Raw genomic sequence first — 54,787 nt, 5'->3', positions numbered from 1 at the left:
CGTCCGAGTCGTCGCCGTCGTCGTCCGAGTCGTCCTCGTCCGAGTCGTCGTCGGCCTCGTCGTCGTCGAGGATCTCGTCCTCGTCCGCCTCCGCCGCGTCGCCGTCGACGACGGTGTCGTCGTCGTACTCGTCGTCCTCGGTCTCGTCGCGCTCACCGCTGGCGTCCTGCGCCGCGCGGTAGTCCGCGAGCCGGACCGACCACGGCACCCAGTCGGGCGCGAGCACGGAGCCCTCGCCCGGCAGGAGCTCGACCTCGAGGACGTTGACGTCCTCGGACTCGTCGATCCTCGACAGCGTCGCCGTCCAGAGCCAGCCCGGGTAGCCGCGCATCAGATTCGTGAACTGCAGCGAGACCACGTGCTCGCCCTGGGCGAGCGTCGCGACCAGGTCGCCGACCGTGTCGGCGGTCGTGATGTCGAGGAGCGCCTCGCGCGCACGGTCCTCCGAGCCGGCGAGGACGGCGTCGAGCTCGTACACGGGCGCGGGCTCCGGCTCTCCGGCGGACGCTGCGGACCCGGCGTCCGGCTCTCCTCCGTCGTCGGAGTCGGAGTCGGAGTCCTCGTCGGAGTCGTCCTCGTCCTCCTCGTCGATCTCGTCGCTCCAGACGGCCACCACGGGAGCGGGCGACGCCGTGACGCCGCCCGACGAGTCCGCTGAGCCCGCGGATCCCTCGGTCGGGGCCTCGGACCCGGTGTCCGGAGTCTTGTCGGTCTCGGGCGACGGATCGCCGGTCGTCTCGCCGGCGTCAGGCATCGAGCTCGTCCGCGACCCGGCGCAGCAGCGTCGCGATCGTGCGCCCGTGGGCCTTGTCGGGGTAGCGGCCGCGCTTGAGGCCGGTGCCGATGCCGTCGAGCAGCTTGACCGTGTCCTCGACGATCACGGACATGTCGTCGGCCGACTTGCGGCTGAGCTTGACCATGCTGGGCGGGGTGTCGATGATCCGGGCCGAGAGGGCCTGCGCACCGCGCTTGCCGTCGGCGATGCCGAACTCGAGACGGGTGCCGGCCTTGACCGCGGTCCCGGAGGGCAGCGCGGAAGCGTGCAGGAAGACCTCCTGGCCGTCATCAGTGCTGATGAAGCCGAAGCCCTTCTCCTCGTCGTAGAACTTGACCTTGCCGGTAGGCATGCAGAACCCCTCCTGGAAATGAAGCAGCCATCAGTTTAGAGGACGGCACCCGCCCTATCCTTGACCCGTGAAGCCACAGCAGCCCGCGGGCATCGGACGCGCGGAGCGCGTCCTCGCCTACATGTTCGTCGCGATCATCGTCGTGACCGTCATCGCGTTCATCGCCGTCCTCGTCGCGCCGATGATGGGCGTCCGCGACTACAGCGGGAGCCTCTGGCAGTTCGTCCTCGCCCTGCCCCTGGTCGGCCTGCCGATCGCCTTCCTGATGATGATCGCGATGCTCGTGGTCGGCGTCCGCCGCCGCCGCTCCTCCTAGAGGAGACCTCTCCGCCTGCGCCGAGCCCTCGACGAGCAACCGGTCACGCGACTCCCAGACTTCATCCAGGCCACGCGCAGATACTGTCCGCATGGACGGACCCCGCATTCTCATCGTCGACGACGAGCCCAACATCCGCGACCTGCTCACCACGAGCCTCCGCTTCGCCGGCTTCGCCGTGCGCGCGGTGGGCAACGGCGCCCAGGCGATCTCCGCAGTCCTCGAGGAGGAGCCGGACCTCATCATCCTCGACGTGATGCTGCCGGACATGAACGGCTTCGGCGTCACCAAGCGCCTGCGCTCGGCCGGCTACACCTCGCCGATCCTCTTCCTCACGGCGAAGGACGACACCGAGGACAAGATCACCGGTCTCACCGTCGGCGGCGACGACTACGTCACCAAGCCGTTCAGCCTCGACGAGATCGTGGCGCGCATCAAGGCGATCCTCCGCCGCACGATGCACGCCGAGGAGGACGCGGTCATCCGCGCCGGCGAGCTCACGATGGACCAGGACACCCACGAGGTCCTCGTCGGCGACGAGCCGGTCGAGCTCAGCCCGACCGAGTTCAAGCTGCTGCGCTACCTGATGCTCAACCCCAACCGGGTGCTCAGCAAGGCGCAGATCCTCGATCACGTCTGGGAGTACGACTTCAACGGCGATGCGGGCATCGTCGAGTCCTACATCTCGTACCTGCGACGTAAGCTCGACACGCATTCGGAGGAATCGCTCATCCAGACCAAGCGAGGATTCGGATACATGCTGAAGGTCGCGAAGGTCTGACCTCCGCCGCCCCGGCGCCGGCCCCGTGAGGGGGCGGGCGCCCGCACGATCTCGAGGGAGTTCCACCGCCATGCACCAGGGTCTGGCCGAGCGGTGGAACTCCATCTCGCTGCGCACGAAGATCACGGCCGTCACCGTCCTCCTGCTGACGCTCGGCCTGCTGGTCTCCGGCATCGGCACGATGACGATGCTGAAACCGCAGCTCGTCGCTCAGCTCGACGCGCAGCTGGCCGACAAGGTGCAGAAGGTGGCGACCGACCTCTCCGCGCAGGGCGTCTCGCAGTTCTCCGAGTCGGACGACTACTACGGCGCCGTGTACGACTCCTCGGGGAATCTCGTCTACTCGAACGCCGGGCAGGGCACCGACCCCGCCTTCCCCTCGCGCTACTCGATCGAGGACGCCCTGAGCGCCTCCAGCGAGCCGAAGGCGCTGATGAGCGTCAACGACCGGATCGAGTACCACGCCGTCTCGACGGTGTACTCCCGCGGGAACGACTACCAGACGCTGCTGCTCGCCACGTCGACGCGCGACATCGACAACATCATGACGATCTACCTGACGATCTTCCTCGGGTTCGGCGTCGCGATCGTGGTCATCGGCGCGATGCTGACGCGGCTGCTGGTCACCACGACGTTCGCTCCCCTGCGCCAGGTGGAGCAGACCGCCGCCGCGATCGCCGACGGCGACTTCAGCCAGCGCCTGGACGGCACCACGCCCAACACCGAGGTCGGCCGCCTCAACCGCTCGCTGAACGCGATGCTGGTGCGCATCGACAGCGCCTTCCGCGACCGCGCCCGCACCATCGACCAGATGCGCCGCTTCGTCGGCGACGCGAGCCACGAGCTGCGCACCCCCCTCGTCTCCGTCCGCGGCTACGCCGAGCTCTACCGGATGGGCGCGCTGCAGACGCCCGAGGCGGTCGGCCAGGCGATGGAGCGCATCGAGAAGGAGGCGATCCGGATGGGCGGCCTCGTCGAGGACCTCCTCGAGCTCGCCCGCCTCGACGAGACCAAGCCGCTGGCCCTCTCCCCCGTCGACCTGATGCCGCTCGCCCGCGACGCCGCGATGGACGCCATGGCCTCCTGGCCGGACCGCGACTTCGGAGTCGAGACCCGCGACGACACCCCTGTCGAGACGCCCGCGCTCGAGATGGACGAGCCGTCCGGCACCGCGACCCAGACCATGGAGGTTCCGGCCGCCGCCGGGCTCACCGGACCGATCGCGGCGGCCGGCGCACGCCTGGCGCGCTTCCGCCGCCGCCCGCGCCGTGTCCCGGCGGAGGACCTCGCGGCGGGCACCGCCCCCGAGCCCGAGCAGGTCGGCGTCCCGGCGCTGGTGATGGCGGAGGAGAACAAGATCCGCCAGGTGCTGACCAACCTGATCGGCAACGCCGTCCGCTACACGCCGGAGGACACCCCGATCGAGGTCGGCGTCGCCGTCGACCGCGCGCGACGACTGGCGTTCCTCGAGGTCATCGACCACGGCGAGGGCATCCCGCCGCAGATCCGGGAGAAGATCTTCCAGCGCTTCTGGCGCGCCGACACCTCGCGCACCCGCGAGACCGGTGGCAGCGGACTGGGGCTCGCGATCGTCTCCTCCATCGTCGCGGCGCACAAGGGCCGCGTCGACGTCGTCGAGACTCCGGGCGGCGGCGCCACCTTCCGGGTCGCCCTGCCTCTCCTCACCGTCGACCCGGACGGCGATCCGTCCCCAGCTGCGGCCTGACGGCCCGCGCGGCCGACGCTGTCCGCCCTAGGTTCTCTCCCACGCGCCGAACGGCGCGGACGAGTGAGAGGACCTGACATGACCCACTTCCAGACCGACATCGACGCGATCAGCACCGCGACCGGCTCGATCCACGGCTCCGCGGACCGCATCCGCGCCGAGGTGGCCGGCATGCTCGGCCTGCTCACCGGCCTCGAGAGCTCGTGGACGGGGCAGGCCTCGGCCGCGTTCCAGGGAGTGGTCGGCCTCTGGCGGACCACGCAGGGGCAGGTCGACGAGGGCCTGGAGTCGATCGCGCTCGCGCTCGGCACCGCGGGCCAGCAGTACGCCGAGACCGAGGAGGCCAACGCGCGGCTGTTCGCGTTCTGACCCGCCGGCGGCGTCCTCGACCGCCTGCGGACCGAGGACGCCGCCCCGGAAACGCCGAAGGCGGCTCCCCCGGAGGGGAACCGCCTTCTACGTGGTGCGGGTCGGACTAGAAGTCCATGCCACCCGTGGGGTCTCCGCCTGCGGCGACGGGGTTCCGCTCGGGCTTGTCGGCGACGACGGCCTCCGTGGTGAGGAACAGACCGGCGATCGAGGCGGCGTTCTGCAGAGCGGAGCGCGTGACCTTGACCGGGTCGATGATGCCGGCGGCGATCAGGTCGACGTACTCGCCGGTCGCGGCGTTGAGGCCCCAACCGGTCTGCAGCTCGCGGACCTTGGCGGCGACGACGCCGGGCTCGAGGCCCGCGTTCAGGGCGATCTGCTTGAGCGGGGCGTCGATGGCGACGCGGACGATGTTCGCTCCGGTCGCCTCGTCTCCGACCAGCTCGAGCTTCTCGAAGGCGAGCTTGCCGGCCTGGATGAGGGCGACGCCACCACCGGCGACGATGCCCTCCTCGACGGCGGCCTTCGCGTTGCGGACGGCGTCCTCGATGCGGTGCTTGCGCTCCTTGAGCTCGACCTCGGTCGCAGCTCCGGCCTTGATGACCGCGACACCACCGGCGAGCTTCGCGAGGCGCTCCTGGAGCTTCTCGCGGTCGTAGTCGCTGTCGGTGTTCTCGATCTCGCCGCGGATCTGCGCGACGCGACCGGCGATGGCCTCGGCGTCGCCGGCACCCTCGACGATCGTGGTCTCGTCCTTGGTGATGACGACCTTGCGGGCCGAGCCGAGCAGGTCGAGGGTGACGTTCTCGAGCTTGAGGCCGACCTCCTCGGAGATGACCTGGCCGCCGGTGAGGATCGCGATGTCCTGGAGCTGCGCCTTGCGACGGTCGCCGAAGCCGGGGGCCTTGACGGCGACCGACTTGAAGATGCCGCGGATCTTGTTGACGACCAGGGTCGCCAGCGCCTCGCCGTCGACGTCCTCGGCGATGATCAGCAGCTGCTTGCCCGCCTGGATCACCTTGTCGACGACGGGGAGGAGGTCCTTGATGTTCGAGACCTTGGAGTTGACGATCAGGATGTACGGGTCCTCGAACACGGCCTCCTGGCGGTCGGGGTCCGTGACGAAGTACTGCGACAGGTAGCCCTTGTCGAAGCGCATGCCCTCGGTCAGCTCGAGCTCGGTGCCGAAGGTGTTCGACTCCTCGACGGTGACGACGCCCTCCTTGCCGACCTTGTCGATCGCCTCGGCGATGATCGCGCCGATCTCGGGGTCCGCGGCGGAGATGGAGGCCGTGGCCGCGATCTCCTCCTTGGTCTCGATCGCCTTGGCACCGGCGACGAGCTCGGCGGTGACGGCCTTGACGGCCTTCTCGATGCCCTTCTTCAGGCTGATCGGGTCGGCGCCGGCCGCGACGTTGCGCAGGCCCTCGCGGACGAGCGCCTGAGCGAGGACGGTCGCGGTGGTGGTGCCGTCGCCGGCGACGTCGTCGGTCTTCTTGGCGACCTCCTTGACGAGCTCGGCGCCGATCTTCTCGTACGGCTCGTCGAGCTCGATCTCCTTGGCGATCGAGACGCCGTCGTTCGTGATGGTGGGGGCGCCCCACTTCTTCTCGAGCACGACGTTGCGGCCGCGCGGGCCGAGGGTCACCTTGACCGCATCGGCCAGGGTGTTGAGTCCACGCTCGAGGCCGCGGCGGGCTTCTTCGTCAAAAGCAATGATCTTGGCCATGTGTGTTCTTCGTCCCTCCCGGACGTCAGGGGAATTCCGTCGTTGGCACTCGACTGGAGCGAGTGCCAACAGCGATTCTGGCACTCACCCGGGAGGAGTGCAAGTGACGTCGGCGCCTGGCGCAACGCGAGGAGCCGCCGTCCGCACGAGGCGGACGACGGCTCCAGGCAGGGCGGGGGCCTCAGACCACGCGCACCGATTCGGCCTGCGGACCCTTGGACCCGGTGCCGACCTCGAACGCGACGTGCTGGCCCTCTTCGAGGACCTTGTATCCCGACATGTCGATGGCGGAGTAGTGGACGAACACGTCCTGTCCGCCGCCGTCGACCGTGATGAAGCCGTAGCCCTTCTCAGAGTTGAACCACTTGACGGTTCCGTTCGCCATCTCTCACTCCCAAAGTGCTGTGCTGCCTGCGACACGAGCGATGCGCAGGTGCCTGACTAGGGAGCATAAGCCAGCGTTTCGGCCCGGAATGGGGCGGAAAGCGCCCGGGGGAAAGAGTTGTCCGGGATTCAACATGAATTAAACGTGCCGGAAACAGAGCACCCCCGGAGAGCGGCTCGACGACCGTGATCCGGGGGTGCTCGCGGCCTCTCGCTACGGCGTCGGGTAGTCCGAGCCGAGCACGACGACGACGGCGCCGGTCTCGACGAAGTCCGCGGTCAGGACGATCGTCCCGACGCCGAGCGACTGGACGACGCCGAGCGCCGCTCCCTCGAGTCGCGGGTCGGTGTAGTAGACGGTGGTGGCCGCCTCGTCCTCGGTGTTCGCGTTCGCGACCGTGGGCACGCTCCAGCCCGCAGCGGCCAGCGCGTCCCCGGCGTTCGCGGCGAGGCCCGCCGTCGCCGTCCCGTTCAGGACCGCGATCGCGAGGGCCGGGTCGACCGTCGGGGTGACCGCGGGGGTCGCCTCCGTCTCGGCGATGCCGGTCGGCGGCGTGAAGACGTCGTTGAACTGCACTCGGTTGTCGATTACCAGCAGTCCGATGAACCCGAGCAGCACGATCACTCCGGTCGCCAGCGCCGCCCAGGCCAGGGCGACGGCCCGGGCGTGCGGGGCGGGCGGGCGACGGTGGGCGCCGACGCGGCCCTCGGTGGCCGGGATCTCGTCGAAGCGGTCCTTCGGAGCGGTGGTGGTCATCGTCGGTACGGCCGGCCTTCCGTTCGTGGGCCCGAGCAGCTCGTCTACTCGGGGCGCCCGAGGCGGCGCGCGGCGCGGGCGCCGGCGCGCCCGTCGCGGATGCGCTGCAGCCGCTTGACGAGCATCGGGTCGTGCGCGAGGGCGGCCGGTGAGGCCAGAACCGCGCTGAGCACCTGATAGTAGCGGGCGACCGAGAGGCCGAACCTCTCGCGGATCGCGTCGTCCTTGTCCCCGGCGCGGGCCGTCCACTCACCCTCGAACTCGAGGACGCGGCGGTCCCGCTCGGACAGGACGGCGCCCGTGCTGCGCTCGACGTCCGTGGCCCTGCTCATCCCTCCACAGTAGGGAGGGACGGCTCGGCGGCGGCTGAGGCGCTCCGGTACATGCCGATGTGCGGGATGCCCGCCTCGTCGAACTCGTCGCCGAACGGCTCGAAGCCCGACCGCGCGTAGAGACCCGCGATGTACGACTGCGCGTGGAGCAGGAGCGGCTCGTCCCCGTGTCGCTCCAGGACCGCGCTCACCAGCCGGTGGGCGAGGCCCTCGCCCCGCCGGTCGGCCCGGGTCACCACCCGCCCGATCACTCGGTGGGCGTCGCGGTGCTCGGGCCGCTCGTCCCGGAGGGTGCGGAGGTAGGCGGCCGTGCCGCGCTCGTCGGCGATCCACCAGTGCCGCGTCGTCGGCTCCAGATCGCGGCCGTCGAGCTCCTCGTCGTCGACCCGCTGCTCGCGCAGGAACACGTCGGTCCGCAGCCGCGCGAACGCGTAGACCTCCTCGGTCGTGAGTTCGCTCCACGCCTTCGAGATCACGGAATTCAGCTGCACGGCGGAGAGTTTACGAGAGGAGAGGGGAGCGCCCTCCCCCGTACACTGACCAGGATTCCTAGGGAGACCCATGTCGTCGTATTCCGTCAACAAGACCGACGCCGAGTGGCGCGAGGAGCTCGACCGCGAGCAGTACTCGGTGCTGCGCCAGGCCGCCACCGAGCGCCCGTGGACCGGCGAGCTGCTCGATGAGCACCGCGAGGGGCTCTACACCTGCGCGGCGTGCCACGCCGAGCTGTTCAAGAGCGGCACCAAGTTCGACTCCGGCTGCGGCTGGCCGAGCTTCTACGAGTCCATCCGCCCCGACGCGGTGCAACTCATCGAGGACAGCACCCTCGGCATGGTCCGCACCGAGGTCCGCTGCGCCAACTGCGGCTCGCACCTGGGCCACGTCTTCCCGGACGGCTTCGGCACGCCCACGGGAGACCGCTACTGCATGAACTCGATCGCGATGAACTTCACGACCGAGGGCGAGTGACCGTGTCCGCGACTCCCGTGCTCGAGGCCGTCCTGGCCCGGCGCTCCCGCTCGAAGGTGACCGCGGAGGCGCCGGGGCACGAGGAGATCGCGGCGTACGTCTCGGCCGCCTCGCGGCTCGCCGACCACAGCTCGCTCCGGCCCTGGCGGGTCATCGAGATCCGCGGGGCGGCGCGCGACCGCATCGGGCGCAGCTTCGCCGCCGCGTCCGGCGACAAGAAGGACGCGCGCAAGCACATCGAGAAGACGCACCGCGCCTCCCTCCTCCTCGCGGTCGTCGTGAGCGTGAAGAAGTCGAAGGTGCCCGCCTGGGAGCAGGAGGCCGTCGCCTCGGGCGTCGCGCACCTGCTCAGCCTGCTGCTCGACGAGGCGGGGTGGGGCGTCTTCTGGCGCACCGGCTCGTACACCCGCGCCAAGGCCGTGCGGAAGGCGCACCGCCTGGAGAAGGGCGAGGAGCTCCTCGGCTGGCTGTACGTCGGCCGGCCCGACGGCAAGATCGGCGGGCCGAAGCGGCCGACGCCGGCCGAGCGGCACCTGAGCATCCTCGAGCCGTGATCCGCCCGCGCGGGCCGGAGCCGAGGCGGCTTCCGGCCCCGCGATAGGGTGGCCCGGTGCGGTGACGCACCTGCCGACGTGGCGCAATTGGTAGCGCACCCGACTTGTAATCGGGCGGTTACGGGTTCAAGTCCCGTCGTCGGCTCCGAGGCGGCCTCGTGAGCAGCCGATCGACCGCCCGCTCCCCCGCGACCCCCTGCTGCTTCAGGCCGTCCGGCGGCAGTCCGGCGTACGGCAGCCCTCGCAGCCTCCGCGTGAGCGGCCTTTCGACCCAGCGGTGGATCACGATCCCGGCGATCAGCGAGACGGCGATCGTGCCCGCGACGGAGAGCGCTCCTGATCGCAGGCCGATCAGCGCCAGGACGGCGGGCACGACCGGCCCGATCAGGGGATGGAAGAGGTACAGGCTGTAGGACGCCTCGCCCAGGGCGAGCAGCGGTCGCCGGACGACGCGGTTCGCGCCACGACGCGATGCGAGCCGCCGGAAGAGCGGTTCGGCCAGGACCACCGCGACGAACGCGGCGGTGACGATCCCCTTCCGGAAGAGCGCGTCGCGCTCCCAGGAGATCCCCTCCGGCGCGAGAGCCGCGACGACGGTGAACACGGCGGCGGCGCCCAGCGCGAGGAGCAGGCCGCGGCGCGCGCGCGGGAGCCCGGCGATCCTCCCGATCGCCATGCCGACCGCGAAGTACAGGACGAGCGGGTCGAAGTAGACCGCCCAGGCCGGCCAGTCCTCGGCGGGGCGGAGGAGATGGCCGGACGCGACGACGAGCACGACCGTCGACGCGAACACGAGGACGTTCCGCCGCAGGAGCAGCCCGAGAGCGAAGACCGCGTAGAAGGCCGTCTCGTAGGTGAGGGTCCACCCGACGCCGAGGAGCGGCTCCACATTGCCATCGGGGTTGCGCGCGGGCAGGAAGAGGTAGGACGCGACTCCCGACCACGGGGTGAGGGCGGCGTGCAGCACTGCCCCGGGCAGGACGAGGAGCGACGCGATCTTCAGGGTCGTGGCGATCCAGTACAGCGGGACGATCCGGATCACGCGGCGGACGGCGAAGAACCGCCAGCCGCCCCGCACCTCGAAGGGACCCGCGGTGACCGCCATCACGAAGCCGGAGACGACGAAGAAGACGTCGACACCCGCGGCGGCACCGTTCCAGACGGCGATCGAGTCGTCGAGGCGCTCGTGCGCGTAGAACGTCGCGTGCGCGATGACGACCAGGAGAGCCGCGACGAAGCGCAGGGCCTGGACGCCCTCGACGATCGGTGTGCCGGCGGTCGTCGGCGTCACGATGTGCGGCGTGGTCATGGCGGCCCCCCGGAGAGATCGGGTGAGCCTATCCACGAGCGCGAATAGCCGACGCGGAGGCGCGGAATCGGCTGTCGCGCGATCGTGGACCGTCCTCCGTCCCGCAGCGCGTCCCCGTGGCGACCGGGCTCAGGCCTCCCGAGGAGCACGACGAAGGGCCCCGGTCTCCAGGGGCCCTTCGCGTGTTCCGACCCGTCTCAGCGGGTTCGCGGTCTAGCCCGCGGCGGGCGTCGGGGTCGGGGTGGCCGAGGAGTAGGTGTCGGCGGCGGCCGAGAGCACGAAGGAGCTGAAGGCGTCCGCGTCGGTGAGCGAGCCGGTGTACGCCTCGCCGTTGACGAGGACCGTCGGCGTGCCCGAGACGGAGGCGACCTCGGTGCCCGGCAGCGGGCCGGAGGTGGCGCGCTCGGTGGCCGCGCGCACCCAGCTGACGAAGGACTGGTCGTCGATGCAGGAGTTCACCGCGGCGGTGTCCTCGACACCCGCGTCGGCGGCGGCCTGCTTGAGCTGGTCGTCCGAGAGGCCGTCGGTGCCCTCCGCCGGCTGCTCGGCGAACAGCGCCGCGTTGAAGTCGAAGAAGGAGTCCGGCGAGCGGTCGGCGACGCAGGCGGCGGCGTTGGCCGCGCGCTCCGAGTACTTGGTGCCGTTCGAGCGGGTGGTCAGGATGGCGATCGGGTGGATCTCGACGGTCGCCGCGCCGCTGGTGACCCACTCCTTGATCTGGTCGCCGTTGGTCTGCTCGAACTGGCCGCAGTAGGGGCAGAGGTAGTCGAGGTAGACCCGGATGTCAACGGTGCCCGTGGAGGTGTCGAGCGCGCTCGGGGTGGGGGTGCCGTCGGCGGGGATCGCCGGCGTCGTCGAGGCCACCAGGCCCTCCGTGACGAGGACGCCGTCGCTCGCCATGTTGGCGGGGCCGGGGCCGGCCGGGCGGATGCTCGAGGTGACGGCGAAGACGACGACCGCGACGATGGCGATCACCACGATCGCGAGACCGCCCTGCAGGGCGAAGCGGCTGACGCGGTCGCGTCGCTTCTGCTGCTCGCGGAGTCGGCGGGCCTTCTCGCGGGCGGCCTCTCGACGCTGGTTCTTCGAGAGACGGTCGTTGGCTCCGCCGATGGTCATGACAAGAACGCTCCGAATGAGAGAGGAAGAAGTGCCGCCGGGCTGCGACTCGCCGGAATCCTACGCGCGAGCCCTGGGAAACCTCCAAACGACGGATACCGCAGGCCCCCGGCGCCCGGCATCGGGCCCAGGCTCCCCGCTCCGGCGCTCCGTGGCATACTGTGACGGTTGGTCGGAGTCGCCCACGCGACGACGACCGTCACTTCCATTCACTCGGATCGTCCGGCACGTACCTGCCGGTGAAGGAGCAAGAACAATGGCGTCCGTAACCTATGACAACGCGTCCCGCGTCTACCCCGGGGCCACGCGTGCCTCGGTCGACAAGCTGAACCTCGAGGTCGGAGACGGCGAGTTCCTCGTCCTCGTCGGCCCCTCGGGCTGCGGCAAGTCCACCTCCCTGCGCATGCTCGCCGGCCTCGAAGAGGTCAACGAGGGCCGCATCCTGATCGGCGATCGCAACGTCACGGACGTTCCGCCGAAGGACCGCGACATCGCGATGGTGTTCCAGAACTACGCGCTCTACCCGCACATGTCGGTCGCCGAGAACATGGGCTTCGCGCTCAAGATCGCCGGCATCAACAAGGACGAGCGCGCCGCGCGGGTCCTCGAGGCCGCGAAGATGCTCGACCTCGAGCCCTACCTCAACCGCAAGCCGAAGGCCCTCTCGGGCGGCCAGCGTCAGCGCGTCGCGATGGGTCGCGCCATCGTCCGCAAGCCGCAGGTGTTCCTCATGGACGAGCCGCTGTCGAACCTCGACGCCAAGCTCCGCGTCCAGACCCGCACGCAGATCGGCACGCTCCAGCGCCGCCTGGGCATCACCACCGTCTACGTCACTCACGACCAGACCGAGGCGCTCACCATGGGCGACCGCATCGCGGTCCTCAAGGACGGACTGCTCCAGCAGGTCGGCACGCCCCGCGACCTCTACGAGAACCCGAACAACGTCTTCGTGGCCGGCTTCATCGGCTCGCCCGCGATGAACCTGTTCCACGCGGACGTCACCGACGGCGGCGTGAAGTTCGGCGACACGGTCCTGCCGATCGCCCGCGAGGCGCTCGCGAAGACCGCCCAGAAGGTCGTCACGCTCGGCGTGCGCCCCGAGGACGTCACCGTCTCGACCCAGCCCGGCGGCCTGCCGATCGAGGTCGACCTGATCGAGGAGCTCGGCTCGGACGGCTACCTCTACGGCCACACCGAGGTCGAGGGTCGCCGCACCGACATCGTCGCGCGCGTCGACGGCCGCGTGCACCCGACCGCGGGCGACCGCGTCTACGTGACCGCGAACCACCGCGTGCACATCTTCGACGGCGAGTCGGGACTGCGCCTCTCCTAGGCTCCGCCCCCGCGCACACGCTGCCGCCGTCTCCTCCGAGGCGGCGGCAGCGTTCGTCCGGGCCCCTCCACCGTCCGACTCCCGACACGAACGGCGCGCCATGTCCGGCTCCCTCAACATCACCTCGGCCACGGTCGACCCCGCCCTCCTCGACCTGCCGTGGAACCTGCGGCTGAACGACTGGCCCGACGAGTACATCGCCGCGCTGCCCAAGGGCATCTCGCGGCACACGGTCCGCTTCGCGCACCTCTCCGGCCACGTCGTCGCCGTGAAGGAGACGACGGCGGAGATGTCGCGGCGCGAGTACGAGATGCTCAAGACCCTGCAGCGGCTCGACGTCCCGTGCGTCGTGCCGGGCGCCGTGATCACGAACCGCACCGACGACGAGGGCGACGAGCTGCCCGCCGTGCTGGTCACCCGGCACCTCAAGTTCTCCCTGCCCTACCGCGCGCTGTTCTCGCAGACGCTGCGCCCGGACACGGCCACGCGCCTCGTCGACGCACTGGCGCTGCTGCTGGTGCGCCTGCACGTCATCGGCTTCTTCTGGGGTGACGTCTCGCTCTCGAACACGCTGTTCCGGCGCGACGCCGGCGCCTTCGCGGCGTACCTCGTGGACGCGGAGACCGGGCAGCTCTACTCGGGCGGCCTGTCCAACGGCCAGCGCGAGAACGACCTCGAGATCGCCCGGGTCAACATCGCCGGCGAGCTGCTGGACCTCGAGGCGGGCGGCCGCGTCGACGACGACCTCGACCCGATCACGGTGTCCGACGGCATCGTCGCGGCCTATCGCAGCCTCTGGAAGGAGCTGACCGGCGCCGAGTCGTTCTCGACCTCCGAGCGCTGGCGCATCAACGACCGGGTGAACCGGCTCAACGAGCTGGGCTTCGACATCGAGGAGCTCGCGATCAAGACCGACGAGGCGGGCTCCACGGTGCGGATCCAGCCGAAGGTCGTCGACGCGGGTCACCACCAGCGCCGCCTGCTGCGGCTGACAGGCCTGGACGCACAGGAGAACCAGGCGCGCCGCCTGCTGAACGACCTCGACTCGTACACGGCCACCTACGACAAGCAGGGGCTGGACGAGGAGATGGTCGCCCACGAGTGGCTCGCGCAGGTGTTCGAGCCGGTCATCCGCTCGATCCCGCGCGACCTGAAGGGGCGGCTGGAGCCGGCGGAGATGTTCCACCAGCTGCTCGAGCACCGCTGGTTCATGTCTCAGCAGCAGGCGCGCGACGTGCCGCTGGCGGAGGCGGTCACCGCCTACGTGAACGACATCCTGCGGCACCGCCGCGACGAGGCGACGATCATCGCCCCGCCGACCGAGGCGATCACCCTGCCGAACCTCGTCATCGACGGCGCCGGCGACGCCGAGCTGACCGACGAGGACGCCGACGTCGACTGGATGAAGAACGTCTGACCCGGCCCACCGGAGGGCTCGTGCGGATCCCGGATCCGGCACGAGCCCTCCGTCGTCTGCGGCGCGTGCTGACGCGGATCTCGATACGCCCGCTCCGCGGCCTACCCGATCAGCATGAAGCGCCCCCTGGCCGGCGATGACCGATCAGCCTGCGCCTCCATGCTGGTCGAGTAGCCGCGCAGCGGCGTATCGAGACCCACCGTCACCAGCAGGGCGGGTCTGCAGACTCGCGTTCTGACGGTGGTGGATCTACTTGGAAGAGACGCCCGCAGACATGCTGGTCGAGTAGCCCCGCAGGGGCGTATCGAGACCCGCGCACCCCAAGGACGTCGGCCTCTTCCCCGCCCTGCGATGGCGCCGGAGGCGCCCCCTCCGCTCGATACGCCCGCTGCGCGGGCTACTCGATCAGCATGAAGCGCCCCTTGCTCGGCGGTGGCCGATCAGCATGCTCATCCGCTCGCCAAAGGCGGCGCCCCGCTGCTACCGCTCGCCGAAGGCGGCGCCCCTTGCTCCTCCCCCGGCGTCAGCGCGGGCGCCGGCGCGGTGAGCTGCAAGGCGGAGGAGGAAGCGATACCGGCGGTATCGCGCCTGACGACAACGCCGCAGATCGCCGTGCCGGCGCCCGCGCGATACCGGCGGTATCGCGCCCGACGACAACGCCGCAGATCGCCGTGCCGGCGCCCGCGCTGCCCGCGCTATTCGGAGGCGGCGCGGAGTTTGGAGATCTCGTAGAGCGCGACCGACGCCGCGATGCCGGCGTTGAGCGATTCGGTGGCGGCGCTGATCGGGATGGAGACGACGGCGTCGCACTGCTCGGTGACGAGGCGGGAGAGGCCCTTGCCCTCGCTGCCGACGACGACGAGGAGCGGCCGGTCGGCGAGCTCGAGGCCCGGCAGCATGGTGTCGCCGTCTCCGTCGAGGCCGATGACGAAGACGCCGTCGCGCTTGTAGTCCTTGATCATCGCGGTGAGGTTGGACGCCATCGCGACGGGCACGCGCGCGGCGGCTCCGGCCGAGGTCTTCCAGGCGGCGGAGTTCAGTCCGACCGAGCGGCGCTGCGGCACGATGACGCCCTGTCCGCCGAAGGCGGCGACGGAGCGGATGATCGCGCCGAGGTTGCGCGGGTCGGTGATGCCGTCGAGCGCGACGAACAGCGGGACGACGCCGCGGGAGACGCTGCGCTCGAGCAGGTCGCTCGGGTGCGCGTACTCGTACGGCGGGACCTTGAGCACGAGGCCCTGGTGCACGGAGTCCGGGCCGGCGAGGCGGTCGAGCTCAGGGCGCATGACCTCGAGGACGGGGATGCCGCGGGCGGTGGCGAGCTTGAGCGCCTCCTTGACCCGGTCGTCCATCTCGATGCGCGTCGCGAGGTAGAGCGTCGTCGCGGGGATCTTGGCGCGCAGCACCTCGAGGACCGAGTTGCGGCCGGTGACCATCTCGGACTCGTCGCCGCTCTTGGGCTTCCGCGACGGGGCCGGACGGCCCTGGCCGCGGGCCGCGCCGTTCAGCGCCGCTCCGGGACGGCCCTTGCCGCCGGCGGCGACGAAGCGCTCGCGCGCCAGCTTCGCCTTGCCCGCGGGGTGGTACGGCCGGTCCTCGGCCTTGGGTGTGGGCTTCTTGCCCTCGAGGGCCTGACGGCCCTGACCGCCGGAACCGACGGCCTTGCCCTTGCTCTTCTTGCGGACCGCTCCTGGGCGGCCGGGCTTATTCGCCATCGAGACTCCAATGCGCACCCGTCTGGGTGTCTTCGATCGTGATTCCCGCAGCAGCGAGATCGGTTCGGATGCGGTCGGCGGCCGCCCAGTCGCGCTGCTCGCGCGCGGTCTGCCGCTCGGCGACCAGGCGGTCGACGAGCACGGTGAGGGCCCGGTAGGTGGGCTCGTCGTCGGAGCGCGCCCACTCGGGGGCCTCCGGGTCGATCCCGAGGACCGACGCCATGGCGAGGACCTGGGTGCGCAGCGCGGACACCGTGCCGAGGTCCTCCGCGTCGAGGGCGGCGTTGCCGGCCCGCACGGTCTCGTGCAGGACGCCGATGGCCTGCGGGACCGAGAGGTCGTCGTCCATCGCCTCGGCGAACTCGTCCGGCACGACCGGCTCGCCGACGGCGGCGAAGCGGGTGCCCTCGAGGCGCCGACGGGAGCGGTCGAGGAAGCCCTCGATCCGCTCGAGCGCCGCCTCGGCCTCCTCGAGCGCACCGTCGTGGAACTCGAGCGTCGAGCGGTAGTGCGCGGAGCCGAGGTAGTAGCGGACGACCAGCGGCCGGGCGGAGTCGAGCAGCTCGGAGGCGAAGACGGAGTTGCCGAGCGACTTGCTCATCTTCTGCCCGGTGACCGAGACGAGGCCGTTGTGCAGCCAGTAGCTGGCGAAGGCGTGGCCCGCGGCACTCGACTGGGCGAGCTCGTTCTCGTGGTGCGGGAAGCGCAGGTCGAGCCCGCCGCCGTGGATGTCGAACTGGGTGCCGAGGTACTTGGTCGACATGGCGGAGCACTCGATGTGCCAGCCGGGACGGCCCCTCCCCCAGGGCGAGGCCCAGGAGGCGGACTCGGGCTCGTCGGGCTTCATGCCCTTCCACAGCGCGAAGTCGTGCGGGTCGCGCTTGCCGCGCGGGTCGGCGTCGGTCGCCGCCTCCATGCTCTCGAGGCGCTGGTGCGTGAGCGCGCCGTAGTCCGGCCAGGAGCGGGTGTCGAAGTAGACGTCGCCGGAGTCGTCGGGAGCGGGGTAGGCGTGGCCCAGCTCGATCAGACGCTGCACGAGCGCGACCATCTCGGCGATGCTCGCCGTCGCGCGCGGCTCGTAGGTGGGCGGCAGGATGCCGAGCGCGGAGTAGGCGGCGGTGAACTCGAGCTCGACGCGGTAGGCGAGCGCCCACCACTGCTCGGAGGGCTCGCCCTCGCCTGCCGCGCGGCGGGCCTGCTCGGCGATCGCGAGGATCTTGTCGTCGATGTCGGTGACGTTGCGGACGAGGGTGACGCGGTAGCCGCGGTAGGCCAGCCAGCGGCGCAGCTGGTCGTAGACCAGGGCGGAGCGCAGGTGCCCGATGTGCGGCGACGACTGCACCGTGGGTCCGCAGACGTACATCCCGACCTCGTTCTCGCGGAGGGGGACGAAGTCGACGAGGGCCTGGGCCTTCGAGTCGTGCAGTCGCAGAGTCACGCCGCGAGTTTACCGGGCGGGGCGGGCGCGGCCGGGCGGCGGGCTGGCGCGGTGGATCAGTGCGCGGATCCGGGAGTGGGGAGGACGAGTGCCGTGGCCGTGGCGGCGACCCCCTCCCCCCGCCCGGTGAAGCCGAGCGCGTCCGAGGTCGTGGCGGCGACGCTGACCGGGGCGCCGAGGAGCGCGGACAGCAGCTGCTGGGCCTCGTCCCGCCGCGGGGAGAACTTCGGGCGGTTGCCGATCAGCTGGACCGACACGTTGCCGATCGTGAAGCCGGCCGCCTCGACGAGCTCGCGCGTCGCGCGGAGGAAGACCTCGCCGTGCGCGTCCTGGAACCGCGGGTCGTCCGTGCCGAAGCGGGAGCCGATGTCGCCGAGGTTCGCCGCGGCGAGCAGGGCGTCGCAGATCGCGTGCGCGACGGGGTCGCCGTCGCTGTGCCCGGAGAGTCCGCGCTCCCCCGGCCAGTGCAGTCCGGCGAGCCAGAGCGGCGACGCGTCGTCGAAGGCGTGCACGTCGGTTCCGATGCCGACCCGCGGCACCGCGGACGACGGCGGCGGCGCGAGCAGCTGCTCCGCGCGGGCGAGGTCCCAGGGCGTGGTGATCTTGAAGGCGAGCGGATCGCCGGGGACGACGACGGAGCCGCGGCCGTGAGCGGCGAGGAGGGCCGCGTCGTCGGTGAACTCCCGGCCGGCGGCGGCGTAGGCCTCGTCGAGCAGGCGGCGGGGGAAGCCCTGCGGCGTCTGCACGGCGGCGAGCTGCGAGCGGTCGACCGTGTCGAGGATCGCCCCGTCGGCGCCGACCAGCTTGATGGTGTCGGTGACGGGCAGGCCCGGGATCGCGCCGCCGCCGGTCGAGCGGACGGCCGCGAGGACGCGCTCGAACTGCGCGACGGGCGTGAGGGCCCGGGCGGCGTCGTGCACGAGGACGGTGTCGACTCCCGGGTGCAGGAGGGCGAGTCCGCGGGCGACGGAGTCCTGGCGGGTCGATCCGCCGGCGGTGACGAGGACCTCGACGGCGGGCCCGGAGGCGCGGCGGCACAGCTCGACGGTCGCGTCGACGAGGGACTCCGGTGCGACGACGACCACTTGGACCGGCTCGGCGAGGGTGAGGACCGTGCGGAGGCTGCGCTCGAGGATGGTGACGCCGGCGCACTCGACGTAGGCCTTCGGCAGCTCGCGCCCGAGGCGGGTGCCGCTGCCGGCGGCGACGATCACGACGGCCGCGGTCGGCGCCGATCCGGAGACGGTGTTCAACGGGACGTCCTTTCGCCGCCGGTCACAGTAGCAGCGGGCGCGAGGAGGGGGCAGCCCGGCCGGGACGCCGACGAGGCTGCGCTAGTCTTTTTCCGGCTCCTGCACCTCGATTCCGCCCTGTCCGGGGCGGGCGGAGCCGATGATCTGGAGGAACCCGTGAAGGCGCGCATCGCTGCATCCGTCGTTCTCGCGGTCGGCGTCGCGTTCGCCACCGCCGGCTGCAACCTGGTCGCCCCGCAGGCGACGCGGGCCATCTACGACCCGAGCGACGGGGTGGGTGCGACGATCGGCGATCTCGCCATCCGCAACGCGATGATCATCTCCGAGGACGGCGAGACCGGCACGCTGGTCGTCTCCCTGGTCAACGACACCGACGAGACGGTGAGCGTCGAGGTGCAGTACGAGGCGAGCACGGGCCGCACCAGCGACACGGTGGACGCGGTCCCCGGTCGCACGGAGGTCCGCCCGGGCAGCACCGAGTCGGTCACCATGGAGGGCCTCGACACGATCCCCGGCAGCCTGTTCCCCGTCTACTTCCAGTACGGCTCGGAGGAGGGCGAGGAGCTGCTCGTCCCGATCCTGACGAACGCCCTCGAGGCCTACGCGACGCTGACCCCGGCCCCGTCGGCCAGCCCGACCCTCACGCCCACGCCGAACCCGGCGCAGACGGCGCTGCCCACCCCGACCGTGCAGCCCGGCGTCGACGCCCCGGCCGAGTAGCACCCGCTCCCGCGAAGGGCCGTCCACCTCGGTGGGCGGCCCTTCGTCATCCCGGCGGGCGGGTCTCGATACGCCCCTGCGGGGCTACTCGACCAGCATGTTCCGCCGAACCCGCTCGTCGCACAGCGACGGCCCTGTCGCAGACCGCTCGTCGCGCAGCGACGGCCCCTCTGACCGCTCGTCGCACTGCGACGGCCAAATCAGCGCCTGCACGTCTGCAGACGGCGGTTCGCCGCCCCCGACGTCAGCACGTGATCGCGGGGCCTGGCGGGGGTGGCTGCAAGGCGGAGGAGGGCGCGATACCGGCGGTATCGCAACCGACGACAACGCCGCAGACGCCCCCGCCAGGCCCCGCGATCTCAGGCGTCGAAGCGGTAGCCGAGGCCGCGGACAGTCACCAGGAGCACCGGCTCCTTGGGCGTCTTCTCGATCTTGGAGCGGATGCGCTTGACGTGGACGTCGAGGGTCTTGGTGTCGCCGAAGTAGTCGCTGCCCCAGACGCGGTCGATCAGCTGGCCGCGGGTGAGGACGCGGCCGGCGTTGCGGAGCAGCATCTCGAGGAGCTCGAACTCCTTGAGCGGCATCGGGGTCTCGACGCCGTCGACCTCGACGGTGTGGCGCTCGATGTCCATGCGGACGGGGCCGGCGACGACGATGCGCTCCTCCCCCGGGTCCTCGGTGCGGCGGCGGAGGACGGCGCGGATGCGGGCCAGCAGCTCGCGGGTCGAGTACGGCTTGGTGACGTAGTCGTCGGCGCCGAGCTCGAGTCCGACGACGATGTCCACCTCGGAGTCCTTCGCGGTGACCATGATGATCGGGATCGCGGAGCGGGTGCGGATCTCGCGGCACACCTCGGTGCCGGGCATGCCGGGGAGCATGAGGTCGAGCAGGATCAGGTCGTACTCGCCCTCGTCGAAGGCGGCGACGGCGCGCAGCCCGTCCTCGGCGACGGTGACGTCGTAGCCCTCGCGTTCGAGCAGGTAGCTGAGCGGCTCGCTGAGGGCGCTCTCGTCCTCGACGAGCAGGATGCTGGTCACGCGGTGTCTCCTATCGGGGCGGCGGACGCGAAGGGCGTCCTGGCCGGGTCTACTTCGGGGAGTCGGATGGTGAAGGTGCTGCCGCGGCCCGGCTTGGACCAGACGCGGACGTCGCCGCCGTGGTTCTGCACGGCGTGCTTGACGATGCTGAGGCCGAGCCCGGTGCCGCCGGTGTGGCGGGAGCGGGCCTGGTCGACGCGGTAGAAGCGCTCGAAGACGCGGTCGAGGTCCTCCTCGGGGATGCCGATGCCCTGGTCGGTGACGGCGATCTCGACGACGCCGCCGGTGGAGCGGACGCCGATCCCGACGCGGGAGCCGGGCGGCGAGTACTGGATGGCGTTGGCCAGCAGATTGTGCAGCGCCGAGACGAGCATCTTCTCCTGGCCGGCGACGTACGCCTTCTTCATCCCGCCCTTGACGAGGGTGACGTCGTGCGACTCCGCCATCACGTGCGTCGTCTCGAGCGCAGCGACCACGATGTCGTCGACGCGGACGACCTCGGCGGAGCCGGCGACGTCCGCCGACTGCAGGCGGGAGAGCTCGATGATCTCGCGGGTGATCTTCGCGAGGCGGTGCGACTCCTGGGTGAGGCGGTGCGCGAACCGGCGGACCTGCTTCGGGTCGTCGGCGGCGGAGTCGAGGGCCTCGGCGAGCAGGCCGACCGCGCCGATCGGCGTCTTCAGCTCGTGCGAGATGTTGGCGACGAAGTCGCGGCGGACCGCCTCCAGCCGGCGGGCCTCGGTGTGGTCCTCGGCGAGGACGAGGACGAAGCGGGAGCCGAGCCGCGTGGCGTGCACGACGAGGGTGACCGCGGCGTCCGAGAGCGGGCTCGTCGCCAACTCCAGGTCCTGCTCGATGTCGTCGCCGAAGCGGCGCACCCGGTCGACGATCGCGACGAGGTCCGGGTGGAGGAGCGTGTCCTGGGAGACGAGGCCGAGCGAGATCGCGCGGGCGGACGCCTTCAGCACGTTGTGGGAGGGGTCGGTCACGAACGCGGGAGCGCCGACGGCGTCGATGATCGCGCCGATGCCCTCGGGCAGGCCGACGGTGACGACCTCCGCGGCGATCCGGCCCTGGCGCGCGGCGAGGGTGACGACGCTGGTGAGGACGATCCCGATGACGATGCCGAGAACGAGCGACAGCACGACGATCAGGCCTGGATCCACGCTCCCAGGCTATCCATCCACCGCGCGTCTCCCTACCGGATGCCCGGCGACGGGTCGCGGGTCGAGTACTGTTCAAACGCTCGGCACCGTTCGTTAACCTGCCGTGGTCATCATGGCTGCGCCTGCGCCGGACTGGTGCAGTCGCAGCGCCGTGCGCGGCGCGGATCGGCACCGGTCTCCGTGCGTGCCGCAGAGAGGGTCGAGAAGAAGATGCGCGAAGTTTTCCAGCAGGAGCTGGCCGAGGTCCAGGATCGGCTCGTCGAGATCTCCGGACTCGTCGAGATCGCGATCGAGAAGGCGACCCAGGCGTTCAACCACTCCGACGTGTCCCTCGCCGAGGAGGTCATCGCCAGCGACGCCCGCATCGACGAGCTGGCCATCAGCCTCGACGAGCTCGCGATCGACATCCTCGCCCGCCAGGGCCCCGTCGCCCGCGACCTGCGGACCGTCGTGTCCGCACTGCGGATCAGCGCCTCGCTCGAGCGGATGGGCGACATCGCCGAGCACATCGCCCAGCTCTCCCGCTACCGCTTCCCCGACAAGGTCGTGCCGAAGTCGCTCCGCCCGACCTTCGTCGAGATGGGCCGCCTCGACGTCGTCGTCGCGCACAAGCTCACCGAGCTGCTGCGCACGCAGGACCCCCGCCTCGCCGAGGAGATCCGCGACGAGGACGACAAGATCGACGAGCTGCACGTCAGCGTCTTCGACAAGGTCCTCAGCGAGGCGTGGAAGGGCCAGGCCGCCGACACCGTCGACGCCACCCTCGCCAGCCGCTACCACGAGCGCTTCGCCGACCACGCGGTGTCCATCGCGAAGAAGGTCCAGTACCTGATCTCGGGCGACTGGGGCTGAGTTTATTTGTCGATGTCGCGCGAGCGCGATATCGACCGCGGTCGGCAGACCGCGTGCTTGCGTTCCGCAGAGCGGGGCGCGAACGGCTATGACGAATCGCTGGCACGCGATTCGCCCGTTCGCCTTGTGGGGGGGCGGCTGGTCTGCACGCTCAACGCCCGGGCGTCGAGTGACAGCTACCGTGCCTCGCTGGTCGATCGCCCGCACTTCCATGCTGATCGAGTAGCGCGCGCGGCGCGCGTATCTAGATCCACCGTCGTAAGGACGCGGGGTCTCGATACGCCGCGTGCCGCGGCTACTCGACCAGCAGGGAAGGGGCGCGTTCCGCGGCCTTCTTTTGCACAGCATGGGGGCGCGTTCCGCGACCTCGCTCTCGCGTCCACGCTTATCGAGTCGCGCCGCCATGCAAGAGGCGCGTTCCGCGACCTGGCTTTCGCGTCCACGCTGATCGAGTCGCGCCACCATGCAAGAGGCGCGTTCCGCGACCTGGCTCATTCATGCTGATCGAGTAGCGCGCGCAGCGTGCGTATCGAGATCCGCCGTCGTACGGAGGCGGGGTCTCGGTACGACGCGTGCCGCGGCTGCTCGACCGGCGTGCGAGGGGACGGACGCGGACGGCCCGCGGGAGTGGGGACTCCGGCGGGCCGTGCGGGGGTGCGAGGGGGGGGCTACTTCTTGGCGCCCTGGGCGGCGACGGCGGCGGCGCCGGCGGCGGCGGCCTCGGGGTCGAGGTAGCGGGCCTCGCCGATCGGCTCGAAGTTCTCGTCGAGGGTGTAGACGAGGGGGATGCCGGTCGGGATGTTCAGCTCGGCGATGTCCGAGTCGGAGATGCCGTCGAGGGTCTTCACCAGCGCGCGCAGCGAGTTGCCGTGCGCGGTGATCATGACGGTCTTGCCCGAGGCGAGATCCGGCTTGATGTCCGACTCCCAGTAGGGCAGCATCCGCTCGATCACGAGCTTGAGCGACTCGGTGCGGGGCAGGTCGTCGCCGAGGTCGGCGTAGCGCTCGTCGTGCGCCTGCGAGTACTGGTCCTCGTCGTCGATGGGGGGCGGCGGCACGTCGAACGAGCGGCGCCAGGTCATGAACTGCTCGGGACCGTACTCGGCGAGGGTCTGCGCCTTGTCCTTGCCCTGCAGCGCGCCGTAGTGGCGCTCGTTGAGGCGCCAGGAGCGCTTCACGTCGATCCACAGGCGGTCGGCCTTCTCGAGCGCGATGTTCGCGGTCTGGATCGCGCGCGTCTGGCGGGAGGTGTACACGACGTCGGGGTGCAGCTCCGCCTCGACCAGCAGCTCGCCGGCGCGAGTCGCCTCCGCGACGCCCTGCTCGGTCAGCCGCACGTCGACCCAGCCGGTGAACAGGTTCTTCTGGTTCCACTCGCTGTTGCCGTGGCGCACGAGGATGAGGGTGTAGGTCTCGGACATGCGTCCAGTTTAGAGGCGGCCCCTGCGCCCACGGATACGCTGGAGACCATGCCGATCGGAGCCGTCACCCGCGGCACGACGGGCACGAACCGCCTCCGCCGGGTCGACCGCCGGCTGGCCGAGCTGCCGGTCCTGCGCACCACCCCGGAGCCCGTCGTCGTCGACCTCGGCTTCGGCGCGAGCGCGGTCACCACGCTCGAGCTGCACCGCCGCCTCGTCCGCTCGGCGCCCGGCGTCGACGTGGTCGGCTTCGAGATCGAGCCGGCCCGCGTCGAGACCGCGCGACGACAGCTGGAGCGGGTCCGCCAAGGGGGTACCGCCTTCCCGGCCGATGCGCGGGTGCGCTTCGAGCGCGGCGGCTTCGAGGTCCCTCTGCCCGGGCGGCAGCGGGCGAGCGTGATCCGCGCCTTCAACGTCCTCCGGCAGTACGACGAGTCCGCGGTGGCGGAGGCATGGCGGACGATGACCGACCGGCTGACCCCCGACGGTGTGCTGGTGGAGGGGACCTGCGACGAGATCGGCCGGATCTGCACCTGGATCGAGATCGGCCGCGAGGGGCCGCGCTCGCTCACGCTGTCGCTCCGGCTCGGCGCCGTGCCCTCGCCGATGATCGCGGCGGAGCGGCTGCCGAAGGCGCTGATCCACCGCAACGTCGCGGGCGAGCCGGTGCACGCCTTCCTGCTCGCGCTCGAGCGGGCCTGGCTGCACGCCGCCCCGCTCGCCGTCTACGGGCCGACGCAGCGCTGGATCGCCGCCGTCGAGTCGCTCCGCGGCGAGTGGCCGATCCTCGGCGGCCGGCGGCGGTGGCGGCTCGGCGAGGTGACCGTCGCGTGGGAGGCGGTGGCTCCGCTCGACCCGGCCCCGTCCCTCCTGTGAGCATTCTCATATTTAAGGTCGTTACCCTCATGCCCCATGGACGACCCTCCCCCTGAACCTTCGCCCGCCGCACCGACCTCGACCCTGATCGGCGGTGCCGCGGGTGCCTGAATGGCTCGGCATCGTCATCGGCCTCCTCCTCACCGTCGGCACCGGTCTCTTCGTCGCCTCCGAGTTCGCGCTGGTCAACCTCGACCGCAATGAGCTCGAGGAGCGTCGCGGCCGCGGCGAGAAGCGCCTCGACCCGACGATCTCCGCCCTGCGGATCACCTCCACCCATCTCTCCGGCGCGCAGCTGGGCATCACGCTCACCACGCTGCTCACCGGCTACACCTTCGAGCCCGCGATCAGCTCGCTGCTCGGCGATCCGCTGCGCTCGCTCGGGATCCCGGCCGAGATCGTGCCGGGCATCGGCACGGTCGTCGGCGTCCTGCTGGCGACGGTCTTCTCGATGGTGATCGGCGAGCTGGTCCCCAAGAACTTCGCGCTGGCGCTGCCGCTGAGGACCGCGCAGGTCGTCGTGCCGTTCCAGATCCTCTTCACCACGGTCTTCAAGCCCGTGATCCTGCTCTTCAACAACACGGCCAACGCCCTGATCCGCGCGATGGGCATCGAGCCCAAGGAGGAGCTCTCGGGCGCCCGCAGCGCCGACGAGCTCGGCTCGCTGGTGCGCCGCTCGGTGCTCGAGGGCACGCTCGACCGCGACCACGCGGACCTGCTGCACCGCACGCTCCGCTTCTCGAGCCGCAGCGTCGCCGACGTGATGACGCCGCGGGTCCGGATGGCCTCCGTCCCGCTCGCGAGCACCGCGGAGGACGTGGTCCGGCTCGCGAACCGCACCGGGTTCTCGCGCTTCCCCGTCATCGGCCGCGACTCCGACGACGTCCGCGGTGTCCTGCACGTCAAGCACGCCTTCGCACTGGCACCGGAGGACCGGGCGCAGGCGACTGCGGAGTCGCTGATGATCGCGCCGATGCGCGTCCCCGAGACCGCGCGCGCCGACGCCCTGCTCGCTCCCCTGCGCGGCAGCGGCCTCGCGATCGCGGTCGTCGTCGACGAGTACGGCGGGACCGCGGGCGTCGTGACGCTCGAGGACCTCGTCGAGGAGATCGTCGGCGAGCTGGAGGACGAGCACGATCGCAGCCGCGCCGGCGTCGTCCGCTCCGGCCGCTCGGCGACCTTCGGCGGCGAGCTGCGTCCCGACGAGGTCGCGGAGCGCCTCGGCGCCGTGGTGCCCGAGGGCGAGGACTACGACACGGTCGCGGGCTTCCTCGCCTCGACGCTGGGACGCGTGCCCGAGCTCGGCGACGAGGTCGCCGTGGCCGGCGGCGTGCTGCGGGTCGACCGCGTCGCCGCCCACCGCGTCGACCGCGTCCGCTTCACCCCGGCCGCCGGCGAAGGCGGTCCCGACGGAGGCGATGCCGTCGGCGTCGCCGCCCTCCGAGCCGAGGGGGCCGTCCATGAGTGAGTACCTGCCCGGGATCGCCTGGCTCGTGGTCCTGCTGATCGTCAACGCCTTCTTCGTCGGCGCCGAGTTCGCCGTCATCTCCGCGCGCCGCTCGCAGATCGAGCCACGGGCCGATGCGGGCAGCCGTGCCGCGAAGACCACGCTCTGGGCGATGGAGCACGCCACCCTGATGCTCGCGACGAGCCAGCTGGGCATCACCGTCTGCTCGCTGGTCATCCTCAACGTCTCCGAGCCGGCGATCCACCACCTGCTCGAGATCCCGCTCGGCTTCACGGCGCTGTCCGCGGAGGCGATCGGCGTGATCGCGTTCGTCGCCGCGCTGCTGCTCGTCACCTTCCTGCACGTCGTGTTCGGCGAGATGGTCCCGAAGAACCTGGCGTTCTCGGTGCCGACCAGGGCCGCGCTGCTCCTCGCTCCGCCGCTCGTGCTCGTCTCGCGCCTGGTGAAGCCGGTGATCTGGTCGCTGAACGCGGTCGCAAACGGCATCCTCCGCCTGGTGCGGGTGGAGCCGAAGGACGAGGCGACCAGCGCCTTCACGCTCGACGAGGTCGCCGCGATCGTCCGCCAGTCGACCCGCGAGGGCGTGCTGGTCGACCCGTCCGGCACCGTCACGGCGGCGTTCGAGTTCACGACCAAGCGGGTCGCGGACGTCGCGGTCCCGCTCGAGCGGATGGTGCTGCTGCCCGCCGAGGCCACGCCCGCGGACGTGCGCCGCGCGGTCGCCGAGCACGGCTACTCGCGCTACCTGCTCGCGGACGGCGACGGACTGCCCGGCGGCTACCTGCACCTCAAGGACGTCTCCGACCTCGACGCGACCGAGGTGCCGGTGCCGCGCAAGCGGATCCGCCGGCTCGCCGCGGTCTCGGCCGGCGACGAGCTGGAGGACGCGCTCGCCGCGCTCCGGCGCACCGGCGCGCACCTCGCCCGGGTGGTCGACGCCGAGGGCCGCACCACCGGTGTCCTCTTCCTCGAGGACATCATCGAGGAGCTCGTGGGCGAGGTGCAGGACGCCACCAACGCGTGAGCGCCGGAGGAGCCCGGCCGGTCAGGCGAGCTCGGGCAGCGCGGCTCGCGCCTCGGCCGAGCTCGCACCGGTCGCCGTCAGCAGGTCGACGACGAGCGGGCGGAGGATGACCAGCAGCGTCTTCTCCGCCAGCCGCGCCTCGGGGATCAGCGCCTGCGGGTCGAGGGTCGTCGCGAGCAGCACGAGGTCCTGACGCGCGAGCGCGAGCACAGCGGGCTCGGTGACGGCCCGGCCGAGCAGGGCGATCCCCGGGCCGAAGTCCGCGACCACGTCGGCGAGCGCCGGCCGCGGCACGGCGTCGCCGACCAGGAAGTCGGTGCGCCGCGCGACGATGCGGAGGTTGCGCGTCGCGAGGTCGAGCGCGGCGAGCATCGTGCGCTGCCGCTCCAGCTCGGCGCGATGCCGCCGGACGAACGGCGAGATCCGCGCGACGCCGATCGCCGAGTCGAGGGCGGCCGTCCAGCCGTCGATCACCGGCTGCGTGCCGCGGACGCGCTCCAGCGCCGCCGCGGAGGCCGCCTGGTCGCCCCGGCGGAGCGCGTCGGCGAGCGCGTCGATCGTCTCCGCCAGTGCCGACACCAGCCGCCGCGCCTCGGCGCGCGCCGCCCGGAGCGGGTTGCGCGGCACGATCGCGGTGCACAGCAGCGCGGCGAGTCCGCCGACCAGCCCGTCGAGGCTCCGGGTGAACACTCCCCCGTCGGGCGCGGGCAGGATCATCACCAGCATCGCCTGCGTGCCGGCCGCGACGGCGAAGCCGGGGGACGGCGAGAGCGCCCGCCCCACGGTGAAGACGATCCCGAGCACGACGGCCAGCTGCCAGACGCCGGTGCCCCAGAGCAGCAGCAGCACCTCGCTCGCGGTGATCCCGATCAGCATGCCGATCGCGGTCTCGGCGACCTGCTTCGGCCGGGTGTCGCGCGCGATGCCCAGGCTCGAGATGGTCGCCGTCAGCGACAGCACCGGGGCGGGGTGCCCGAAGACGAAGCGCGAGACGGAGTAGGCGAGGATCGCCGCGAGGACGATCTGCAGCACCGCGGGCAGCGAGGCCACGGCGCGCGCAACGCCCCGGCCGGGCCGGACGTCGTCGAGGCGGACGAGCGCCCGGATCCGCGCGGCCGCCCGGTCCCGCCGAGCGGGTCCTGCGGCCACCACGGCGTGGCCTACCTGGTCGCTGCCCCGAGGCGGGGCAGGCGGGGCACTCCCGCCTCGGCGCCGGCGCCCGGCGGCACGACGACCTCCTGGGCGGCGGAGACGCGGATCTCGCCGGCCAGCACGGTGAGCTCGAGGTCGACGGGGACCGAGCGCTTGACGACGGCGAGGGCGATGGGGCCCTCCTCGTAGTGCCAGGCGCTCGCGGTGACGGTGCCGACCTCGACCGGCTCGCCGCCCTTGAGTGCGGTGACGACGTCGCCGTGGCCGGGCAGCGCCGAGTCGGAGCCGTCGAGCTGCAGCAGCACGAGGCGGCGGGGCGGGTGGCCGAGGTTGTGCACCTTGGCGACCGTCTCCTGCCCGCGGTAGCAGCCCTTCGCCAGGTGCACCGAGGAGCGGAGCAGGTCGAGCTCGTGCGGGATCGAGCGGTCGTCGACCTCGGTCGCGTGCCGCGGGCGCCAGGCGGCGATGCGGAGCGCCTCGAGGGCGTCGGAGCCGGCGAGCGCCACGCCCGCCGCGCGGGCCCGGGCTTCGAGCCCGTCGAGCGCCGCGCGCGGCACGAGGGTCTCGCGGGCGGTCCAGCCGGCCGCGGGATGCGCGGGAGCGGTGGCGTACTGCCAGCCGCCGGGCTGGACCTGCGCCCACGGATCGAGCCAGCTGATGCCGGACTGCCCCGCGAGCTCGAGGGCCAGCGCGGTCGCCGGGCCGTCGCCGAGCGTCGCGAGCGTCGCGAACTCGGCGGTGCGGTCGGCGATCTCGACGCGGAGCATGAAGCGCATCCGGTCGAGCCAGGCCGCGAGCCCCGGCGTCTCGTCGCGGTCGAGGAGGAGCCAGGCGGTCTCGCCGTCGTCGACGATGCGGATGAGGTGCTCGATCCGCCCGGACGGGTCCAGCAGCAGGGTCTCGGCCGAGTCGCCGGGGGCGAGACGGGCGAGCGCCTGGCTGGTCAGCGAGTCGAGCCAGGTGAGGCGGTCCGGGCCGGTGACGGTGACGACGCCGCGGCCCGAGAGGTCGACGATCGCGGTGCCCGCGGCCAGCGCCCGCTGCTCGCGGAACGGCTCGCCGTAGTGAGCGGCGATGCCGGGCTCGGCCGCACTGGTCCCGACGACGGCGCCCGAGACCGACAGCAGCGGGGAGATCGGCAGGCGCTCCGAGGACGCGGTCTCATTCGACACGGGCGAGCCTTCCGGAGGAGTGGGTGCGCAGCCCCTGGCCGAGCGCGGCGATGTCCCAGGCCCAGAGCAGGTGGTCGTCGACGAGGCCGTAGAGGCGGGTGGCGGCCGCGTAGTCCTTCGCGGCGGCGGTGCGCATGACGGCGTCGGTCGCGAGGTCGATCCGCGGGCCCTTGACCTGGCCGAGGTACAGCTCGCTGACGCCGTCGGGGTGCACCAGCGACACCTCGATGTCGAAGCCGCCCGCGCCGTTGCGCAGCGTCTCGACCGACTCGGCGTCGGGGAACGCGGGCGCACCGCGGCCCGGCAGCATGGCGGGACCGGCGTCGGCGTCGGTGAGCGGGCGGCTGAGCCGCCAGTAGCCCATCTCGCTCACGAGCGGCCGGTGGCCCACCTCGCTGTCGTCCTCGAGCAGCCAGGTGTACGAGCTGTAGTTGAGGTAGGGCAGGCCGTCGTAGCTGAAGCTCACGCGGTGGCCGAACTCGGCCTGCACGGAGTCGTCGCCGACGGCGTAGTCGATGACACCCGACCCCTCCCAGACGCCGAGCAGCCAGGAGAGCGGGACGAGTTCGGGCGGGAGGCCCGAGGGGAGGGAGATCAAACCTGCTCCGGCGGCGGCTAGCGCTGGCCGCGGTAGAGCTTGTAGACGACCACGCCGGAGACCCACGCGATCGCGAGCGAGGCGAGCCCGAGCAGTCCGAGATAGAAGAGTTCGAGGGCGAGAAGCATGACCCCATCCTATCCGGCGGCACCGACGCGACGGGGTGGAGGAGGCCCGATCAGAGCGAGGTGAGGGCGGCGATGCCGCTGGCGACCGCGACGACGACCATCGCGCCGACGACGCTCGTCATCGTGCGCACCAGGTAGCCGTCCGCCTTCGCCACGGCGAGCTGGACGGCGAAGGTCGCGAGGACGCAGCCGCCGAAGGTCAGCGCCAGCCAGAGCTGCTGCGAGCCGGCCGGGGCGATCACCAGGGTGACGACGGAGCCGAGGAGGGCGAGCACCCAGACCGCTGCCACTCCCGCGCGATCCCTGCCCATCCCTCAATTGTGCCCCAGGGAATCGGCCTCTCCGACCCGCCGCTAGTATTGCCGGAGACCAATCCTGGAGGATCCGTGGCGCAGTTGTTGATACTGACCTCAGCCGGTGGCTCGGAGGTCCTCCCCGCACTGGGCCTGCTCAGCCACAAGACCCGGCAGATCCCGGCGGAGCCGGCGCACCTCGTGAACGCCCCGAGCTGCGACCTCATCTTCGTCGACGCCCGGCAGGACCTGGCCAGCGCGAAGTCGCTCTGCAAGATCCTGACCACCACCGGGATCAACGTCCCGCTCATCCTCATCCTCACCGAGGGCGGTCTCACCGCGGTCTCCGCGGACTGGGGCGTGAACGACGTCATCCTCGACTCGGCCGGCCCCGCCGAGGTCGACGCCCGCATCCGGCTGGTCATCGGCCGGCTCGCTCAGGAGCAGTCGACCTCGCGGATCCAGGCGTCCGGCGTCGTGATCGACGAGGCCAGCTACTCCGCGAAGGTGCACGGGCGCCCGCTCGACCTCACCTTCAAGGAGTTCGAGCTGCTGCGGTTCTTCGCGACGCACCCGTCGCGCGTCTTCACCCGCGAGCAGCTGCTCAGCGAGGTCTGGGGCTACGACTACTTCGGCGGCACCCGCACGGTCGACGTGCACGTGCGGCGACTGCGCGCCAAGCTCGGCGATCTGGAATCGCTCATCGGGACGGTCCGCAACGTCGGATACCGCTTCAACGTGTACGAAGAGGACAATGAACGAGTCGCTCAATCTCTCGGTTGAGAACCTGGCCGATCCCGCCGTCGCCGCGGGGCTCGAGCACCTGATCGGCCGGGCCGCCTGGTTCGACGGCCGGCCGCCGTTCAGCGATCAGACCCTGATCGACGCGCGGGCCGGGTCGCGCACGCTCCTCGTCGGCCTGCGCGCCGACGTCGTGGTGGCGGCCGCCGTGCTCGGCCAGGGCGAGCTCGAGTTCGTCGTGGACCCGGAGTGGCGCGGCGTCGGGTTCGGCCGCGCCGTCCTCGATCAGGTGCTCGCCAGCGGACGCACCGGACTGCTCGCCTGGGCGCACGGCGATCACCCGGCAGCCAGGGCCCTCGCCGCCTCGCACGACTTCGCGCCGGTGCGGACGCTGCTGCACCTCGCGCTCGATCCGCTCGTCGCCCCCGAGGTGAGCGTCCCCGAGGGCTTCGCGCTCTCCGACGGCCGCGACCTCGACCCGGCGGAGTGGGTCGCCCTCAACGCCCGGGTCTTCGCCGCGCACCCGGAGCAGGGCCGGATCACCGAGGACGACCTGGCCGCACGCCGGGCCGAGTCCTGGTACGACGACGGGGACTTCCTCCTGCTCCGCGACGCCGACGGCGCGCTCGTCGGCTACGACTGGCTGAAGATCGAGCCGGAGTCGACGACGGGCGAGATCTACGTCCTCGGCGTGGCCCCCGAGACCGCCGGTCGCGGGCTCGGGCGGACGCTCCTCGGGGCGGGACTCGCCCGGATGCTCGAGCGCGGCTGCACCGTCGCGGACCTCTACGTCGAGGCCGAGAACCGCTCCGCCGTGGCGCTGTACCGCTCGCTCGGCTTCACCGACGCCGCCGTCGACGTGCAGTACCTGCACCGCCGCCCCGCGGTGCGCTGAGCGGCGCACCGGCTCCGAGTCTCCTCCCCAGGCCGGGTTCACCCGGCATTCACCACGGGCGGCGCGGGCGCGTCCGGCGCGGTGCCAGGATGGTCGCATGGACGGCGACAACCTGATTCTCGAAGACGGCCTGAGCGACGAGCTCGACGACGACTTCGACGAGGAGGAGGAGGGTCACTCCGACCCCCTGCTCCCGGACGACCGCTACCTCGACCGCGAGCTGAGCTGGCTGGCGTTCAACCAGCGCGTGCTCGAGCTGGCCGAGGACCCGCTGGTGCCCGCGCTCGAGCGGGCCAACTTCCTCGCGATCTTCTCCTCCAACCTCGACGAGTTCTTCATGGTCCGCGTCGCCGGGCTGAAGCGCCGCATCCTCACCGGCCTCGCACTGCCGACCAACATCGGCCGGGTGCCGGTCGACGTGCTGACCGACATCTCCGAGAAGGCGCACCTGCTGCAGCAGCGGCACTCGCGCGCCTTCAAGGAGCTCGTCGAGCCGGCCCTCCGCGACGCCGGGATCGACATCGTCCGCTGGAGCGAGCTCAGCGACGCCGAGCGCGAGGTGCTCGACGACTACTTCTCGGCGCAGGTCTTCCCCGTGCTGATGCCGCTGGCCGTCGACCCGGCGCACCCGTTCCCCTACATCTCGGGGCTCTCGCTCAACCTCTCGGTGCGCGTGCGCAACCCGAAGACCCAGAAGACCGAGTTCGCCCGCCTCAAGGTGCCTCAGATGCTGCCGCGCTTCGTCCGGATCGCCGGCGTCGCCGCTCCCGGTGAGCCGATGCGCTTCATCTCGCTCGAGGACCTGATCGCGAACCAGCTCGACGACCTCTTCCCGGGCATGGAGATCCTCGACCACCACGTCTTCCGGGTCACCCGCAACGAGGACGTCGAGGTCGACGAGGACGAGACCGAGAACCTGATCAAGGCGCTCGAGAAGGAGCTCCTCCGCCGCCGGTTCGGCCCGCCCATCCGCCTCGAGGTGACCGACGACATGGACGACGAGACCCTCGGGCTCCTCGTCCGCGAGCTCGACATCACCACGCAGGAGGTCTACAAGCTCCCAGCGCCGCTCGACCTGGGTGGCCTGTTCAGCCTGCAGAAGATCGACCGGCCGGACCTCAAGTACCCCAACCACGTCCCGACGACGGCCGTGCAGCTCTCGCCGAGCGAGCCGAACCAGCGCCAGGACATCTTCAAGGCGGTCTCGCGCGGCGACGTGCTGCTGCACCACCCCTACGAGTCCTTCGCGACGAGCGTCCAGGCGTTCCTCGAGCAGGCCGCGGCCGACCCCGACGTGCTGGCGATCAAGCAGACGCTGTACCGCACCTCGGGCGACTCCCCCATCGTCGAGGCGCTGATCGACGCCGCGGAGTCCGGCAAGCAGGTGCTCGCCCTCGTCGAGATCAAGGCGCGCTTCGACGAGAAGGCCAACATCTCCTGGGCGCGCAAGCTCGAGAAGGCCGGCGTCCACGTGGTCTACGGCCTCGTCGGGCTGAAGACCCACTGCAAGCTCGCGCTGGTCATCCGCCAGGAGAAGGGCGGGGTGCTGCGGCACTACTCCCACATCGGCACCGGCAACTACAACCCGAAGACCTCGCGGATCTACGAGGACCTCGGCCTGCTGACCGCCGACCCCGAGGTCGGCAAGGACCTCACCCGCCTCTTCAACGAGCTCTCCGGCTACGCGATCGAGAAGAAGTTCAAGCGCCTGCTGGTCGCGCCGCGCCACCTGCGCAAGGGACTGCTGAAGCGGATCGCGGCCGAGACCGAGAACGCCCGCGCCGGCCGCCCCTCCGGCATCCGGATCAAGATGAACTCGATCGTCGACGAGTCGGTGATCGACGCGCTCTACCGGGCGAGCCAGGCCGGCGTGCCCGTGGACGTCTGGGTCCGCGGCATCTGCGGGCTGAAGCCCGGGCAGGAGGGACTCTCGGAGAACATCCGCGTCCGCTCCATCCTCGGGCGCTACCTCGAGCACTCCCGCATCTTCAGCTTCGTCAACGGCGGCGAGCCCGAGGTCTTCATCGGCAGCGCCGACATGATGCACCGCAACCTCGACCGCCGCGTCGAGGCGCTGGTGCGGATCGTCGAGCCGGCGCACCTCAGCGAGATCGCCGACATGTTCGACCGCGCGATGGACGAGAAGACGGCCTCCTGGTGGCTCGGCCCGGACGGGATCTGGACGCGGCACCACCTCGACGAGGACGGCGCACCCCTCTCCGATCTGCAGAACCGGCTGATGGCGCACATCACGCATCGCAAGCGCACGGCGACGCGGACCGGCTCGCGAGCCTCCACCCGCTGACGCCGTGACGGGGACCGTCTACGCAGCCGGCGCGGTGTGCTGGCGGATCATCGAGGGGCGTCTGCACGTCCTGGTGATCCACCGGCCGCACCGCAAGGACGTCAGCCTGCCCAAGGGCAAGGTCGATCCGGGCGAATCGCTGCCGGAGACCGCGGTGCGGGAGATCCGCGAGGAGACCGGGTTCGCGGTCGCGCTCGGAGTGCCGCTCGGCACCGTGCAGTACGCGCTGCCGAACGGGCGACCGAAGACCGTGCACTACTGGGCGGCACGGGTGACCGAGAAGGCGGTGCTCGCCTCGGACTTCGTGCCGAACCGCGAGGTCGAGGCCCTCGAGTGGGTCACGATCAAGCGCGCCCGCAGCTACCTGACCTACCCGCACGACATCGAGATCGTCGACGAGTTCGCGCGGATCGTCTCGCGCGGCACCCACGACACCTTCGCGGTCGTGGTGCTCCGGCACGCCAAGGCGGTCCCGGCGTCCTCCTGGGACGGGCGCGACTCGACCCGGCGCCTCAACCGCCGCGGCGAGGATGAGGCGGCCGCGGCCGGCCGCGCCGTCGCAGCGTGGCGGCCCCGCCGGCTGGTCTCGAGCACGGCGAAGCGCTGCCGCACCACGATCACTCCGCTCTCCGCGCTGCTCAAGCGGCCGGTCCGCCTCTCGGAGGACCTCAGCCAGGACGCGCACGAGCACGGCACCGCCGACGTCCGCTCCGTCGTCGGCAAGCGGGTCCGCGCGCGCAAGAGCGCCGTGCTCTGCAGCCACGGTCCGGTGATCCCCGAGATCCTGCGCGAGCTGGCACTGGCCACCGCGACCCCGATCGGCCCGTACCTCGAGGAGGCCTCCGACCTGCCGACCGGCGGCTTCGCGGTCGTGCACCTCTCGGTCGAGCACCCGGGCTCCGGCATCGTCGCGATCGAGACGCACGCACCGCTCGAGTGAGCCCGCGCGCGGGACGCAGACCTGCCGCGCGAATACTGCTCCTCCGCGCTCGGCGGCGCCTGAGGGCGGCCCGTCGTTCACCGCGCGTTCACCGAGCGGACGGGGCCAGGACACGACCCCTCCGTACTCTCGCTGGCGGGCCGCACCAAGCCCGTCCATCCCCCCTGCTTTCCTACCCGAAAGGGATACTTGTGCGTTTCTCGCGTCTCGGCCAGGCGGCCGTCATCGCCGCCGTCGCAGCCATCACGCTGACCTCCTGTGCTGCCAACGAGGGGCCCGCCGCCACCGGCGACTCGTCCTCCTCCGGCTCCGCCAGCACCCTCGAGGGCACCCTCAACGGTATCGGCGCCTCCTCGCAGGGCTCCGCCCAGGAGGCCTGGGTCTCCGCCTTCCAGCAGGCGAACACCGGCGTCACCGTGAACTACTCCCCCGACGGCTCCGGCGCGGGCCGTGAGGCCTTCATCGCCGGCGGCGCCGACTTCGCCGGCTCGGACCGCGCGCTGAAGCTCGAGGAGCTCGACGGCTCCTTCGGCAAGTGCGTCGACGGCACCTCCGCCATCGACGTCCCGGCCTACATCTCGCCGATCGCGATCGTCTTCAACGTGGAGGGTGTCGACGAGCTCAACCTCGACGCCGCCACCATCGCGGGCATCTTCAAGGGCACCATCACCACCTGGAACGCCCCCGAGATCGCAGCGCTGAACCCCGACGCGACGCTCCCGTCCTCGAACATCACCGCCGTGCACCGCTCGGACGACTCGGGCACCACCGAGAACTTCGCCGCGTACCTCAACGCGACCGCGCCCACCGTGTGGGACGCCGAGCCCGACGGAGTCTGGCCCTACCAGGGCGGCGAGGCGGCCCAGGGCACCTCGGGCGTCATCGACACCGTCACCAACGGCCAGAACACCATCGGCTACGCCGACGCCTCGCGCGCCGGCAGCCTGGGCACCGCCAAGGTGAAGGTCGGCGACGACTTCGTCGCCTACTCGCCCGAGGCCGCTGCCGCGATCGTCGACGCGTCCCCCGAGGCGACCGACCGTCCCGAGAACGACATCGTCTACGAGATCGACTACGCCTCCGAGGAGGCCGGCGTCTACCCGGTCGTCCTGGTGAGCTACCTCATCGCCTGCCAGGAGTACCAGGACGCCGCGACGGGCGAGCTCGTCAAGGCGTACCTCGGCTACGTGACCAGCGAGGAGGGCCAGCAGGAGGCCGCCACCTCCGCCGGCGCCGCGCCGCTCTCGTCCGAGCTGTCGACCCAGGTCGCGACGGCCATCGAGTCGATCAAGTAACCTCCCCCTCATGACGCGGCCCCGGACCCCAGCCGGTCTGGGGCCGCGTCACGGCTCGGCCCCCTCCCCCACACCGAACGCAGGGACACCCACATGACCACCGCAGAGCGGCCCGTCGGCGCCATCAAGGCGAAGCAGCGGCCCGCAGACCGGATCTTCTCCGGAACGGCAGTCGCCTCCGGCGCGCTGATCCTCGTCATCCTCGCCGCCGTCGCCCTCTTCCTGGTCGTCCAGTCGATCCCGGCTCTCACGGCGTCCCCCGACACGATCTCCGGCGGAGCGGGCTTCTGGTCCTACGTCGGCCCGCTCGTGTTCGGCACCGTCTACGCCGCCGGGCTCGCGATGGTAATCGCCGTCCCCATCGCGATCGGGATCGCGCTCTTCATCTCGCACTACGCCCCGCGCAAGCTCGCGCAGGGCCTCGGCTACGTGATCGACCTGCTGGCCGCCGTGCCGTCGGTCGTCTTCGGCCTCTGGGGCATCACGGTGCTCGCCCCCTTCGTCCAGCCGTTCTACGCGTTCCTCACGGACGCCTTCGGCTGGTTCCCGCTCTTCAACGGCCCGGTCTCCGGCACCGGCCGCACGATCCTCACCGTCGCCCTCGTGCTCGCGGTCATGATCCTGCCGATCGTCACGGCGATCTCGCGCGAGGTGTTCCTCCAGACGCCGACGCTGCACGAGGAGGCCGCGCTCGCCCTGGGCGCGACCCGCTGGGAGATGGTCCGCACGGCGGTCCTGCCCTTCGGCCGCCCCGGCATCATCTCCGCGTCGATGCTCGGCCTCGGCCGCGCGCTCGGCGAGACGATGGCGGTCGCCATCGTGCTCTCGCCGTCCTTCGTCGTGAACTTCGCGCTGCTGCAGTCGACGAACTCGAACACCGTCGCCGCGAACATCGCGCTGAGCTTCCCCGAGGCCTACGGCCTGAAGGTCAACGAGCTCGTCGCCTCCGGCCTGATGCTCTTCGTCATCACGCTGCTCGTCAACATGCTCGCGCGCTACATCATCAACCGCCGCAAGGCCTTCTCGGGAGCGAACTGATGGTCACGATGACTCCGCCCCGCCAGCGCCGCGTCGAGGACGCGGTCCCTGCGCCGGTCAACACGCTCACCAGCGGCCAGCTGCCCAAGTGGGCGCCTGTCGCCCTCCTGGTCGGCAGCATCGCCGTGATGGCGCTCGTCTACGCCCTCCTCGCCGTCACCGGCACCACCCAGGGCTTCGACGTGGTCGGCACCGTCTTCTTCGGCGCCGTGCTCTACACGGTCGCCGTCTTCGTCCTCGCCCGCCTGGTCGAGGGCCCCCGCCGCGCGACGGACCGGGTCGTCACCACCCTGGTCACCGCCGCGTTCGTCGTCGCGCTGATCCCGCTGATCTCGCTGATGTACACCGCGATCACCGCGGGCGCCGCGCGCTTCGACCTCCTCTTCTTCACCTCCTCGATGCGCAACGTCGTCGGCGAGGGCGGCGGAGCGCTGCACGCGATCGTGGGCACGCTGATCATCACGGCGCTGGCCGCGGTCATCTCGATCCCGATCGGCCTGATGACGGCCATCTACCTCGTCGAATACGGCCGGGGCGCGCTCGCCCGCGGCATCACCTTCTTCGTCGACGTGATGACCGGCATCCCCTCGATCGTCGCCGGCCTCTTCGCCTACGCCCTGCTGGTGCTCCTCTTCGGCGACGGCATCCGGATGGGCTTCGGCGGCGCGATCGCGCTGTCGGTGCTGATGATCCCGGTCGTCGTGCGCTCCACCGAGGAGATGCTGCGCCTGGTCCCGAACGAGCTGCGCGAGGCGTCCTTCGCCCTCGGCGTGCCGAAGTGGCTGACCGTCGTGAAGATCGTCCTGCCGACCTCGATCGCCGGCATCGTCACGGGCGTCATGCTCTCGATCGCCCGAGTCATCGGCGAGACCGCCCCGCTGCTCATCGTCGCCGGGTTCACCCAGTCGATGAACTACAACCCGTTCGACGACCGGATGATGACCCTCCCGGTCTACGTGTTCCGCCAGTACGCCGACCAGGGGGCCGACGCGGCCGCCTACATCGATCGGGCCTGGACCGGCGCGCTGGTCCTCATCCTGATCGTCATGCTGCTCAACCTGCTCGCTCGCCTGGTCGCGCGCATCTTCGCCCCCAAGCTCGGCCGCTAACCCTAAGGATCTCCGTTGTCCAAGCGCATCGAAGTCAACGACCTCAACGTCTACTACAGCAAGTTCCTCGCGGTCGAGGGAGTCGGTCTCACCATCGAGCCCCGCACCGTCACGGCGTTCATCGGCCCCTCCGGCTGCGGCAAGTCGACCTTCCTCCGCACGCTCAACCGCATGCACGAGGTCATCCCGGGCGCCTACGTCGACGGCGAGGTGCTGATCGACGGCAACAACCTCTACGGCCCGGGCGTCGACCCGGTGCTCGTGCGCCGCCAGGTGGGCATGGTCTTCCAGCGCCCCAACCCGTTCCCGACGATGTCCATCCGCGACAACGTGCTGGCCGGCGTCAAGCTCAACAACCGCCGTATCTCGAAGTCCGACGCGGACGACCTCGTCGAGAAGTCGCTGCAGGGCGCGAACCTCTGGAACGAGGTCAAGGACCGGCTCGAGAAGCCCGGCTCCGGCCTCTCCGGCGGTCAGCAGCAGCGGCTCTGCATCGCCCGCGCCATCGCCGTCTCCCCCGACGTGCTGCTGATGGACGAGCCGTGCTCGGCCCTCGACCCGATCTCGACCCTCGCGATCGAGGACCTGATCGAGGAGCTCAAGAACGAGTACACGATCGTGATCGTGACCCACAACATGCAGCAGGCCTCGCGCGTCTCGGACCGCACCGCGTTCTTCAACATCGCGGGCACCGGCAAGCCCGGCAAGCTCATCGAGTACGACGACACCGCCACGATCTTCTCGCGGCCGTCCGTCCAGGCGACCGAGGACTACGTCTCGGGCCGCTTCGGCTGAGTCTCCGACCGCACGCACGAGAGCCGCACTCCCCCGGGGGTGCGGCTCTTCTGCTGTCCGGAGCCCGTGAGAGCCGTCTGCAGTCCGCGTTCCCGGGTGGGGAGCGCAGAAGAGCCGCACCCCTCGGGGAGTGCGGCTCTTCTGTACCGGGTGCTGTGGCGGTGTCAGGCGGTCGCGATGGCCAGGATCGGGTCGGTGGTCGGCGCCTCGGAGCCGCCCGCGTCCTCGACGGTCACCGCGACGACGGCGCCCTCGGCGAGCGTGCCCTCGAGCGGTGCGACCGTGCGGCCGTCACCCCCGTCGAACGTCCCGGCCGAGACCGGGCCGGACGAGCCGATGTACCAGAGCTCGTAGGTCTTGTCGTCGGGCAGGGGCGCGAGGTCGTCGACGACGAGGGCCGAGCGGCCGAGCGAGGCCGACCAGACCAGGGTCGCGGTCTCGCCGGTCGCGACGGCTCCGGCCGTCTCCTGCACGTCGGGAGCGCTGCGGATCTGCTCGAGCGCGGTCAGCTGCTGGCTCTGCCCGGCATCGGGCGTGAGCAGCGGCGGGAGCGCCACTCCCCCGACCACGATGACGGCCGCGGCGGCGGCGGCGGAGAGGTAGACGGCGGGGCGGGTGAACCAGCGTCCGCGGGCGCGGGCCTCGGCGCCGTGACGGCCGGAGGTCGCGGTGGCGGACGGCGCAACGGCCGACGGCCCGCTCGCGGCGGCCGCGGAGGGCTCGACGGCGTGCAGGGTCGGGACTGCTTCGCGCCGGTCGGCGAGGTCCTCGGCCGGAGCATCGGAGGTGTCGTCGCGGGGCAGCTGGGGCGTGGTCGCGATCAGCGCCATCAGATCGGCCTTGAGGGCCGGCGACGGTGCGACCGCCGGAGCGTCGGCGGCCAGCGCGTCGGCCACGGTCGAGAACGCGTCGGCCTCGCCGCGCGCCTCCGGATTCTCGTCCAGGAATCTCTCGTACCGGGCGGTCTCGTCCGGGGTGAGGATGCCGAGTGCGTGTCCTGCTGCGAGTTCGCGCGGATCTTCGGGGAGTTGCACGTCGTTCACAGGGCCACCCCCATCTCTTCTCTCAGTCGTATCATCCCGTCGCGCAGGCGCGTTTTTATGGTACCGACGGGGCAGTTCAGGATCCCGGCGATCTCGCTGTGCGAGTAGCCGCCGTAGTACGCGAGCTGCAGCGCTTGCCGCTGGAGCTCGGTCAGCCGCTCCAGGGCGGCGGTGACCTTCTCGTGCTCGAGGGACACCTCCGCCTGCTCGGCGACCTGGTCGTAGTCGCGACCGAGGTCGCGGATTCCTATGCGGACGTCCCGATCACGGCCCGCTTGGGCCGCGCGAACCCGATCGATGGCCCTGCGGTGTGCCATCGTGAGGATCCAGGTCGTCGCACTTCCCTTATTCGGAGCGAAGCGTCCAGCGGTTTGCCAGATCTCGAGGAAGACCTCCTGGGCCACCTCCTCCGACTGGGCGCGGTCGACCAGGACCCGCGTGATCAGTCCGAGGACGCGCGAGGCGACGAGGTCGTAGAGCTGCGAGAACGCGGCCTGCTCGCCCGCGGCGATCCGCTCGAGGAGAGCGCCGAGGTCGGGGGCGGTGCCCTCGGCGGTGGTGTCGTCGCTCATGCGCCCTGCCCTGCTCGTGCCCGGGACTTCAGATTCCGGGTCATCCAGAAGGCTGTCACGGCGAGTCCCGCTATCACGACCGACACTTCGAGGGGGAGGACGACGAAGCGGACGTCGAGAGCGAAGCCGCCCAGGTCGACCAGCGCCGCGGCGCCCATCCGCGGGGCGAGCCACAGTCCGATCACGGCGACGAGGGCCGCGGTCAGACCGGCGGAGCTGCGCGGACGGACGAGCACCCAGAGCGCGGCGGCCGTGTCGAGCACGGCGAGCGTGCGCATCAGCGCGCCCTGCGAGAAGACGACGCCGTTGCCGAGGAGGGCGCCGATCTCGTCGTCCACGCCCGGGGCGGAGAGGAAGAGGAGGACGGCGATCACCAGGAGGGCGATCCCGGCCCACCATCGCGCGCCGATCCGGAGTGCCCTGCGGTTCTTCATTCCGGATGTCGCCTGTCTGTCGGGGACTCTGCCGGGAGGGGAGGACTCGCGCCTCGGACCGCCCGCCACTGGGCCCTCGCTCGCCGCCGGGATCCGCTGGGGATGCTGTCGAGAGGAGAAGGGGCCGGATCGCAGAAACGCCTCTCGGCGCGAGGCCGCTCGAAGCGGCTATAAGTGGAGCCCGGGGTTACTGCGATCCGGCTCCGACCAGTGTACCGGCTGTCCCCCGCAGGCCCGCGAGGGGCGTTCGCGGAGCGAGAACGCGGGGTGCCGCACGGCGCCGCGATCGGGTAGCGGAGTCCGCTCCTACTCGAGCGAGTCGCTGCGCCAGAGGCGTGCGCAGCTCACCAGCTCGGCCGCGGTGGTCGAGAGCCGGAGGGCGCGGGTGGTCAGCTGGCTCGCCCGCGGTCCGTCGATCAGCTCGACGTCGTCGGCCACCGAGGCGGCACCGGAGGCGCTCACCCGGCAGAAGGCCGCGGCGCGGTCGAGGGCGACGGCGAAGTCGCCGTCGAACACTCCGCGGAGGATGCGGTCGGCCAGCTCGGTGATCTCGGTCGGTCCGGTCGGCGTGACCGCGCCGGCGACGACCGGGTCGATGGTCGCCGAGAGCTCGACCCCGCGCTGGTAGAGGAAGCTCGTGCTCTCCGGGTCCTGCCGGATGACGAGCCGCAGCAGGTAGATGCGCCAGAGGGCGCCGGGGAGGCTGGACGGGCTGGAGCGGGCCCACAGCTCGGCGAGCGCGTCGATGCCGTTGTGGTCGGTGTACTCGACCAGGCGGTCGATGACCACCGGATCCGGGTCCTCGCGCACCCGGCTGAGCAGTGCGATCGCCGTCTCGTGGGCGACCCGGCTGATCTGCGCCGGGTCCTCCCCGCCCTGGAACGCCTCGAAGACGCGGGAGGGGAACTTGGTCGGCTTGTGGAAGCCGTCTGTCATGGGGCCGCCTTCCGCGGTCGGGCGGGACGCGCGGACGCGTCCTGCTTCGTGGGGGTTCGAGGAGGGTAACGCCTGCGCCTGGGCAGGTATGCCCGACACCGGTCCGGGCGCGCGGGGGCGCTACCCTGGATGCCGCGGGCCTCTAGCTCAGTTGGCAGAGCAGCGGACTTTTAATCCGCGGGTCGTCGGTTCGAGCCCGACGGGGCCCACTCCTCCCGCCGCCCCCCGAGCACGACCGCCGCGTGACGCGCGCCGGTGGACATGGCGGAGCAGCAGCGCTCGACACCCCTCCCGACGTCGGCCGAGATCACTCGTGGCAGAGGGACCAGGCGGCGTCGGGGTACTCGCGCTCCTCGCCGTCCTCGAACGAGACCAGGCGCCAGACGCCGTCGTGGTGCTCGAGGAGGCGGCCGCGGACGATCTCGGACTGCCAGCCGTCCACGGTGCGGAACCAGCGGACCAGGCGGACGGTCGTGCTCTGGTGGGGCTGGAGGCGGTGGGTCATCGGGTGTGTCCTGTCGGGGCGGGGTGGTGGCGGGGCGCCTGGTGGAGCTGCTCGATCGGCGGGGGGTCTCGGTACGTCGTCGGCGGCGGCTACTCGACCAACAGGGATCGGTGGCGGGGAGGGGCTGCTCGAGAGTCGGGTCGACTGGAAGACAGACCGCAGATCTTGCGGGTCGAGTAGCCCCACAGGGGCGTATCGAGACCCACCTCCCTCTGAACCTCGGTCTCCTCCTCGCCCTGCGATGGCGGCTGAGCGATCAGCAGCGGCGGCCGCGGGGGCGGGGCGACCGGCGGAAGGGGACACCGCCGGCCGCCCCTGCGGGTCAGCGCGTGGGGTCGACGCGCCAGTGGCAGACCATCGTGGTGGTCGAGCGGTAGGAGTAGGTGACCGCGTCGACCCTCGGCACCTCGCGCTCGTAGTCCGGGTAGAGCTCGGAGGCGGAGTCGACGCCGGGCGGGAGGCACGAGCCGAGGGAGACGTACCGGGTGAGCCGCGTCGGCGCCGTGTAGTCGTCACCGGTGACCGTGTCGTCGGCGGGCACGAAGGCGGGGATGCCGGTGAAGACGCAGACGAGCGTCAGCGACGTCCCGGACCGGACGAAGCGGTAGTCCTTCGTCTGGAGGCTGTAGCCGGGCGCGGCGGGCAGCAGGGCGCCGTAGTAGCAGGAGCCGTTCGACGAGATGTCGGTCGAGGCGTAGCCGTCGAGGTTGGCCCCGGCGTTGTGATCGGCGAGGGCGGGGGTGGCGGCGGCGCCCACGAGGGCGACGGAGGCGGCGAGGGCGAGCAGGGTGGAGCGGAAGGACGGCATGACGGTCTCCTCATTGAGACGGCGTCGGCGCTGAGCGTCGGCAGGGAGCGGTCGCTCGTCGTGCGAGCGGACGGCGGGCCCGGCTCGTGGAACGACGTCGTCCCCGTGCTCGGCCCCGCGGGCGTCCGGCGGACCGGATGACCCGAATTATAGACCGCTGCGCGCGCGCTGTCTGCCCCCTGCGAGGTCACGCAGGCGCTCCTGCCAGGGCCGTCAGACCAGTCGACCGGCGCGCAGCCTGCGGGAGCGGCGGCGCAGCGTCCGGTCGCTCGGACCGAAGCTGTCGGATTCGAGGAGGAGCCTCAGCGAGAGCGAGACCTGGCGGGCGAGACGCGGGTCGATCCCCTCCGGGATCCGTACCGCGTCGATGAGATCGAGAGCCGTCTGCGTGGTCCGGGACATCGCCATGCCCGTGACCCTAGAGAGGGTCGGCGCGTCCTGACGGCCCCGACACGGGGGCGCACGACGGCAGCAATGCTCAGCCGTCGTGCGCCCGGGTGCGAGTGGGGCGGGAGGCTACTTGCTGCCGTCGCCGCGGCCGGTCGCGGACTGCAGGCGATCGATGTGCTCGGACGCCTCCGCCTTCGTGATGTCGGCGGGGAGGGTCTCGCCGGCCTCGCGGGCGAGGGTGTCGAGGTAGCTGCGCTGCGGGCCGGTCATCGGCTCGTCGCCGGTGACCCAGTCGGACGGGTCCTTGCTGGCGCTGGTGTCGCTGCCGTCATCGGCACGGGCGCCGAGGACGTCGCCCTCGGTCTTGACGTCGGGATCGGTGGTGTTGGGGATGTCGTCGCTCATGCTGCGACCGTACGCCCGACCACCGACACCGGCGAGGGCTTGCGGAGCGGGCCCGGGCGACCCGTTCCGGTCGCGCGCAGGATGCGGCCGGCGTCCCGCGTCAGGAGCCGAGGAGAGCGTGGGCGACGGTGAAGATCACCAGGCCGGCCAGCGAGCCGACGACGGTGCCGTTGATCCGGATGAACTGCAGGTCCTTGCCGACCTGCAGCTCGAGCTTCTCGGAGGTCTCCTGCGGGTCCCAGCGGCCGATCGTCTCGCCGATGATGCTGGCGATGTCGCCCCGGTAGCGGTCGACGAGGTTCGCCGCGACGGTGCCGATCCAGGTGTCGACGGTCGAGGCGAGCGCCTGATCGGTCGAGAGCCGGCGGCCGAGGTCGACGACGATCGACTCGATGCTCGCGCGCAGCGGGCTCTCGGGGTCGTCCATCGCGCCGAGCAGCGACGACTTCGTCGACTCCCAGGCGTCCCCGGCCAGCTCGCGCACCCGGGGGCTGTCGAAGGCGCGGTTCTTGATCTCCTCGACGCGCATGATCAGGTCGGGGTCGCTGCCGAGGTCCTTCGCGAGCGTCGCGAGGTAGCCGTCCACCGCGATCCGGAACGGGTGCCCCTGGTCGTCGCGGATCGTCTCGACGAGGACGAGCGCCTCGCGGTAGAGCCGCTCGTCGACCGCCCGGCTGACCGCGGAGGGCAGCCAGCTCGGGAGCCGGCCGCTGACCATCCTCGTGAAGCTCTCGGGATTCGCGATCAGCCAGGCCTCGGCCTGCTCGACCAGCGTGTCCACGAGTCGGCGGTGGTGCCCCGCCTCGACGACGCTGCCGACGAGCGAGCCCAGCGGCGGGCCCCACTGCGGGTCGAGCAGGTGGCGCCGGGCGAGCGCCTCGATCACGCGCTGCACGTCGGAGTCGTCGAGCAGCGCGATCGCGGAGCGGACCGCCGCCGCGCTCTCGCCGCCCACGCGGTGCGCGTTCTCGGGCTCGGCGAGCCAGAGCCCGGCACGGCGGGCGATGCCGAAGGAATCGAGCTTCTCGCGGACGATCGCGCCGCGGAGGAAGTTCTCCTCGACGAACTGCGCGAGGCTCGCGCCGATCTCGTCCTTCTTGGTCGGGATGATCGCCGTGTGCGGGATCGGCAGCCCGAGCGGCCGCCGGAAGAGCGCCGTCACCGCGAACCAGTCCGCGAGCGCGCCGACCATGCCGCCCTCGCTCGCCGCGCGCACCCACTGGAGCCAGGGGTAGCGGTCCTGGAGGGCGAAGGACACGGCGAACACGATCGCCATCAGCACCAGCAGCCCGGTGGCGAGCCGCTTCATCGCGACGAGGGCGGCGCGCTTCGCCTCGTCGTCGCGCCCGGCGGAGGTGCCGCCGGCGGAGGTGCTGACGGCGCTCGTGCTGCTCGTCGTCATGACGAGGCGGGGAAGCCCTCGTGGCGGATGCCCCAGGCGACGCTCCACTCCTCGCCCGGCTCGAGCCAGCGCAGGCCCTGACCGGAGTTGAGCGCCTCGGCGGGCGCGGTCATCGGCTCGACCGCGATGGCGGTCTTGACGTCGTCGCCGTCAGGGAAGATCCGGGTGATGAAGACCTGGATGAAGTTGTGCGAGGCGTCGGCCCAGAGCAGCACGCGTCGGCCGTCGTCGGCGCGGAGGCCGTGGACGCTCTCGCCGTCGACGATCGTGACGTCGGCCCAGGCGTCGTCGAGCTCGAGCTCGCCGATCCGGCGGCCGCGGCGGAGGTCCCACTCGGTGCCGTCGACCGGGCTCTGACCGTTGGGGTTGAGCCGCTCGTCGACCTCGATGTGCAGGGCCGCGTCGACCGTGATCTCGAGCTCGTCGGTCGGGACGTCGCCGATCGCGAGGAACGGGTGCGTGCCGATCGCGACGGGTGCCTCGTCGGCTCCGACGTTGACGACGCGGTGCACGACCTTCAGGCCGTCGGCCTGCAGCTCGTAGCGGACCGTGGTCTCGAGGTGGAACGGGTAGCCGGCCTGCGGGACGACGGGCGCGGCGAGCTCGACGAAGGACGGGCCCTGCTCGACGACGCGGTAGGAGGCGCTGCGCAGCAGGCCGTGGATCGCGTTGTGGTACTTGGGCTCGGTGATGTCGAGCTGCTGGGTGCGGCCGGCGTGGTGCCAGCGGCCGTCCTTCACGCGGTTGGGCCAGGGCATCAGGACGATGCCCGAGCCGAACGGCGGGACGACGGTCTCGGGGTATCCGGCGGTGATCTCGACGCCGTCGACGGAGAGGTGGCGCAGCCCTGCGGCCACCTCCGTGACGACGGCGTGCAGGGTGCGTCCCTCGGCGGTGAGGTCGAGGGCGAACTGGCGCCCGGTTGCGGGGGCGGGAGTGAAGTCGGCCATCCCTGAATCCTACGGACCGGCACCGCCGTCGGCCTGCGGACCGGGCCGGAGCGTGCCGCAGCGGGTGACGGCGAGGCCCGCCGCCTCGAGCCGCCCCACGACGGCGTCGCCCGCGGCCGCGCCGGTGAGCAGGCGGTCGAACTCCTCGGTGCCGGCGACCCGGCCGAGGTCGACGACGCCGAGCTTGCTCGAGTCGGCGACCGCGACGCGGCGGGTGGCCGCGTGCAGCATGCGGCGCTTGAGCGTCGCCTCGGGCAGGTTCACGTTGGTCACGCCCGCCTCGGGATGGACGCCCGTGCAGCCGACGAAGACGACGTCGGCGCGGATCCGCTCGAGCACCTCGGAGGCGAGCGGCTCGACGAGGGAGTGCTGCAGCGGGCGCAGGGTGCCGCCGGTGACGACGACGGTGAAGCGCGGGATGGCGGGCTCGAGCGCGAGGGCGACGCTGAGGCCGTTGGTGACGACGGTGACGTCGCGGAGGTCGTCGCGGGCCACGAGCGCGTGGGCGATCGCGAGCGTCGTGGTGCCGACGTCGAGGATCACGCTCTCGCCGGAGACGACCGAGGCGGCGGCCTCGCGGCCGATCGCGGCCTTCTCGTCGGAGGCGGCGGCGAGGCCCTCCTCGAACGAGCGCTCCCCCGAGCGCTCGCCGGTCGGCACGGCTCCCCCGCGGACGCGCTGGACGGTCCCCTCGCCCGCGAGCCGATCGAGGTCGGAGCGGACGGTGACGACGGAGACGCCGAGGCGGTCGGAGAGGTCCGCGACGGAGACGAAGCCCTGCTTCTCGGCGAGCAGCCGCATCTCGAAGCGGCGCTCGAGCGCCGAGCGGCTCTCCTGCTCCCCGTCCGTCCTCATCGCTCCATCGTGTCCTTCGCGCCATCGACTTGTCAAAGAGAAACCGCGCTTTCCTTTCCGAAGGTCGCGGTCTATCGTGGGCGGTGCCATGAACGAAGCGATCCCCCTCTCCGCCGGCGTCGTCAAGCGCCCGCACGTCCTCGCCGACGGCCGCGACCTCATCTACTTCGATGACGCGGACACGTCCCTCCCTCCCGAGCGCTCGGCGGACGCCCGCGAGCTCGATCCCCGCCCCGCGACCGCGCGCATGCGCCAGGACGTCCTCACCGGGGAGTGGGTGTCGATCGCCGCCTCCCGGCAGAACCGCGTCTTCCTCCCGCCGGCCGAGCTCGACCCGCTCGCTCCCGCCTCGCCGACGAACCCGTCGGAGGTGCCGAGCGTCTACGACGTCGCCGTCTTCGAGAACCGCTCGCCGTCCTTCGGACCGCTGCTCGAGGACGAGGACGCGCCCGCGTCCCTCGAGGACCTCCGCACGCTCGGCCTCGGCCGGACCCTGACGAGCGTCGGCCGCTGCGAGGTCGTCTGCTTCAGCCCCGAGCACGAGGGCTCGTTCGCGACCCTCTCCGCCTCGCGGGCCCGCACCGTCGTGGAGGCGTGGGCCGACCGCGTCGCCGCACTGTCGGCTCTGCCCGGGGTGCAGCAGGTCTTCCCGTTCGAGAACCGCGGAGAGGCGATCGGCGTCACCCTTCACCACCCGCACGGCCAGATCTACTCCTACCCGTACGTCACCCCGCGGACGACGCGGCTGCTCGCGTCGCTCGACGCCTACGGCCCCGGGATGTTCGCCGACATCCTCGCCTTCGAGCAGGCCGGCGAGCGCGTGCTCGTCCGCGGCGAGCACTGGACCGCCTTCGTGCCCTTCGCCGCGCGCTGGCCCATCGAGGTGCACGTGCTGCCGCACCGCCACGTCGCCGACATCAGCGAGACGACGCCCGAGGAGCGCGACGAGCTCGCCGTGGTCTACCAGCGGCTCCTGCGCGGGATCGACGCGTTCTACGACTCGCCCACCCCCTACATCTCCGCCTGGCATCAGGCGCCGGTGCACGAGCGGCGCGACGAGGTGCGGCTCATGCTGCAGATCACGTCGCCGCGCCGCGCCGCCACCAAGCTCAAGTACCTGGCGGGCAGTGAGGCGGCGATGGGCGCCTGGATCGGCGACATCGCCCCCGAGACGAGCGCCGCCGCCCTGCGCGAGGCGATCGAGCGCGCCGACGCCGCCACCCTGGCCGCCGAGACGGCCGCGAACCCCGACGCGTCGCTCCCCGCCGCCGACACCACCCCCGAGGAGACCCGATGACCACCTCCGCCTCCCTCGACGCCGTCGCCGAGCGCGCCGCGCAGGACTTCGAGCGCGCCTACGGCCACCCGGCCGTCGGCGTCTGGGCCGGCCCCGGCCGGGTCAACCTGATCGGCGAGCACACCGACTACAACGACGGCTTCGTCTTCCCGTTCGCCATCGACCGCGCCACCGCGATGGCCGTCGCGCCGAGGGAGGACCGGGTCGTCCGGATCTCGAGCGCCTTCTCCCCCGAGCACGTCGAGATCTCGCTGGACGACCTCGGGCCGGACGCGCTCGACGGCTGGTCGGCCTACCCGCTCGGTGTCGTCTGGGCGCTCACCGAGTACGGCGTCGACCTCGGCGCGCGCTCGGGCTTCGACGCGTTCGTCGATTCGGACGTGCCGGTCGGCGCGGGGCTCTCCAGCTCGGCCGCGCTGATGTGCGCGATGGCCGTGGCGCTGAACGAGCTCTGGGAGCTCGGGCTCGACCGGGCGACGCTCGCCCGCGTGGGCCGTCGCGCCGAGAACGTGGCCGTCGGCGCGCCGACCGGGATCATGGACGAGTCCGCCTCGCTGTTCGGCGAGCGCGACGCGGCCGTCTTCCTCGACTGCCGGAGCCTGGACACCGAGGTCGTGCCGCTCGGCTTCGAGGAGGCCGGGCTGGTGCTCCTCGTCATCGACACCCGGGTCGAGCACGCGCACGCTACCGGCGGCTACGCCGAGCGTCGTGCGTCCTGCGAGCTCGGTGCCTCGACGCTGGGCGTCGAGTCGCTGCGCGAGCTGTCGGTGGACGACCTGCCGGGCGCCGAGGAGCTCCTCGACGACGTGACCTACCGCCGGGTGAAGCACGTGGTGACCGAGGACGCCCGCGTCCTCACCACCGTCCGCACCCTCCGCGAGCAGGGGCCGCGCGCGATCGGCGAGCTCCTCGACGCCGGCCACGTCTCGCTCCGCGACGACTTCGAGATCTCGATCCCGGAGCTCGACACCGCCGTCGAGGCCTCCCGCGGCGCCGGCGCGATCGGTGCGCGGATGACGGGCGGCGGCTTCGGCGGCTCCGCCATCGCGCTCACCCCCGTCGAGAAGGAGGAGGAGGTCCGCGCGGCGGTCCTCGCCGCCTTCGCCGACAAGGGCTTCCGCACCCCCGAGCTGTTCCTCGTGACCGCGGCCGACGGCGCGGGCCGCGTCCGCTGACCCTCCGATCTCCTAGGAGAGATCACCGGTAGGCATGGGCGAACCATGCTGATCGAGTAGCCCGCGGAGCGGGCGTATCGAGATCCACCACCGTCAGAACGCGAGTCTGCAGACCCGCCCTGTCGAGGGCGGTGGGTCTCGATACGCCCCTGCGGGGCTACTCGACCAGCATGAGAGGGGGCGCGGCGCGTCCTTTCTTCGCCGCTCGATACGCCCGCGGAGCGGGCTGCCCGAACAGCATGAGGGGCGGGCTGCTCGAACAGCGGCCTACTGGGCCGGCGCCGGCGGGACGACCGAGCGCAGAGCGCCTCCGGTGACGCGGACGAGCTCCGCGGCGCTGGTCGGGTAGACGGTGTGGGCGTGGCCGGCGGCCGCCCAGACGGTGTCGAACTCGGCCAGGGCGGAGTCGACCACGGTGGGCAGCGGGGTTGGGTGACCGACCGGCGCGACGCCGCCGATGGTCTGGCCCGTCGCAGCCTTGACGACCGCGGCCGAGGCGCGGGTGATCTCCCCGCCCAGCTCGGCGCCCAGCCAGTCGGTGTCCACGCGGTGCGCGCCGCTGGTGAGGACCAGCAGCGGCGACCCGTCCAGAAGGAAGACCAGCGAGTTCGCGATCTGGCCGACCTCGATGCCGAGGGCGGCCGCGGCGAGCGCCGCCGTCGACGCCGCCTCGTCGAGCCAGCGGACCGGCGGCCGCACCCCGTGCACTTCGAGATCCGCCAGGACACGGTCGACCGCGGGGTGGCTGCGCTCGCTCATGCGAACGACCGTAGCCGACCCCGCGGCCGGTGGCACCGCTACTCCGTGAGCGTCGCGATGTCGATGACGAAGCGGTACCGCACGTCCGAGGCGAGCACGCGCTCGTAGGCCTCGTTGATCTGCGACGCCGAGACGACCTCGACCTCGCTCGCGATGCCCTTCTCCGCGCAGAAGTCGAGCATCTCCTGGGTCTCGCGGATGCCGCCGATGCCCGAGCCCGCGAAGGAGCGGCGCGCGGCGAACAGGGTGAAGACGTGCAGCGGCAGCGCCTCGGCCGGAGCGCCGACGTTCACCATCGTGCCGTTGCGGCGCAGGAGGCCGAGGTAGGCGTCCAGGTCGAGCGGCGCGCTGACCGTGTTGATGATGATGTCGAAGGTGTTCTTGAGCGTGGAGAACGTCTCCTCGTCCTTCGTCGCGTAGTAGTGGTCGGCGCCCAGACGGAGGCCGTCCTCCTTCTTGCTCAGCGACTGCGAGAGCACGGTGACCTCGGCGCCCATCGCGTGCGCGAACTTGACGGCCATGTGGCCGAGCCCGCCGAGACCGACGACGGCGACCCGCTTGCCGGGGCCCGCCTCCCAGTGCGAGAGCGGCGAGTAGGTGGTGATGCCGGCGCAGAGCAGCGGCGCGGCGGCCTCGTAGGGGATCGACTCCGGGACGCGGAGCACGAAGTCCTCGACGACCACGACGTGCGTGGAGTAGCCGCCCTGGGTGACGGTGCCGTCGCGGTCGACGGAGGCGTAGGTGCCGGTGTTGCCCTTCAGGCAGTACTGCTCCTCGCCGGCGAGGCAGTTCTCGCACTCGCGGCAGGAGTTGACCATGCAGCCGACGCCGACGCGGTCGCCGACCTTGTGCTTGGACACCTCGGAGCCGACCTCGGCGACGACGCCGACGATCTCGTGGCCGACGGTGAGGGGGTACTGGACGGGGCCCCATTCGCCGCGGACGGTGTGGATGTCGGAGTGGCAGATGCCCGCGTAGGCGATCTCGATGAGCACGTCGTGCGCTCCAACGTCGCGGCGCTCGATCGTGGTGGGGACGAGCGGCTCGGTGGCGGAGGGGGCGGCGTAGGCGTTGACGGTCAGCATGTTTTCTCCTTCGTGGGGGCGCGCTCGAGCGGTGGTCGGGAGGGGGTGGGAACGCGAGCGCGTCTGCCCACGCTAGCGAGCCCCGGCTGGACGCCGCCCGTAGGCTCGGAGGATGCGGAGGACGATCGATCTGAACGCCGACCTCGGCGAGGGCTTCGGCGTGTGGTCGCTCGGCGACGACGACGCGATGCTCCGGCTCGTCACGAGCGCGAACATCGCCTGCGGCTTCCACGCCGGCGACCCCTCGATCATGCTCGCCACCTGCCGCACCGCCGCCGAGCGCGGCGTGGCGATCGGCGCCCACGTCGCGTACCGCGACCTCGCCGGCTTCGGCCGCCGCGACCTCCCCGTCGACCCGGCCGAGCTGCACGCCGACGTCGTCTACCAGCTCGGCGCCCTGCAGGCGATCGCGCGAGCCGCGGGCACCGAGGTGCGCTACGTCAAGCCGCACGGGGCCCTCTACAACCGCATCGTGCACGACGAGCGGCAGGCGGAGGCGGTGGTCGCCGCCGTCCGGGACACCGCTCCCGCACTGCCCCTGCTCGGCCTCGGGTGCTCCGCCGTCGAGCGCGCGGCGGCGAGCGCCGGCCTGTCGTTCCTGCGCGAGGCGTTCGTCGACCGCGGCTACCGCGCCGACGGCACGCTGGTGCCCCGCGGCGAGCCGGGCGACCTGCTGACCGACCCGGCGGTCGTCGCCGCCCGGGCCGTGCGGATGGTCCTCGAGGGCGCCGTGACGGCCGCCTCGGGCGAGGACCTGCAGCTCGACGTCGACTCCCTCTGCGTGCACGGCGACACCCCCGGCGCCGTCGCGATGGCGGAGGCGGTGCGCGCGGCCCTCTCCGAGGCGGGCGTCGCTCTGGCGAGCGCCGCCCCGTGATCCCGGTGCGGCTGCTGCCCTCCGGCGACCGCGCCGTGCTGGTCGAGGTCGACGGCCTCGACGAGGCGCTCGCCCTCGCGGCGGCGCTCGACCGCTCCCGGCCCGCAGGCGTCCTCGACCTCGTCCCCGCCGCGCGGACGGTCCTCGTCGTGCTGGACGAGTCGCTGCCGGTCGCGACGGCGTCCCCGTGGATCCTGCGGACCGCGGAGGCGACGGAGCCGAACGGGCCGGGCACCGTCGGCCGCCGGCACGAGATCGCCGTCCGCTACGACGGCGTCGACCTCGCCGAGGCGGCGGACGCCCTGGGCTGGACGCCCGCCGAGCTGATCCGCCGCCACACGGCGACCCCGTGGCGCGCGGCCTTCGGCGGGTTCGCCCCCGGCTTCGCCTACCTCGTCGCGCTCGCCCCCTGGCCGGAGGTCGCCCGCCGCGCCGAGCCGCGCACCCGCGTCCCCGCCGGCGCGGTCGCCCTCGCGGCCGGCTACTCCGGCGTCTACCCGCGCCCCTCCCCCGGCGGCTGGCAGCTGATCGGCTCGACCGACGCGGAGCTCTGGGACATCGAGCGCCTGCCGCCCGCCCTGCTCGCCCCCGGCGACGAGGTCCGCTTCCGGGCGCTGCCGTGAGCCTGCGCATCCTCGACCCCGGCCCCCTCGCCCTCGTCGAGGACCACGGCCGCCCCGGCCACGCCGCCGTCGGCGTCGGACGCTCCGGCGCGATGGACCGCGGCGCTCTCCGCCTCGCGAACCGCCTGCTCGGCAACGCCCCGGACGCGGCTGCGCTCGAACTGCTCGGCGCCGGCTTCACCGCCCGCTTCGAGACCTCCGCCTGGATCAGCCTGACCGGAGCCGCCGGAGCCGCGACCCTCGACGGCGCCGCCCTCGCCCGCGTCCTGCCGACGCTCGCCCCCGCGGGCTCGCTCCTGACCCTCGGCCGTCTGACGGCGGGCCTGCGCCGCACCCTCGGCGTCCGCGGCGGCATCGCCGCGCCACCCGTCCTCGGCTCCCGCTCCCGCGACACCCTCTCCGCCCTCGGCCCGGCTCCCCTTCGCCGCGGCGACCTGCTCGCGTTCGGCACCCCCGCCGGCGAGGTCCTCCTCCCCGACTGGTGGCCCTTCGACCCGCGCCGAGACCCGGTCCTGCGCGTGCACCCCGGCCCCCGCCTCGACCTCCTGCCCCCCGGCACGTGGCAGCGCCTGCTCACCGGCCCCTGGCACCTGAGCCCCTCCGCCGACCGCATCGGCCTCCGCCTCACCGGCACCCCCCTCCCCACGGGCGACGCCCCCGAGCTCCCCAGCGAGGCCCTGGTCCACGGCTCGATCCAGCTCCCGCCCTCAGGCCTCCCCGTCCTCTTCGGCCCCGACCACCCGACAACGGGCGGCTACCCCGTCCTCGCCGTCGTCACTTCGGCCTCCCTCGACCACCTGGCCCACCTGGCCCCCGGTGACGAGGTCCGCTTCCACTCCTGACCACCGAGGTCCGCCACCACCTCTGGTCCCTGAAACCCGGACTCCGCACCGCGCCGCCCGAAGGGCGCGCCCCTCCGCAGCCGTCGCCCCCGGAGGGGCGGGGGGGGGGGGGGGGGGGGGGGGGGGGGGGGGGGGGGGGGGGGGGGGGGGGGGGGGGGGGGGGGGGGGGGGGGGGG

Annotated in this window: 58 protein-coding genes and 2 tRNA genes (1 of these 60 cut by a window edge); 28 read left to right on the top strand and 32 right to left on the bottom strand. The window is 71.9% G+C overall.

From position 1 onward, the window contains the following. Nucleotides 1-754, bottom strand: partial view of a DUF3027 domain-containing protein gene (locus MT351_RS17725; RefSeq protein ID WP_243582850.1) — the 5' portion only. It extends 167 nt beyond the left edge of the window; only the first 754 of its 921 coding nucleotides appear in the window; its start codon is at nt 752-754; the stop codon falls past the left edge of the window. Beyond that, nucleotides 747-1,127 carry a cold-shock protein gene (locus MT351_RS17720; RefSeq protein ID WP_123445172.1) on the bottom strand — a complete coding sequence of 127 codons (381 nt, stop codon included), beginning with the start codon at nt 1,125-1,127 and terminating at the stop codon, nt 747-749. The genes MT351_RS17725 and MT351_RS17720 overlap by 8 nt, the downstream gene beginning before the upstream one ends. A 67-nt stretch (nt 1,128-1,194) precedes the next feature. Here MT351_RS17720 and MT351_RS17715 point away from each other — a divergent pair, with 67 nt between their 5' ends. The 4 genes from MT351_RS17715 (at nt 1,195) to MT351_RS17700 (ending at nt 4,319) form a co-directional block, all read left to right on the top strand. Then, the gene (locus MT351_RS17715; protein ID WP_243582849.1) at nt 1,195-1,443 is read left to right on the top strand and encodes a hypothetical protein; all 249 of its coding nucleotides are present in this window, start codon (nt 1,195-1,197) and stop codon (nt 1,441-1,443) included. Between the two features lie 91 nt (nt 1,444-1,534). Further along, entirely contained in the window at nt 1,535-2,224 is a 690-nt protein-coding gene (locus MT351_RS17710) for a response regulator transcription factor (protein ID WP_085475163.1), read from the top strand. 70 nt (nt 2,225-2,294) lie between these two features. Then, complete coding sequence (locus MT351_RS17705) at nt 2,295-3,950, top strand: cell wall metabolism sensor histidine kinase WalK (RefSeq protein ID WP_132435954.1); 1,656 nt, start codon at nt 2,295-2,297, stop codon at nt 3,948-3,950. A gap of 78 nt (nt 3,951-4,028) precedes the next feature. Further along, entirely contained in the window at nt 4,029-4,319 is a 291-nt protein-coding gene (locus tag MT351_RS17700; protein WP_132435955.1) for a WXG100 family type VII secretion target, read from the top strand. Nucleotides 4,320-4,425: 106 nt separating this feature from the next. Here MT351_RS17700 and groL read toward each other — a convergent pair whose 3' ends face one another. The 5 genes from groL to MT351_RS17675 all read right to left on the bottom strand — a co-directional run bounded on the left by groL (nt 4,426) and on the right by MT351_RS17675 (nt 8,012). Further along, nucleotides 4,426-6,048, bottom strand: a complete 1,623-nt coding sequence (gene groL, locus MT351_RS17695) for a chaperonin GroEL (protein ID WP_123702372.1) — start codon at nt 6,046-6,048, stop codon at nt 4,426-4,428. A gap of 181 nt (nt 6,049-6,229) precedes the next feature. Further along, a complete protein-coding gene (locus MT351_RS17690; protein ID WP_123445168.1) occupies nt 6,230-6,433 on the bottom strand; it encodes a cold-shock protein in 204 nt (67 codons plus the stop codon). Between the two features lie 213 nt (nt 6,434-6,646). Then, nucleotides 6,647-7,189 (bottom strand): LytR C-terminal domain-containing protein, encoded by a 543-nt coding sequence (locus tag MT351_RS17685; RefSeq protein WP_132435956.1) that lies wholly within the window; start codon nt 7,187-7,189, stop codon nt 6,647-6,649. 44 nt (nt 7,190-7,233) lie between these two features. After that, nucleotides 7,234-7,521: a DUF3263 domain-containing protein gene (locus tag MT351_RS17680; protein WP_123445166.1), complete on the bottom strand. Its 288-nt coding sequence runs from the start codon at nt 7,519-7,521 to the stop codon at nt 7,234-7,236. Then, a complete protein-coding gene (locus MT351_RS17675; protein WP_243582848.1) occupies nt 7,518-8,012 on the bottom strand; it encodes a GNAT family N-acetyltransferase in 495 nt (164 codons plus the stop codon). Before MT351_RS17675 ends, MT351_RS17680 begins: the two co-directional genes overlap by 4 nt. A gap of 70 nt (nt 8,013-8,082) precedes the next feature. On the opposite strand from MT351_RS17675, the gene msrB reads away from it, so the two are divergent. The 3 genes from msrB to MT351_RS17660 all read left to right on the top strand — a co-directional run bounded on the left by msrB (nt 8,083) and on the right by MT351_RS17660 (nt 9,189). Beyond that, complete coding sequence (gene msrB, locus MT351_RS17670) at nt 8,083-8,490, top strand: peptide-methionine (R)-S-oxide reductase MsrB (RefSeq protein ID WP_123445164.1); 408 nt, start codon at nt 8,083-8,085, stop codon at nt 8,488-8,490. Next, a complete protein-coding gene (locus MT351_RS17665; RefSeq protein WP_123733794.1) occupies nt 8,487-9,044 on the top strand; it encodes a nitroreductase family protein in 558 nt (185 codons plus the stop codon). Before msrB ends, MT351_RS17665 begins: the two co-directional genes overlap by 4 nt. A gap of 72 nt (nt 9,045-9,116) precedes the next feature. Next, nucleotides 9,117-9,189, top strand: a tRNA-Thr gene (locus tag MT351_RS17660). Here the strand turns inward: MT351_RS17660 and MT351_RS17655 are convergent. Together MT351_RS17655 and MT351_RS17650 are read right to left on the bottom strand one after the other, a co-directional pair. After that, the gene (locus tag MT351_RS17655) at nt 9,163-10,353 is read right to left on the bottom strand and encodes an acyltransferase (protein WP_132435957.1); all 1,191 of its coding nucleotides are present in this window, start codon (nt 10,351-10,353) and stop codon (nt 9,163-9,165) included. The genes MT351_RS17660 and MT351_RS17655 overlap by 27 nt on opposite strands. Before the next feature lie 213 nt (nt 10,354-10,566). Further along, nucleotides 10,567-11,472, bottom strand: coding sequence for a thioredoxin domain-containing protein (locus MT351_RS17650; RefSeq protein ID WP_123735104.1), 906 nt, complete (start codon nt 11,470-11,472; stop codon nt 10,567-10,569). Between the two features lie 256 nt (nt 11,473-11,728). Here MT351_RS17650 and MT351_RS17645 point away from each other — a divergent pair, with 256 nt between their 5' ends. Together MT351_RS17645 and MT351_RS17640 are read left to right on the top strand one after the other, a co-directional pair. After that, nucleotides 11,729-12,805 (top strand): ABC transporter ATP-binding protein, encoded by a 1,077-nt coding sequence (locus MT351_RS17645; RefSeq protein WP_132435958.1) that lies wholly within the window; start codon nt 11,729-11,731, stop codon nt 12,803-12,805. Between the two features lie 100 nt (nt 12,806-12,905). Continuing rightward, a complete protein-coding gene (locus MT351_RS17640) occupies nt 12,906-14,222 on the top strand; it encodes a DUF4032 domain-containing protein (RefSeq protein WP_123445159.1) in 1,317 nt (438 codons plus the stop codon). Between the two features lie 695 nt (nt 14,223-14,917). Here MT351_RS17640 and rlmB read toward each other — a convergent pair. From rlmB to ispD, 3 genes are read right to left on the bottom strand one after another with little or no spacing between them, the layout of a single operon-like run. Next, nucleotides 14,918-15,937, bottom strand: a complete 1,020-nt coding sequence (gene rlmB / locus MT351_RS17635; protein WP_127885979.1) for a 23S rRNA (guanosine(2251)-2'-O)-methyltransferase RlmB — start codon at nt 15,935-15,937, stop codon at nt 14,918-14,920. Continuing rightward, nucleotides 15,927-17,375: a cysteine--tRNA ligase gene (gene cysS / locus MT351_RS17630; protein WP_123445157.1), complete on the bottom strand. Its 1,449-nt coding sequence runs from the start codon at nt 17,373-17,375 to the stop codon at nt 15,927-15,929. The genes rlmB and cysS overlap by 11 nt, the downstream gene beginning before the upstream one ends. A gap of 56 nt (nt 17,376-17,431) precedes the next feature. Then, nucleotides 17,432-18,628 carry a 2-C-methyl-D-erythritol 4-phosphate cytidylyltransferase gene (gene ispD, locus MT351_RS17625; RefSeq protein WP_132435959.1) on the bottom strand — a complete coding sequence of 399 codons (1,197 nt, stop codon included), beginning with the start codon at nt 18,626-18,628 and terminating at the stop codon, nt 17,432-17,434. A gap of 156 nt (nt 18,629-18,784) precedes the next feature. On the opposite strand from ispD, the gene MT351_RS17620 reads away from it, so the two are divergent. Beyond that, nucleotides 18,785-19,348 (top strand): hypothetical protein, encoded by a 564-nt coding sequence (locus tag MT351_RS17620; protein WP_123445155.1) that lies wholly within the window; start codon nt 18,785-18,787, stop codon nt 19,346-19,348. A gap of 359 nt (nt 19,349-19,707) precedes the next feature. Here MT351_RS17620 and MT351_RS17615 read toward each other — a convergent pair whose 3' ends face one another. Both MT351_RS17615 and MT351_RS17610 read right to left on the bottom strand, forming a co-directional pair. Then, complete coding sequence (locus MT351_RS17615) at nt 19,708-20,385, bottom strand: response regulator transcription factor (protein WP_123445154.1); 678 nt, start codon at nt 20,383-20,385, stop codon at nt 19,708-19,710. Then, nucleotides 20,382-21,551 (bottom strand): cell wall metabolism sensor histidine kinase WalK, encoded by a 1,170-nt coding sequence (locus MT351_RS17610; protein ID WP_123445153.1) that lies wholly within the window; start codon nt 21,549-21,551, stop codon nt 20,382-20,384. Before MT351_RS17610 ends, MT351_RS17615 begins: the two co-directional genes overlap by 4 nt. Before the next feature lie 210 nt (nt 21,552-21,761). On the opposite strand from MT351_RS17610, the gene phoU reads away from it, so the two are divergent. Continuing rightward, nucleotides 21,762-22,403, top strand: coding sequence for a phosphate signaling complex protein PhoU (phoU, locus tag MT351_RS17605; protein WP_123445152.1), 642 nt, complete (start codon nt 21,762-21,764; stop codon nt 22,401-22,403). Between the two features lie 668 nt (nt 22,404-23,071). Here phoU and MT351_RS17600 read toward each other — a convergent pair. Beyond that, complete coding sequence (locus MT351_RS17600) at nt 23,072-23,824, bottom strand: phosphoglyceromutase (protein WP_123445151.1); 753 nt, start codon at nt 23,822-23,824, stop codon at nt 23,072-23,074. Nucleotides 23,825-23,872: 48 nt separating this feature from the next. Here MT351_RS17600 and MT351_RS17595 point away from each other — a divergent pair, with 48 nt between their 5' ends. The 3 genes from MT351_RS17595 to MT351_RS17585 all read left to right on the top strand — a co-directional run bounded on the left by MT351_RS17595 (nt 23,873) and on the right by MT351_RS17585 (nt 27,192). Further along, on the top strand, nt 23,873-24,700 hold the full coding sequence (locus MT351_RS17595) for a class I SAM-dependent methyltransferase (protein WP_132435960.1): 828 nt from the start codon (nt 23,873-23,875) through the stop codon (nt 24,698-24,700). Nucleotides 24,701-24,803: 103 nt separating this feature from the next. Then, entirely contained in the window at nt 24,804-26,168 is a 1,365-nt protein-coding gene (locus tag MT351_RS17590; protein ID WP_132435961.1) for a hemolysin family protein, read from the top strand. Further along, on the top strand, nt 26,161-27,192 hold the full coding sequence (locus tag MT351_RS17585) for a hemolysin family protein (protein ID WP_132435962.1): 1,032 nt from the start codon (nt 26,161-26,163) through the stop codon (nt 27,190-27,192). The genes MT351_RS17590 and MT351_RS17585 overlap by 8 nt, the downstream gene beginning before the upstream one ends. Nucleotides 27,193-27,213: 21 nt before the next feature. On the opposite strand, the gene MT351_RS17580 is transcribed toward MT351_RS17585, so the two are convergent. The 4 genes from MT351_RS17580 to MT351_RS17565 all read right to left on the bottom strand — a co-directional run bounded on the left by MT351_RS17580 (nt 27,214) and on the right by MT351_RS17565 (nt 30,553). Then, entirely contained in the window at nt 27,214-28,344 is a 1,131-nt protein-coding gene (locus MT351_RS17580; protein ID WP_132435963.1) for an aromatic acid exporter family protein, read from the bottom strand. An 8-nt stretch (nt 28,345-28,352) separates the two neighbouring features. Beyond that, the gene (locus MT351_RS17575) at nt 28,353-29,516 is read right to left on the bottom strand and encodes a folate-binding protein YgfZ (RefSeq protein WP_374204788.1); all 1,164 of its coding nucleotides are present in this window, start codon (nt 29,514-29,516) and stop codon (nt 28,353-28,355) included. Next, complete coding sequence (locus MT351_RS17570) at nt 29,506-30,114, bottom strand: FABP family protein (RefSeq protein WP_123702239.1); 609 nt, start codon at nt 30,112-30,114, stop codon at nt 29,506-29,508. Before MT351_RS17570 ends, MT351_RS17575 begins: the two co-directional genes overlap by 11 nt. Nucleotides 30,115-30,292: 178 nt before the next feature. Continuing rightward, complete coding sequence (locus MT351_RS17565) at nt 30,293-30,553, bottom strand: hypothetical protein (RefSeq protein WP_132435964.1); 261 nt, start codon at nt 30,551-30,553, stop codon at nt 30,293-30,295. A 75-nt stretch (nt 30,554-30,628) separates the two neighbouring features. Here MT351_RS17565 and MT351_RS17560 point away from each other — a divergent pair, with 75 nt between their 5' ends. The 8 genes from MT351_RS17560 (at nt 30,629) to pstB (ending at nt 39,653) form a co-directional block, all read left to right on the top strand. Further along, nucleotides 30,629-31,318: a winged helix-turn-helix domain-containing protein gene (locus tag MT351_RS17560; protein ID WP_123445147.1), complete on the top strand. Its 690-nt coding sequence runs from the start codon at nt 30,629-30,631 to the stop codon at nt 31,316-31,318. Next, nucleotides 31,290-32,171 carry a mycothiol synthase gene (gene mshD, locus MT351_RS17555; RefSeq protein WP_132435965.1) on the top strand — a complete coding sequence of 294 codons (882 nt, stop codon included), beginning with the start codon at nt 31,290-31,292 and terminating at the stop codon, nt 32,169-32,171. Before MT351_RS17560 ends, mshD begins: the two co-directional genes overlap by 29 nt. 97 nt (nt 32,172-32,268) lie before the next feature. Continuing rightward, nucleotides 32,269-34,476: an RNA degradosome polyphosphate kinase gene (locus tag MT351_RS17550; RefSeq protein ID WP_123702233.1), complete on the top strand. Its 2,208-nt coding sequence runs from the start codon at nt 32,269-32,271 to the stop codon at nt 34,474-34,476. A gap of 4 nt (nt 34,477-34,480) precedes the next feature. Next, nucleotides 34,481-35,416, top strand: coding sequence for an NUDIX domain-containing protein (locus MT351_RS17545; RefSeq protein ID WP_132435966.1), 936 nt, complete (start codon nt 34,481-34,483; stop codon nt 35,414-35,416). Between the two features lie 191 nt (nt 35,417-35,607). Then, nucleotides 35,608-36,711, top strand: coding sequence for a phosphate ABC transporter substrate-binding protein PstS (locus tag MT351_RS17540; RefSeq protein WP_132435967.1), 1,104 nt, complete (start codon nt 35,608-35,610; stop codon nt 36,709-36,711). A gap of 93 nt (nt 36,712-36,804) precedes the next feature. Next, complete coding sequence (gene pstC, locus MT351_RS17535) at nt 36,805-37,749, top strand: phosphate ABC transporter permease subunit PstC (RefSeq protein ID WP_123445142.1); 945 nt, start codon at nt 36,805-36,807, stop codon at nt 37,747-37,749. Continuing rightward, nucleotides 37,749-38,858, top strand: a complete 1,110-nt coding sequence (pstA, locus tag MT351_RS17530) for a phosphate ABC transporter permease PstA (protein ID WP_374204787.1) — start codon at nt 37,749-37,751, stop codon at nt 38,856-38,858. The genes pstC and pstA overlap by 1 nt, the downstream gene beginning before the upstream one ends. A gap of 15 nt (nt 38,859-38,873) precedes the next feature. Next, nucleotides 38,874-39,653, top strand: coding sequence for a phosphate ABC transporter ATP-binding protein PstB (gene pstB, locus MT351_RS17525; protein WP_132435969.1), 780 nt, complete (start codon nt 38,874-38,876; stop codon nt 39,651-39,653). Between the two features lie 164 nt (nt 39,654-39,817). Here the strand turns inward: pstB and MT351_RS17520 are convergent, their stop codons facing one another. The 4 genes from MT351_RS17520 to MT351_RS17505 all read right to left on the bottom strand — a co-directional run bounded on the left by MT351_RS17520 (nt 39,818) and on the right by MT351_RS17505 (nt 42,638). After that, nucleotides 39,818-40,687: an anti-sigma factor gene (locus tag MT351_RS17520; protein WP_132435970.1), complete on the bottom strand. Its 870-nt coding sequence runs from the start codon at nt 40,685-40,687 to the stop codon at nt 39,818-39,820. A gap of 5 nt (nt 40,688-40,692) precedes the next feature. Next, nucleotides 40,693-41,268, bottom strand: coding sequence for an ECF RNA polymerase sigma factor SigK (gene sigK / locus MT351_RS17515; protein WP_123445139.1), 576 nt, complete (start codon nt 41,266-41,268; stop codon nt 40,693-40,695). Then, complete coding sequence (locus tag MT351_RS17510; RefSeq protein ID WP_123735092.1) at nt 41,265-41,702, bottom strand: hypothetical protein; 438 nt, start codon at nt 41,700-41,702, stop codon at nt 41,265-41,267. The genes sigK and MT351_RS17510 overlap by 4 nt, the downstream gene beginning before the upstream one ends. A 306-nt stretch (nt 41,703-42,008) precedes the next feature. Further along, nucleotides 42,009-42,638, bottom strand: a complete 630-nt coding sequence (locus tag MT351_RS17505) for a DNA-directed RNA polymerase subunit beta (RefSeq protein ID WP_132435971.1) — start codon at nt 42,636-42,638, stop codon at nt 42,009-42,011. 136 nt (nt 42,639-42,774) lie between these two features. Here MT351_RS17505 and MT351_RS17500 point away from each other — a divergent pair. Then, nucleotides 42,775-42,847, top strand: a tRNA-Lys gene (locus MT351_RS17500). Nucleotides 42,848-42,945: 98 nt separating this feature from the next. Here the strand turns inward: MT351_RS17500 and MT351_RS17495 are convergent. The 7 genes from MT351_RS17495 to MT351_RS17465 form a co-directional block, all read right to left on the bottom strand. Further along, nucleotides 42,946-43,143: a hypothetical protein gene (locus MT351_RS17495; RefSeq protein WP_123735091.1), complete on the bottom strand. Its 198-nt coding sequence runs from the start codon at nt 43,141-43,143 to the stop codon at nt 42,946-42,948. Between the two features lie 322 nt (nt 43,144-43,465). Next, a complete protein-coding gene (locus MT351_RS17490) occupies nt 43,466-43,951 on the bottom strand; it encodes a hypothetical protein (protein ID WP_123445136.1) in 486 nt (161 codons plus the stop codon). Nucleotides 43,952-44,164: 213 nt separating this feature from the next. Next, the gene (locus MT351_RS17485; protein ID WP_123445135.1) at nt 44,165-44,359 is read right to left on the bottom strand and encodes a hypothetical protein; all 195 of its coding nucleotides are present in this window, start codon (nt 44,357-44,359) and stop codon (nt 44,165-44,167) included. A 108-nt stretch (nt 44,360-44,467) separates the two neighbouring features. Next, nucleotides 44,468-44,746 carry a DUF3072 domain-containing protein gene (locus MT351_RS17480; RefSeq protein WP_123445134.1) on the bottom strand — a complete coding sequence of 93 codons (279 nt, stop codon included), beginning with the start codon at nt 44,744-44,746 and terminating at the stop codon, nt 44,468-44,470. Nucleotides 44,747-44,846: 100 nt separating this feature from the next. Then, nucleotides 44,847-46,148: a DUF445 domain-containing protein gene (locus MT351_RS17475; RefSeq protein WP_132435992.1), complete on the bottom strand. Its 1,302-nt coding sequence runs from the start codon at nt 46,146-46,148 to the stop codon at nt 44,847-44,849. Beyond that, nucleotides 46,145-47,098, bottom strand: a complete 954-nt coding sequence (locus MT351_RS17470; protein ID WP_243582847.1) for an aldose 1-epimerase family protein — start codon at nt 47,096-47,098, stop codon at nt 46,145-46,147. The genes MT351_RS17475 and MT351_RS17470 overlap by 4 nt, the downstream gene beginning before the upstream one ends. A 9-nt stretch (nt 47,099-47,107) precedes the next feature. After that, nucleotides 47,108-47,953, bottom strand: coding sequence for a DeoR/GlpR family DNA-binding transcription regulator (locus MT351_RS17465; RefSeq protein WP_243582846.1), 846 nt, complete (start codon nt 47,951-47,953; stop codon nt 47,108-47,110). An 88-nt stretch (nt 47,954-48,041) separates the two neighbouring features. Here MT351_RS17465 and galT point away from each other — a divergent pair, with 88 nt between their 5' ends. Together galT and galK are read left to right on the top strand one after the other, a co-directional pair. Continuing rightward, a complete protein-coding gene (galT, locus tag MT351_RS17460) occupies nt 48,042-49,250 on the top strand; it encodes a galactose-1-phosphate uridylyltransferase (protein WP_132435994.1) in 1,209 nt (402 codons plus the stop codon). Then, nucleotides 49,247-50,425: a galactokinase gene (gene galK / locus MT351_RS17455; protein WP_243582845.1), complete on the top strand. Its 1,179-nt coding sequence runs from the start codon at nt 49,247-49,249 to the stop codon at nt 50,423-50,425. The genes galT and galK overlap by 4 nt, the downstream gene beginning before the upstream one ends. A gap of 267 nt (nt 50,426-50,692) precedes the next feature. Here the strand turns inward: galK and MT351_RS17450 are convergent, their stop codons facing one another. Beyond that, a complete protein-coding gene (locus MT351_RS17450) occupies nt 50,693-51,184 on the bottom strand; it encodes a YbaK/EbsC family protein (protein WP_132435996.1) in 492 nt (163 codons plus the stop codon). Nucleotides 51,185-51,222: 38 nt separating this feature from the next. After that, complete coding sequence (locus MT351_RS17445) at nt 51,223-52,269, bottom strand: NAD(P)-dependent alcohol dehydrogenase (RefSeq protein WP_123445129.1); 1,047 nt, start codon at nt 52,267-52,269, stop codon at nt 51,223-51,225. Nucleotides 52,270-52,381: 112 nt separating this feature from the next. Between MT351_RS17445 and MT351_RS17440 the strand changes: the two genes are divergently transcribed. The 3 genes from MT351_RS17440 to MT351_RS17430 are packed head-to-tail and all read left to right on the top strand — an operon-like array spanning nt 52,382 to nt 54,611. After that, nucleotides 52,382-53,146 carry a LamB/YcsF family protein gene (locus tag MT351_RS17440; RefSeq protein WP_243582844.1) on the top strand — a complete coding sequence of 255 codons (765 nt, stop codon included), beginning with the start codon at nt 52,382-52,384 and terminating at the stop codon, nt 53,144-53,146. Then, complete coding sequence (locus MT351_RS17435) at nt 53,143-53,769, top strand: allophanate hydrolase subunit 1 (RefSeq protein ID WP_243582843.1); 627 nt, start codon at nt 53,143-53,145, stop codon at nt 53,767-53,769. Before MT351_RS17440 ends, MT351_RS17435 begins: the two co-directional genes overlap by 4 nt. Beyond that, nucleotides 53,766-54,611, top strand: a complete 846-nt coding sequence (locus tag MT351_RS17430; RefSeq protein WP_207901638.1) for a biotin-dependent carboxyltransferase family protein — start codon at nt 53,766-53,768, stop codon at nt 54,609-54,611. The genes MT351_RS17435 and MT351_RS17430 overlap by 4 nt, the downstream gene beginning before the upstream one ends. The last annotated feature ends 176 nt before the right edge of the window (nt 54,612-54,787 follow it).

Source organism: Rathayibacter sp. VKM Ac-2926, assembly GCF_022815565.1.
Classification (GTDB): domain Bacteria; phylum Actinomycetota; class Actinomycetes; order Actinomycetales; family Microbacteriaceae; genus Rathayibacter; species Rathayibacter festucae.
Note: the sequence above shows the minus strand (reverse complement) of the source record. Positions and strands in the feature narration are given on the sequence as shown.

Coding starts and splice junctions, on each gene's coding strand:
- MT351_RS17485 (WP_123445135.1), bottom strand. CDS start 44,359: ATGGCGATGTCCCGGACCACGCAGACGGCTCTCGATCTCATCGACGCG.
- msrB (WP_123445164.1), top strand. CDS start 8,083: ATGTCGTCGTATTCCGTCAACAAGACCGACGCCGAGTGGCGCGAGGAG.
- MT351_RS17640 (WP_123445159.1), top strand. CDS start 12,906: ATGTCCGGCTCCCTCAACATCACCTCGGCCACGGTCGACCCCGCCCTC.
- MT351_RS17495 (WP_123735091.1), bottom strand. CDS start 43,143: ATGACCCACCGCCTCCAGCCCCACCAGAGCACGACCGTCCGCCTGGTC.
- MT351_RS17650 (WP_123735104.1), bottom strand. CDS start 11,472: ATGACCATCGGCGGAGCCAACGACCGTCTCTCGAAGAACCAGCGTCGA.
- MT351_RS17685 (WP_132435956.1), bottom strand. CDS start 7,189: ATGACCACCACCGCTCCGAAGGACCGCTTCGACGAGATCCCGGCCACC.
- MT351_RS17595 (WP_132435960.1), top strand. CDS start 23,873: ATGCCGATCGGAGCCGTCACCCGCGGCACGACGGGCACGAACCGCCTC.
- MT351_RS17655 (WP_132435957.1), bottom strand. CDS start 10,353: ATGACCACGCCGCACATCGTGACGCCGACGACCGCCGGCACACCGATC.
- galK (WP_243582845.1), top strand. CDS start 49,247: ATGACCACCTCCGCCTCCCTCGACGCCGTCGCCGAGCGCGCCGCGCAG.
- pstC (WP_123445142.1), top strand. CDS start 36,805: ATGACCACCGCAGAGCGGCCCGTCGGCGCCATCAAGGCGAAGCAGCGG.
- MT351_RS17490 (WP_123445136.1), bottom strand. CDS start 43,951: ATGCCGTCCTTCCGCTCCACCCTGCTCGCCCTCGCCGCCTCCGTCGCC.
- mshD (WP_132435965.1), top strand. CDS start 31,290: ATGAACGAGTCGCTCAATCTCTCGGTTGAGAACCTGGCCGATCCCGCC.
- MT351_RS17600 (WP_123445151.1), bottom strand. CDS start 23,824: ATGTCCGAGACCTACACCCTCATCCTCGTGCGCCACGGCAACAGCGAG.
- MT351_RS17585 (WP_132435962.1), top strand. CDS start 26,161: ATGAGTGAGTACCTGCCCGGGATCGCCTGGCTCGTGGTCCTGCTGATC.
- MT351_RS17440 (WP_243582844.1), top strand. CDS start 52,382: ATGCGGAGGACGATCGATCTGAACGCCGACCTCGGCGAGGGCTTCGGC.
- MT351_RS17705 (WP_132435954.1), top strand. CDS start 2,295: ATGCACCAGGGTCTGGCCGAGCGGTGGAACTCCATCTCGCTGCGCACG.
- MT351_RS17445 (WP_123445129.1), bottom strand. CDS start 52,269: ATGCTGACCGTCAACGCCTACGCCGCCCCCTCCGCCACCGAGCCGCTC.
- phoU (WP_123445152.1), top strand. CDS start 21,762: ATGCGCGAAGTTTTCCAGCAGGAGCTGGCCGAGGTCCAGGATCGGCTC.
- MT351_RS17645 (WP_132435958.1), top strand. CDS start 11,729: ATGGCGTCCGTAACCTATGACAACGCGTCCCGCGTCTACCCCGGGGCC.
- MT351_RS17710 (WP_085475163.1), top strand. CDS start 1,535: ATGGACGGACCCCGCATTCTCATCGTCGACGACGAGCCCAACATCCGC.
- groL (WP_123702372.1), bottom strand. CDS start 6,048: ATGGCCAAGATCATTGCTTTTGACGAAGAAGCCCGCCGCGGCCTCGAG.
- MT351_RS17550 (WP_123702233.1), top strand. CDS start 32,269: ATGGACGGCGACAACCTGATTCTCGAAGACGGCCTGAGCGACGAGCTC.
- MT351_RS17720 (WP_123445172.1), bottom strand. CDS start 1,127: ATGCCTACCGGCAAGGTCAAGTTCTACGACGAGGAGAAGGGCTTCGGC.
- MT351_RS17450 (WP_132435996.1), bottom strand. CDS start 51,184: ATGAGCGAGCGCAGCCACCCCGCGGTCGACCGTGTCCTGGCGGATCTC.
- pstA (WP_374204787.1), top strand. CDS start 37,749: ATGGTCACGATGACTCCGCCCCGCCAGCGCCGCGTCGAGGACGCGGTC.
- MT351_RS17465 (WP_243582846.1), bottom strand. CDS start 47,953: ATGAGGACGGACGGGGAGCAGGAGAGCCGCTCGGCGCTCGAGCGCCGC.
- MT351_RS17505 (WP_132435971.1), bottom strand. CDS start 42,638: ATGACAGACGGCTTCCACAAGCCGACCAAGTTCCCCTCCCGCGTCTTC.
- MT351_RS17565 (WP_132435964.1), bottom strand. CDS start 30,553: ATGGGCAGGGATCGCGCGGGAGTGGCAGCGGTCTGGGTGCTCGCCCTC.
- MT351_RS17510 (WP_123735092.1), bottom strand. CDS start 41,702: ATGAAGAACCGCAGGGCACTCCGGATCGGCGCGCGATGGTGGGCCGGG.
- MT351_RS17690 (WP_123445168.1), bottom strand. CDS start 6,433: ATGGCGAACGGAACCGTCAAGTGGTTCAACTCTGAGAAGGGCTACGGC.
- MT351_RS17470 (WP_243582847.1), bottom strand. CDS start 47,098: ATGGCCGACTTCACTCCCGCCCCCGCAACCGGGCGCCAGTTCGCCCTC.
- MT351_RS17480 (WP_123445134.1), bottom strand. CDS start 44,746: ATGAGCGACGACATCCCCAACACCACCGATCCCGACGTCAAGACCGAG.
- MT351_RS17680 (WP_123445166.1), bottom strand. CDS start 7,521: ATGAGCAGGGCCACGGACGTCGAGCGCAGCACGGGCGCCGTCCTGTCC.
- galT (WP_132435994.1), top strand. CDS start 48,042: ATGAACGAAGCGATCCCCCTCTCCGCCGGCGTCGTCAAGCGCCCGCAC.
- MT351_RS17700 (WP_132435955.1), top strand. CDS start 4,029: ATGACCCACTTCCAGACCGACATCGACGCGATCAGCACCGCGACCGGC.
- sigK (WP_123445139.1), bottom strand. CDS start 41,268: ATGAGCGACGACACCACCGCCGAGGGCACCGCCCCCGACCTCGGCGCT.
- MT351_RS17475 (WP_132435992.1), bottom strand. CDS start 46,148: ATGACGACGAGCAGCACGAGCGCCGTCAGCACCTCCGCCGGCGGCACC.
- rlmB (WP_127885979.1), bottom strand. CDS start 15,937: ATGGCGAATAAGCCCGGCCGCCCAGGAGCGGTCCGCAAGAAGAGCAAG.